Origin of the sequence: Mycobacterium hubeiense (genome assembly GCF_002838065.1) — a bacterium.
GTDB lineage: Bacteria > Actinomycetota > Actinomycetes > Mycobacteriales > Mycobacteriaceae > Mycobacterium > Mycobacterium hubeiense.
In genome coordinates, this window is the sequence record NZ_PIZU01000028.1 from 1 (window position 1) to 57333 (window position 57333).

Annotated in this window: 51 protein-coding genes and 1 pseudogene; 26 read left to right on the forward strand and 26 right to left on the reverse strand. The window is 66.6% G+C overall.

Features of this window, described 5'->3' with window-relative positions; translation table 11 throughout:
• Positions 1-345: 345 nt before the first annotated feature.
• The 5 genes from CWS39_RS19600 to ponA2 all read right to left on the reverse strand — a co-directional run bounded on the left by CWS39_RS19600 (position 346) and on the right by ponA2 (position 5198).
• The gene (locus CWS39_RS19600) at positions 346-672 is read right to left on the reverse strand and encodes a YnfA family protein (RefSeq protein WP_102144596.1); all 327 of its coding nucleotides are present in this window, start codon (positions 670-672) and stop codon (positions 346-348) included.
• A gap of 326 nt (positions 673-998) precedes the next feature.
• A complete protein-coding gene (locus tag CWS39_RS19605) occupies positions 999-1451 on the reverse strand; it encodes a MerR family transcriptional regulator (RefSeq protein ID WP_102144597.1) in 453 nt (150 codons plus the stop codon).
• On the reverse strand, positions 1448-1783 hold the full coding sequence (locus CWS39_RS19610; RefSeq protein ID WP_102144598.1) for a hypothetical protein: 336 nt from the start codon (positions 1781-1783) through the stop codon (positions 1448-1450). The genes CWS39_RS19605 and CWS39_RS19610 overlap by 4 nt, the downstream gene beginning before the upstream one ends.
• 284 nt (positions 1784-2067) lie before the next feature.
• On the reverse strand, positions 2068-2502 hold the full coding sequence (locus CWS39_RS19615; RefSeq protein ID WP_102144599.1) for a DUF6319 family protein: 435 nt from the start codon (positions 2500-2502) through the stop codon (positions 2068-2070).
• A 167-nt stretch (positions 2503-2669) separates the two neighbouring features.
• Complete coding sequence (ponA2, locus tag CWS39_RS19620; protein ID WP_158240384.1) at positions 2670-5198, reverse strand: transglycosylase/D,D-transpeptidase PonA2; 2529 nt, start codon at positions 5196-5198, stop codon at positions 2670-2672.
• Positions 5199-5633: 435 nt separating this feature from the next.
• Here ponA2 and CWS39_RS19625 point away from each other — a divergent pair, with 435 nt between their 5' ends.
• Positions 5634-6521, forward strand: a complete 888-nt coding sequence (locus tag CWS39_RS19625) for a cyclopropane mycolic acid synthase family methyltransferase (RefSeq protein WP_233213593.1) — start codon at positions 5634-5636, stop codon at positions 6519-6521.
• On the opposite strand, the gene CWS39_RS19630 is transcribed toward CWS39_RS19625, so the two are convergent.
• A complete protein-coding gene (locus tag CWS39_RS19630) occupies positions 6515-7765 on the reverse strand; it encodes a KasA/KasB family beta-ketoacyl-ACP synthase (protein ID WP_102144602.1) in 1251 nt (416 codons plus the stop codon). The genes CWS39_RS19625 and CWS39_RS19630 overlap by 7 nt on opposite strands.
• 396 nt (positions 7766-8161) lie before the next feature.
• Here CWS39_RS19630 and CWS39_RS19635 point away from each other — a divergent pair, with 396 nt between their 5' ends.
• From CWS39_RS19635 to CWS39_RS19675, 9 genes are all read left to right on the forward strand, one after another.
• Positions 8162-10792 (forward strand): sensor histidine kinase, encoded by a 2631-nt coding sequence (locus tag CWS39_RS19635; protein ID WP_102144603.1) that lies wholly within the window; start codon positions 8162-8164, stop codon positions 10790-10792.
• A complete protein-coding gene (locus CWS39_RS19640; protein WP_102144604.1) occupies positions 10789-11235 on the forward strand; it encodes a roadblock/LC7 domain-containing protein in 447 nt (148 codons plus the stop codon). Before CWS39_RS19635 ends, CWS39_RS19640 begins: the two co-directional genes overlap by 4 nt.
• Positions 11232-11609: a DUF742 domain-containing protein gene (locus CWS39_RS19645; RefSeq protein WP_102144605.1), complete on the forward strand. Its 378-nt coding sequence runs from the start codon at positions 11232-11234 to the stop codon at positions 11607-11609. Before CWS39_RS19640 ends, CWS39_RS19645 begins: the two co-directional genes overlap by 4 nt.
• Complete coding sequence (locus CWS39_RS19650; RefSeq protein WP_102144606.1) at positions 11590-12174, forward strand: GTP-binding protein; 585 nt, start codon at positions 11590-11592, stop codon at positions 12172-12174. The genes CWS39_RS19645 and CWS39_RS19650 overlap by 20 nt, the downstream gene beginning before the upstream one ends.
• A gap of 30 nt (positions 12175-12204) precedes the next feature.
• Positions 12205-12990, forward strand: a complete 786-nt coding sequence (locus CWS39_RS19655) for an MHYT domain-containing protein (RefSeq protein ID WP_102144607.1) — start codon at positions 12205-12207, stop codon at positions 12988-12990.
• A 171-nt stretch (positions 12991-13161) separates the two neighbouring features.
• Positions 13162-14655, forward strand: coding sequence for a serine/threonine-protein kinase (locus tag CWS39_RS19660; protein WP_102144608.1), 1494 nt, complete (start codon positions 13162-13164; stop codon positions 14653-14655).
• 210 nt (positions 14656-14865) lie between these two features.
• The gene (locus tag CWS39_RS19665) at positions 14866-16548 is read left to right on the forward strand and encodes a hypothetical protein (protein ID WP_142386896.1); all 1683 of its coding nucleotides are present in this window, start codon (positions 14866-14868) and stop codon (positions 16546-16548) included.
• A gap of 87 nt (positions 16549-16635) precedes the next feature.
• Complete coding sequence (locus CWS39_RS19670; protein ID WP_102144610.1) at positions 16636-17064, forward strand: DUF1761 domain-containing protein; 429 nt, start codon at positions 16636-16638, stop codon at positions 17062-17064.
• 157 nt (positions 17065-17221) lie between these two features.
• Complete coding sequence (locus tag CWS39_RS19675; RefSeq protein WP_102144611.1) at positions 17222-18490, forward strand: glycoside hydrolase family 183 protein; 1269 nt, start codon at positions 17222-17224, stop codon at positions 18488-18490.
• Here the strand turns inward: CWS39_RS19675 and CWS39_RS19680 are convergent.
• From CWS39_RS19680 to CWS39_RS19695, 4 genes are read right to left on the reverse strand one after another with little or no spacing between them, the layout of a single operon-like run.
• On the reverse strand, positions 18474-20087 hold the full coding sequence (locus tag CWS39_RS19680; RefSeq protein WP_102144612.1) for a dipeptide ABC transporter ATP-binding protein: 1614 nt from the start codon (positions 20085-20087) through the stop codon (positions 18474-18476). The genes CWS39_RS19675 and CWS39_RS19680 overlap by 17 nt on opposite strands.
• The gene (locus tag CWS39_RS19685) at positions 20084-20959 is read right to left on the reverse strand and encodes an ABC transporter permease (protein ID WP_102144613.1); all 876 of its coding nucleotides are present in this window, start codon (positions 20957-20959) and stop codon (positions 20084-20086) included. The genes CWS39_RS19680 and CWS39_RS19685 overlap by 4 nt, the downstream gene beginning before the upstream one ends.
• Positions 20956-21912, reverse strand: coding sequence for an ABC transporter permease (locus CWS39_RS19690; RefSeq protein ID WP_102144614.1), 957 nt, complete (start codon positions 21910-21912; stop codon positions 20956-20958). Before CWS39_RS19690 ends, CWS39_RS19685 begins: the two co-directional genes overlap by 4 nt.
• Positions 21912-23384, reverse strand: coding sequence for an ABC transporter substrate-binding protein (locus CWS39_RS19695; protein WP_102144653.1), 1473 nt, complete (start codon positions 23382-23384; stop codon positions 21912-21914). Before CWS39_RS19695 ends, CWS39_RS19690 begins: the two co-directional genes overlap by 1 nt.
• Positions 23385-23528: 144 nt before the next feature.
• Between CWS39_RS19695 and CWS39_RS19700 the strand changes: the two genes are divergently transcribed.
• The 3 genes from CWS39_RS19700 (at position 23529) to CWS39_RS19710 (ending at position 26997) form a co-directional block, all read left to right on the forward strand.
• Complete coding sequence (locus tag CWS39_RS19700) at positions 23529-24053, forward strand: hypothetical protein (RefSeq protein WP_102144615.1); 525 nt, start codon at positions 23529-23531, stop codon at positions 24051-24053.
• Between the two features lie 10 nt (positions 24054-24063).
• Positions 24064-25197, forward strand: coding sequence for a glycoside hydrolase family 183 protein (locus CWS39_RS19705; protein ID WP_102144616.1), 1134 nt, complete (start codon positions 24064-24066; stop codon positions 25195-25197).
• Positions 25198-25278: 81 nt separating this feature from the next.
• Complete coding sequence (locus tag CWS39_RS19710; protein ID WP_102144617.1) at positions 25279-26997, forward strand: Hsp70 family protein; 1719 nt, start codon at positions 25279-25281, stop codon at positions 26995-26997.
• On the opposite strand, the gene CWS39_RS19715 is transcribed toward CWS39_RS19710, so the two are convergent.
• Positions 26994-27785 (reverse strand): alpha/beta fold hydrolase, encoded by a 792-nt coding sequence (locus CWS39_RS19715; RefSeq protein ID WP_102144618.1) that lies wholly within the window; start codon positions 27783-27785, stop codon positions 26994-26996. The two genes, CWS39_RS19710 and CWS39_RS19715, sit on opposite strands and share 4 nt — an antisense overlap.
• 29 nt (positions 27786-27814) lie before the next feature.
• On the opposite strand from CWS39_RS19715, the gene CWS39_RS19720 reads away from it, so the two are divergent.
• On the forward strand, positions 27815-28417 hold the full coding sequence (locus CWS39_RS19720; protein WP_199178211.1) for a TetR/AcrR family transcriptional regulator: 603 nt from the start codon (positions 27815-27817) through the stop codon (positions 28415-28417).
• 4 nt (positions 28418-28421) lie between these two features.
• Positions 28422-29960: an acetolactate synthase large subunit gene (locus CWS39_RS19725; protein WP_233213594.1), complete on the forward strand. Its 1539-nt coding sequence runs from the start codon at positions 28422-28424 to the stop codon at positions 29958-29960.
• 1 nt (position 29961) lies between these two features.
• Here the strand turns inward: CWS39_RS19725 and CWS39_RS19730 are convergent, their stop codons facing one another.
• The 3 genes from CWS39_RS19730 to CWS39_RS19740 form a co-directional block, all read right to left on the reverse strand.
• Complete coding sequence (locus CWS39_RS19730; protein WP_102144621.1) at positions 29962-31035, reverse strand: class I SAM-dependent methyltransferase; 1074 nt, start codon at positions 31033-31035, stop codon at positions 29962-29964.
• Positions 31036-31037: 2 nt separating this feature from the next.
• Positions 31038-31277 (reverse strand): LapA family protein, encoded by a 240-nt coding sequence (locus CWS39_RS19735; protein ID WP_102144622.1) that lies wholly within the window; start codon positions 31275-31277, stop codon positions 31038-31040.
• Between the two features lie 82 nt (positions 31278-31359).
• Positions 31360-32307 carry an SDR family oxidoreductase gene (locus CWS39_RS19740; protein WP_102144623.1) on the reverse strand — a complete coding sequence of 316 codons (948 nt, stop codon included), beginning with the start codon at positions 32305-32307 and terminating at the stop codon, positions 31360-31362.
• A gap of 89 nt (positions 32308-32396) precedes the next feature.
• Between CWS39_RS19740 and CWS39_RS19745 the strand changes: the two genes are divergently transcribed.
• Positions 32397-33068 carry a TetR/AcrR family transcriptional regulator gene (locus tag CWS39_RS19745; RefSeq protein WP_233213595.1) on the forward strand — a complete coding sequence of 224 codons (672 nt, stop codon included), beginning with the start codon at positions 32397-32399 and terminating at the stop codon, positions 33066-33068.
• Here CWS39_RS19745 and CWS39_RS19750 read toward each other — a convergent pair.
• Complete coding sequence (locus CWS39_RS19750; RefSeq protein ID WP_102144624.1) at positions 33065-33688, reverse strand: MBL fold metallo-hydrolase; 624 nt, start codon at positions 33686-33688, stop codon at positions 33065-33067. The genes CWS39_RS19745 and CWS39_RS19750 overlap by 4 nt on opposite strands.
• Positions 33688-34773 carry an S-(hydroxymethyl)mycothiol dehydrogenase gene (locus CWS39_RS19755; protein WP_102144625.1) on the reverse strand — a complete coding sequence of 362 codons (1086 nt, stop codon included), beginning with the start codon at positions 34771-34773 and terminating at the stop codon, positions 33688-33690. Before CWS39_RS19755 ends, CWS39_RS19750 begins: the two co-directional genes overlap by 1 nt.
• A 463-nt stretch (positions 34774-35236) precedes the next feature.
• Here CWS39_RS19755 and CWS39_RS19765 point away from each other — a divergent pair, with 463 nt between their 5' ends.
• The 4 genes and pseudogenes from CWS39_RS19765 (at position 35237) to CWS39_RS19780 (ending at position 39636) form a co-directional block, all read left to right on the forward strand.
• Positions 35237-36853: a LuxR C-terminal-related transcriptional regulator gene (locus CWS39_RS19765; protein WP_102144627.1), complete on the forward strand. Its 1617-nt coding sequence runs from the start codon at positions 35237-35239 to the stop codon at positions 36851-36853.
• An 85-nt stretch (positions 36854-36938) separates the two neighbouring features.
• Positions 36939-38019, forward strand: a pseudogene (locus tag CWS39_RS19770) (class I SAM-dependent methyltransferase).
• A 172-nt stretch (positions 38020-38191) separates the two neighbouring features.
• On the forward strand, positions 38192-39016 hold the full coding sequence (locus CWS39_RS19775) for a serine hydrolase domain-containing protein (protein WP_102144628.1): 825 nt from the start codon (positions 38192-38194) through the stop codon (positions 39014-39016).
• Positions 39017-39123: 107 nt separating this feature from the next.
• A complete protein-coding gene (locus CWS39_RS19780) occupies positions 39124-39636 on the forward strand; it encodes a DUF3145 domain-containing protein (RefSeq protein ID WP_102144655.1) in 513 nt (170 codons plus the stop codon).
• Here the strand turns inward: CWS39_RS19780 and CWS39_RS19785 are convergent.
• Positions 39617-40525 carry a diacylglycerol kinase gene (locus tag CWS39_RS19785; protein WP_102144629.1) on the reverse strand — a complete coding sequence of 303 codons (909 nt, stop codon included), beginning with the start codon at positions 40523-40525 and terminating at the stop codon, positions 39617-39619. The two genes, CWS39_RS19780 and CWS39_RS19785, sit on opposite strands and share 20 nt — an antisense overlap.
• Entirely contained in the window at positions 40522-42102 is a 1581-nt protein-coding gene (locus CWS39_RS19790; RefSeq protein WP_102144630.1) for an FAD-binding oxidoreductase, read from the reverse strand. The genes CWS39_RS19785 and CWS39_RS19790 overlap by 4 nt, the downstream gene beginning before the upstream one ends.
• A gap of 50 nt (positions 42103-42152) precedes the next feature.
• Between CWS39_RS19790 and CWS39_RS19795 the strand changes: the two genes are divergently transcribed.
• Positions 42153-42737 carry a TetR/AcrR family transcriptional regulator gene (locus CWS39_RS19795; protein WP_102144656.1) on the forward strand — a complete coding sequence of 195 codons (585 nt, stop codon included), beginning with the start codon at positions 42153-42155 and terminating at the stop codon, positions 42735-42737.
• A complete protein-coding gene (locus CWS39_RS19800; RefSeq protein WP_102144631.1) occupies positions 42734-44272 on the forward strand; it encodes a glycerol-3-phosphate dehydrogenase/oxidase in 1539 nt (512 codons plus the stop codon). The genes CWS39_RS19795 and CWS39_RS19800 overlap by 4 nt, the downstream gene beginning before the upstream one ends.
• Here the strand turns inward: CWS39_RS19800 and CWS39_RS19805 are convergent.
• On the reverse strand, positions 44269-45147 hold the full coding sequence (locus CWS39_RS19805) for a LysR family transcriptional regulator (protein ID WP_102144632.1): 879 nt from the start codon (positions 45145-45147) through the stop codon (positions 44269-44271). The genes CWS39_RS19800 and CWS39_RS19805 overlap by 4 nt on opposite strands.
• A gap of 73 nt (positions 45148-45220) precedes the next feature.
• Between CWS39_RS19805 and CWS39_RS19810 the strand changes: the two genes are divergently transcribed.
• Positions 45221-45970 carry an SDR family oxidoreductase gene (locus CWS39_RS19810; RefSeq protein ID WP_102144633.1) on the forward strand — a complete coding sequence of 250 codons (750 nt, stop codon included), beginning with the start codon at positions 45221-45223 and terminating at the stop codon, positions 45968-45970.
• Positions 45971-46128: 158 nt separating this feature from the next.
• Here CWS39_RS19810 and CWS39_RS19815 read toward each other — a convergent pair whose 3' ends face one another.
• The 7 genes from CWS39_RS19815 to aceE all read right to left on the reverse strand — a co-directional run bounded on the left by CWS39_RS19815 (position 46129) and on the right by aceE (position 55654).
• Positions 46129-47550 (reverse strand): acyl-CoA carboxylase subunit beta, encoded by a 1422-nt coding sequence (locus CWS39_RS19815; RefSeq protein WP_102144634.1) that lies wholly within the window; start codon positions 47548-47550, stop codon positions 46129-46131.
• 28 nt (positions 47551-47578) lie between these two features.
• Positions 47579-48850, reverse strand: a complete 1272-nt coding sequence (kasB, locus tag CWS39_RS19820) for a 3-oxoacyl-ACP synthase KasB (RefSeq protein ID WP_102144635.1) — start codon at positions 48848-48850, stop codon at positions 47579-47581.
• Between the two features lie 25 nt (positions 48851-48875).
• Positions 48876-50126, reverse strand: coding sequence for a 3-oxoacyl-ACP synthase KasA (gene kasA, locus CWS39_RS19825; protein WP_102144636.1), 1251 nt, complete (start codon positions 50124-50126; stop codon positions 48876-48878).
• Entirely contained in the window at positions 50123-50425 is a 303-nt protein-coding gene (gene acpM / locus CWS39_RS19830) for a meromycolate extension acyl carrier protein AcpM (RefSeq protein ID WP_102144637.1), read from the reverse strand. The genes kasA and acpM overlap by 4 nt, the downstream gene beginning before the upstream one ends.
• A 61-nt stretch (positions 50426-50486) precedes the next feature.
• Positions 50487-51407: an ACP S-malonyltransferase gene (locus CWS39_RS19835; protein WP_255413037.1), complete on the reverse strand. Its 921-nt coding sequence runs from the start codon at positions 51405-51407 to the stop codon at positions 50487-50489.
• A gap of 128 nt (positions 51408-51535) precedes the next feature.
• Positions 51536-52822: a PucR family transcriptional regulator gene (locus CWS39_RS19840; protein WP_102144639.1), complete on the reverse strand. Its 1287-nt coding sequence runs from the start codon at positions 52820-52822 to the stop codon at positions 51536-51538.
• A 42-nt stretch (positions 52823-52864) separates the two neighbouring features.
• Positions 52865-55654, reverse strand: a complete 2790-nt coding sequence (gene aceE / locus CWS39_RS19845; RefSeq protein WP_102144640.1) for a pyruvate dehydrogenase (acetyl-transferring), homodimeric type — start codon at positions 55652-55654, stop codon at positions 52865-52867.
• A gap of 194 nt (positions 55655-55848) precedes the next feature.
• Here aceE and CWS39_RS19850 point away from each other — a divergent pair, with 194 nt between their 5' ends.
• Genes CWS39_RS19850 through CWS39_RS19860 form a run of 3 tightly spaced genes read left to right on the forward strand, consistent with a single transcriptional unit; the run spans position 55849 to position 57326 of the window.
• The gene (locus CWS39_RS19850; RefSeq protein ID WP_431306152.1) at positions 55849-56349 is read left to right on the forward strand and encodes a hypothetical protein; all 501 of its coding nucleotides are present in this window, start codon (positions 55849-55851) and stop codon (positions 56347-56349) included.
• 54 nt (positions 56350-56403) lie between these two features.
• Entirely contained in the window at positions 56404-56865 is a 462-nt protein-coding gene (locus CWS39_RS19855; protein WP_431306151.1) for a DUF3052 domain-containing protein, read from the forward strand.
• Positions 56865-57326, forward strand: a complete 462-nt coding sequence (locus CWS39_RS19860) for a peroxiredoxin (protein ID WP_102144642.1) — start codon at positions 56865-56867, stop codon at positions 57324-57326. The genes CWS39_RS19855 and CWS39_RS19860 overlap by 1 nt, the downstream gene beginning before the upstream one ends.
• Positions 57327-57333: the final 7 nt, after the last annotated feature.

The following is a 57333-nucleotide window of genomic DNA, read 5'->3' on the forward strand; positions in this document are numbered from 1 at the left end:
CCGCGCAACGGTGCCTCATTCAGGTTGACAGGTTCCGCAGGACCCGGCCTCCGTCGGATCGCGAGATCCGTGATGTTGCAGCTCATCGCGGACCTGCGCACGTTCGCCGTGTTATAGCTGTCGGCGGGTGTTCACTTCATGCAGGTTAGCCAGTGGTTAGGTCACGCCACATACTCATTGACGCTGGACGTTTACGGCGGGTATATCCCGCAAGCGGATGGCGGCGTGCCGAACGCCTTGCCGGAGCCGCAGCCCGCCCCGGCGAAGCCAGCAGAGAAGTTGACCACCGTCATGAAGTTGTTTGGGCGGCAGTATGGCGAGTTAAGGTGAGCGTTGACCCTTACGTCATTGGGCGCGAGGGGCGTACATGATTATGGCCACGCCCACTACACAGATCACTGAACCAATGACGTCCCACCGGTCCGGCCGGAAGCCATCGAACACCATGCCCCAAGCCAGCGATCCGGCAACGAACACACCACCGTAGGCCGCCAAGATGCGGCCGAAATGCGCGTCGGGTTGCAGGGTCGCGACGAACCCGTAGATGCCCAGGGCGATGACGCCGAGACCCGCCCAGCCACGTTGCTCGCGAACTCCTTGCCACACGAGCCATGCGCCACCGATTTCTGCAACTGCCGCCAGGACGAAGAGAAGAACCGAGCGAACCACCATGGGTGGCCACCCTACGAGACGTGACTAGACGATGGGGTCGTCACTTGCTCCGGTTGTGTGCAACCGCACGCCGCACCGTCTCGCGCAGAGCAAGTATCACCACCGTTCGTTCTGCGGCGGTAGTTTCGTGCCTGCGTTAGCACGAGACCTAACACTCCGGCGATGATGAGTGCGTAGCCACTGGTTCCAGCCAATGAGCGCCAGCCAGCACGGTACCGAGACCAGTGAGGCCCACTGCGGCCAAGATTGGAGCGACCAAGCAGCAGCTCGCGCACGCGAACGCGCCGAATCCGATGGTCGCCCACCAACGCTTTCGCCCTTGCTTTTTAACAGCAGACACCTGTGCCGCCCTTCGTCTCGTTTGGTGTAGTTGTTGATAAAGGCAATGGACAACAGGGATTTTCGGCGCAGGCAAGTAGGTCATCGCACCCTGCGTCGAGTGCCAGTCGCAACATGTCGCGAACTTCTTGAAGCTCCGCCAGCTTCTGGTCTACCTCAGCCAATTTCAATGTCGCCCTTGCTTGCAGGCCTGCGTCCGACCGACTCCCGAAGCGAGTAGCGGCTAGGAGGTCGGCGACTTCTTCGAGGCTGAACCCAAGGCGTTGGGCGGCCTTGATTACGCGCATGAGCGTGACCGTCTCCTGTGGATACAAACGGTGCCCACCCAGCGACCGCTGCGGCTCACGCAGCAGGCCTCGCCGTTCGTAGTACCGCAGCGTCTCAATGTTCACCCCAGCAGCATCGGCGACCTGGCCGCTACGAAGCCTCGTCTCGTTCATCGCTTCCCTAAGACCTTTACTCGCTCCGTTATGGCGTCCAGCACATCGGTCCGTGCCTGGGGCACCTCGATGTGCATCTCTACAGTCGCTCCGGCACTATCAAATCCGAAGGAAAAAAACGAGCAACACGCGACTTCCCGTGCGGCCAGGTCGTGTGCTTTTGCTTCGGAGTCTTTAGCTAGAACAAGGTCCAGTCGCGTGGCGCTGGTCCTGGCCGACCGCAACACCGACTCGGCGAATAGCTGGTCGAATTCTGCCATGCGAAGCGGTTGCTCAACGGATGGTAAGGAGCATGTCTCGGGCACCCAGCCCGGCGCTTCATTGGTTGTCATGAATCGAAGGTAAACCCGTACCTAGGTACGGAATGCAAGTGCTGTCTGGTTTAGGACTGCGCGTTGTTGACCGAGGACCTCCCGGCCCCACCGTTGGCTAACACGCTCGTACCGGCGAGATACCGGCGACTGAGGGCAATTTGTAGCCGTACCGAAGGCGCACCGCGAGGTGATTTGCTGCGTACAGCTAAGTTGTTTACGCACGTCGGCGAGCTGTCGAAAAGGGCTCATAATCCGTTGGTCGCGGGTTTTAGTCCCGCCCGCCCCACTTCAGACGCCCTTACTCAGTCCAGGTCGGCGAGGGCCTTGCGGGCGGCCTCTAGTTCGGTTTCGAGGGCGGCAACCCTGGCGGCCTGCTGGGAGCGCGCCTCTTCGATCAACTCGTCGATCGGGGTGGAGAGATCCTCGTGCAGTTGCTTGGCCGCGCGGGAGACGGCCGCTGCCGCCACTGCGAGATCACGCGCCACGTAGGTGGAACCCCGCTTGAGCTCGGCGCGCCATTCCCCGTCTGCGGTGCCCGTGACGGTGAGGGTCAGCTCGAGAGTCTTCGTCTTCTTGCCGGCCGCCTTCTTGGCCGCAGGCTTCTTCGGCTTTTCGACGGCAGCTGGCTCGGGCGCCGATGAACTTGTCGGCGAGGTGTTTTCGACAGATGAATGCAATGCGGCGGGCGTGTCGGAGTCGGTATGCGGCGCTTCTGCTACCAGAGTGTCTACAGTCATCGTTGCGGCGAACCCCTTCTGAATATCGCCCCGCAGTCGGCGGGCTGGACTCCATGCTATTAGAACATTTGTTCGACCGCGAATCAACTCGCCGCTGAGGTCGCTCAAGACCATGGACCGGCGGCCAAGGGGTCAATCATCCTGTGGCACAAGGGAAGATAGCCAGCCTAGAACGGCGGCGGAGCAGGCGGCGCGACCGGGGGAGGCGGTGCCGGCGCCGGGGGAGGTGGCGGGGGTGCCGGGGGAGGCGGTGCCGGCGGGGGCAGGGTTATCGGCGGCAGCCCGGGGATCTCGACGACGTTGCCCGGGAGTGGCGGCGGTGCCTCCGGCGGCGGTGGCGGCGCGGGCGGTGGTGGCGCGTTGTAGTCGTAGTCGTAGCGCGGCTGGTAGACCGGGGCCGGGACATAGCCGGTGCTGGTATTGATCGTGATGATCGAACCGGGGATGGTCTTGCCTGTCGGGGTCGTCCCCACCACTGAACCCTTCGGCGCGCTGTTGTTGACTGGCGTGGGGTGTTCGGAGACTCGGAAACCGGCTTCTTCCAAACGTTTACGCGCCGCATCGAACTTAAGGCCGGTGATGCTGGGCACTTCGCTGCCGGCGCCGCCATCGACATAGCGCGGGTCGGTTGGGGGCATGGCAATTGGGCCGAAGTGGTCGGCGATCGGATCCATCGCCCGATACCAAGTGACGGCGGGTTCGGAACCGCCATATAAGTTGCCGTCACCGCACTTTCGCAGCGGGTACGAGCACAGACCCGACGGGTTCGGGGAGTCGTCGAAGATGTAGTTCGCCGCGGCGAACTGGTTGGTGAAGCCCAGGAACGCCGATGATCGGTGCGATTCGGTGGTACCGGTCTTGCCGGCCATCGGCAGGTTCCAGTCCACCGAACCCGCTGCGGCGGTGGCGGTTCCGCCCGTGTGGTCCTTGCCCAATGCGTTGGTCAGCGTGTTGGCAAGGCCTTCGGGTACCGCTTGCTCGCAGGGGACCGTTTCCACGCCCACCTCACGGCCGTGGCGGTCAATCACCTGTTCGATGGGGGTCGGCGGGCACCACACACCGCCCGAGGCCAGCGTCGCTCCGACATTGGACAGTTCGAGCGCATTGATCTCGAGCGGACCGAGCGTGAAGGATCCGATATTCTGCCGCTTGACGTAATCGGCGATGCTTTCGTCGGAGTTCGGAACATACGCGCGGGCGCTGCCCGGCTCGGCATACGAGCGAAGCCCCAATCTGACCGCCATATCCACCGCGGGCGGCACCCCGATCTGGGCGATGAGTCTGGCGAACGCGGTGTTGGGCGACTGGGCCAGCGCATCGGTGACATTCAACGGGCTGCGGTATCCGCGGGCGTTTCTCACGCACCAGGTTTCCGCAGGACATCCAGGGCTATCGCTGTTGCCCAGGCGCTTGCCCTGAAAGGTGTGGGGGACGTCGAGTTGAGTATTGATCCCCATCCCCATCTCGAGTGCCGCGGCCGTGGTGAAGATCTTGAAGATCGACCCGGCGCCGTCGCCGACCAAGGAAAAGGGTTGCGGTTGCACGGTCTGACCGGCGTCGAGGTCCAGTCCATAGGTGCGGCTGTCGGCCATCGCGACCACCCGGTGCGCGTCTTTGCCCGGCCGGATCACGCTCATCACACTCGCGACACCGTCGGCTGCGGGGTCTGCCACCTGGTCGATCGCTGATTTCACGCTGTGCTGCACCTTGGGATCGAGGGTCGTGCGGATCAGGTAGCCGTTTCGTGCGACCTCTTCCATGCTGATGCCCGAGCGCTCCAGGTATTGCAGTGCATATTCGCAGAAGAACGCGCGGTTGCCGGCGGCGATGCAGCCGTTCGGCAGCGGATCGGCTTTCGGCAGTACCCCCAACGGCTCGGACTTGGCCGCGCGCAATTCGTCGGCCTTATCGGGCATGTACTGAATCATGATGTCCAGCACGGTGTTTCGTCGCGCGAGGGCGCCCTCTGGGTTCGTGTAGGGGTTCAGCGCACTGGTGGATCGCACCACGCCGGCCAGCAGCGCAGCCTGCTGCCAGTTGAGTTCAGCGGCGTTGACGCCGAAGTAGGTGCGCGCGGCATCCTGCACGCCGAAGGCTCCGTTGCCGAACGACACCAGGTTCAGATAACGGGCCAGTATCTCCTCCTTGTCGAGGGCTTTGTCCAGCGCCAGCGCCATCCGTATCTCGCGCAGCTTGCGCGCTGGGCTGACCTCTACTGCGGCCCGACGTTCTGCGTCGGTTTGCGCCTTGACCAGGAGGTTGTAGTTCTTGACGTACTGCTGCTCGATGGTCGATCCGCCGCGGGTTTCCTCGGCGCCGCGCAGATAACCCATGATCGCGTTGAGCGTGGCTTGCACATCCACACCGTTGTGCTCGGCGAAGCGTTTGTCCTCGATTGCCACGATCGCCAGCTTCATGGTGTCGGCGATCCGGTGGCTGGGCACCACCCATCGGCGCTGCTCGTACAGCCATGCGATCGGTGTTCCCGCAGCGTCGACCATGGTGGAGACGATCGGTGCCTCATCCTTGAGCATTTGATCGAAGTCCTGGGACACCGTCGCGGAGACGCGGCTGGTCATCATCCCGGCACTGCCGACGAGCGGGAAAAGCAACGCCGCCACAAGGAGCCCCGCCAGCACACAATGCATGGCCAGTCTGGCTAACGTGGCCCTCAACCGCGGCGGCGGCTCGGACATGTACTCCAGCCTAGAGCGTTCCCGATCTACGCTTGGGTTAATCCAAATAAATTGTTAGGCGCGTTGGTATCTCGCGGTGGCGCCACGGCGGCGCCGTCGTCACGGACCCGATCCGAGCCGACTGACACCAACCGAATCACTGGGCTTGGCAAGCATTTCCAAGGGTGTCATGCGAAACTATTCTGCGGCACCGCGATTGGCCTTCCCGGCGGCGGATGGGCTGCTGCGGCAATCGGGCGGGCGTCGCCGTGCCGTGTCCGCATATCCTCACCGTGCGCGAATGCCTGGACTTACGGACATAGCCCGTCCGACGCCGCCCGCCTCACTTCAACCTGAATCCTTGCTCGACAGTTGACCCCGACCTGCGCAACGATCTGGTGAGGTATATGAATTAGTCGACCCAGGTACGCAGTCAACCCGCCGGGGAGGGGATGCATGGCTGACAAAAGGTCACCCGCGACCGCGATGCGGCCGCTCTACGAGGACGTTCAGGCTCATTACGACCTTTCGAACGATTTTTTCGCGTTGTTCCAGGACCCGTCGCGGACCTACAGTTGTGCGTTCTTCGAGCGCGACGACATGACGCTCCAAGAGGCCCAGCTGGCAAAAATCGACCTCGCACTCGGGAAGCTGGATCTTCAGCCCGGTATGACGCTGCTCGACATCGGCTGCGGCTGGGGTTCGCTGATGAAACGCGCGGTGGAGCGCTATGACGTCAACGTCGTCGGATTGACGCTGAGCAAGAACCAGTGCGCGTTGGGTCAGCAGATCCTCGATGAGATCGACACCGACCGCAGCCGCCGGATGCTCCTGCACGGCTGGGAGGAATTCGACGAGCCCGTCGACCGTGTCGTCAGCATCGAGGCGTTCGAGGCCTTCCCGAAGGATCGCTACAAGGCCTTCTTCGACACCTGCTACCGCGTGCTTCCCGACGACGGCCGGATGGTGCTGCAGACGATCATGACCCATCCGTTCCGCACCTGGTCCGACATCGGCCTCAAGGTCACGATGAGCGACCTCAAGTTCGCCCTGTTCATCGGCAAGGAGATCTTCCCGGGCGGGGCGCTGCCGGGCCGCGACGACATCCACGAGTTCTCCGGTGCTGCCGGGTTCACGGTGGAGGAAACGCAGATGCTGAACGCGCATTACGTCCGGACCCTGGACACGTGGGCGGCGGCCTTGGAGGCCCATCGCGACGAGGCGATCGCCGCCACGTCCGAGGAGGTTTACAACCGCTATATGAAGTACCTGACCGGATGCTCGGACTTCTTCCAGCGCGGCATCTCCGAGGTAGGCCAGTTCACCCTCACGAAGAGTCAGTAGGCGCCGAACACCAGCACCACGTTGTACCCGCCGAAGCCGAACGAATTCGAGACGGCGTAGCGGTACTGACCGCGGCGTCGGTCGCCGGCCACCACGTCCAGATCGATCTGCGGGTCCAGGTTTTCCAGGTTGAGCGTGGGTGGCACGACGCCGTCCCGCAACGCGTGGACGGTCAGCACCGCCTCCATCGCTCCGGTGGATCCCAACGATGTGCCCAGTGCCGCCTTGGGTGCGTACACCGCCGGGGAGTGGCTGCCGAACGCGTTGCGGATCGCACGGGCTTCGGCCACGTCGCCGACGGTGGTGCCGGTGGCGTGGGCGTTGATGTGATCGATGTCCTTCGGCGTCAGACCGGCCACCTCGATGGCACGGGTGATCGCATCGCCTGCGCGTTCTCCGGTGGGGTCAGGCTCGACGGGGTGGTAGGCATCCGATGTCATCGCCGCACCCATCACGCGACCCAGCACCCGGGCCCCCCGCGCCTTCGCGTGTTCCTCGGTCTCGATGAGCATCAGCGCGCCACCCTCGCCGAACACCATGCCGTCGCGATCCTTGTCGAACGGGCGGCAGGCGCCCGCTGGATCGTCGTTGTTGGTCGACAACAGGCCCAGCCGCCAGAACGCGGCGATTGGGGTGGCTTCGATGCCCGTCTCCACGCCACCGCAGATCGCGATGTCGGCTTCGCCGAGAACGATGCTCCGCCACGCCTGCGCGATGGCCGCGGCGCCCGACGCGTCGGCCATCACCGGCGAGATCATGCCCGCTTTCGCCTGACGGTCCAGGCCGATGGCCGCGGCCGGCGCGTTGGGCATGTGCATCTGCACCGTCAGCGGCGTCATCGCGCGCAGCCCGCGCTTCTTCCACTCCCCGTACTGCCTCGGGATGTCTTCTGTGGTGCCCAGCGCCAACCCGCAGGACACCAGCAGTCGCCCGGTGTCGACCTCCGGCGAACCGGCGCTTTCCCAGAGTCGCCGGCTCAGCACCGTCGACATCTGCTGCATGTAGGAGAGTCGGCGCTGTTCGATGCGGCTCAGCGTCTCGGAAAGGTCTTCGCGCAACTGGCCGCCGATGCGCACCGGTAGATCGAATTCCTCGACGAAGGGGCTATCCAGTTCGCGGATGCCGCTTCGGCCGTCCAACAGGTACTTCCACGTGTCTTCTGCGTCCGATGCGAGTGAAGTCGTCGCAGCAACCGCGGTGACAACGACATCAGGCAATCCATTGCCGGTGGCGAGGCCTGCCATAACCTATGCGTCCCCTCGTAACTCGGTGAAAGAGCTCGTTCGCACCTAAGCCACTAATCGAGTATCCCCCGGTCATGGGCACTTCACACATACAATTTGTGTCGATCGTCGGTTCGGGTCCCAGACAGCTAATTGCGCTCGGGTAGCGGCAGCGGGCTCCGGCGGCTATCGGCCATCGGTGGACCCCGTGCCGGTCCGGAGCACTGCGCCGACGGTGCGGTCGTCCGGAAGGCATGGGGGCGCGCGGAGCATTTGGCGTGGGATCCGGCGCGACGACGGACTGGCCGATCAAGGCCCGCGCCGTTACCTTTTCGAGACAAAAATTACGCTCTACCTGCGGGTTTTACGGCATGCTCCGATCTGTGACATTCACCTAATCGATGCAGAATCGTGATAATGCTCTACCATCGCGTGCGTCGGGTTTTCTTCCAGAACGTCAATAGGCCCGGCGAAGGGTGGTACGGCATGGATGCCAATGGTCCGAAAATCCTCGAACCTGCGCATCCGTCCGTGTCACGGGCCTCGGTCGAGGCCTGGCCGTTGCGCTGGAAAGTCGCGGCAATCATGGTGCTGCCCATCCTGCTCGCCGCCACGTTCGGCGCCGTGCGCATCCAGAACGAACTCTCGGCGGCATCGAAGCTGAGCGTCGCGACGGACAACGCCCGGATAGTGGTGCCGGCGGTCGAGTTCGTCAATCGGCTTGACGGCCTCGCGCACGCCGCCGCCTCGGGTGCGCCGATCTCCGAAACCCTCGCACAGTTCGACTCGAGCGCTAACGCGCTGGACTCGCAGATCGCGTCTGCCGAATTCGACGCGACAGTCGCCACGGAACTGGCGGCCGCGTCCTCGACGGCCAAGACGTTGCGCGACGAGATCGCATCCGGGCCAGCGCCCCAGCTGCAGATCGCCGAGCAAGCGGAGGATGCGGTTAGCGGCGTCGTCTCGGCGATCGCGACCGCAACGGCGACCGTCGGCGACAGCGCGGTACGCCCGATCGCGGACCAGCTCCTCAATGTTCTTGCGGCGCAGCGGGCGTTGGCCACGCAGCGCGTGCTGGCGGCGGCGCCTGATTTCACCGACTCCGTCGTGTTGCGCGCGAAGGCCGCTGAGGCGGCGGGCGCAGAAGCGGAGGCGATCGATCGGCTCGCTCAGCTGACGTCGACCGATGAAATCTCGGCGCTGCGCGAGGCATCGCACCTACGGCGCGACGCCTACACCCGCCCGCTGGGCGAACCCATGTACACGCCGCAGTTCACCAGCGCGATGCAGTCCAGCGTCGATGAGTATTACGGTTTGGCGCAACAACTTTCGGGTGATCTCGAGCGCACGGTGCATGCCCGGGCGAACGAGTCACGGTCGGCTGCCCTGCGAGACACCGCGATCATCCTCGGCGCCGTGCTGACCGCTCTGGTGGTCGCACTCGGGGTCGGCCGGGCCGTCATCCGGTCTATCGGCCGCCTGCGCCGCAGCGCGCTGCAGGTCGCGCAGGTCCGGCTGCCCGAAGAGATCGATCGACTCAGCAAGGGCGGCGGCGTACCGGAGATCACGCCGATGCCGGTCCGCACCAATGAAGAGATCGGTCAGCTGGCACGCGCCATCGACGACATCCACTTCCAGGCGGTCCACCTGGCCAGTGAGCACGGCGTTCGCCTGCAGATCGGCGATATGTTCGAAACCCTTTCCCGCCGAAGCCGATCCCTCGTCGAAGAGCAATTGGCGCTGATCGAGACACTCGAACTCGACGAAGACGATCCGGTCCGGCTCGATCATCTGTTCCGCCTCGACCACCTGGCGACGCGCATGCGCCGCAACGGCGACAACCTGCTCGTGCTCGCCGACACCGTGGAACGCCACCGCCGGTCGGCGCCGGTGCCGCTGTCGGAAGTGCTACGCGCCGCGATGTCCGAGGTCGAGGACTACCGTCGGGTCAAGATCGGCCCCACCGCCGACGTGTCGATCGTCGGCGCGGCAGCGGGCGACGTCGGCCATCTGATCGCCGAGTTGCTCGACAATGCGCTGCGGTACTCGCCGCCGGACACGTCGGTGTCGGTGACCGTCTCGCGCGCGGTGGATGCCGGCGTGCTCGTCGAGGTCGCCGATCGAGGGCTCGGCATGCCGGCCGAGGATCTGGCCGCGGCCAACGAACGGCTCGCGCTGGGCGGCGAAGTAACCCCCGAAACCGCCAAGCGGATGGGCCTTTTCGTCGTCGGCCGGCTTGCCCGGCGCCACGAGGCAACGGTCCGCCTGCGGACCACCGACGCGTTGAATCCCCAGCCCGGTGTGACAGTGAGTGTGCACTTGCCGGGCGCACTGATCGCCCCGGCCGAAATCGGCGACACCGTCGACGCGCTGCCTCGGTCCACCGAGCACCGGCGTCTGCCGCAACGCGAGCTCGCGGGCACCAGCGGCGTCGTCGACACGCCTGCCGACGAGGCGGCCACGCCCGCGCCCACCACGGATGTCCTGGTGCGCAACGGCGCAACGCTGCCGAAGCGCTCGCCCGGTGCCAGCGGTGTCAACGGCGTCGCCGGCGTGCGAGATGGGCAGGCAGCCGCGGACCCGGTACCGGAACGCACCGCGAACACCTTCGCCTTCTTCACCACTCGGTCAACGACCGAAGCGTCGCCAACGCCCGCGACGCCTACCGCACCTGCTTCGCCGAAGGCGACTCCAGAGGATTCCGGCAGCGCGCCGATCTTCGACCGGATGGTGTCCGAATGGCTGATGGACCCGATCATGCTCGAGGCGCATAACAGACCTTGGGCCACCGCCGCCGACGACGGCTGGGCCGCCGCGGAGAAAGCCGTGGAGCAGAAACCGCAGCGCTACACCGAATCCGGGCTCCCGATCCGCGAACGCGGCGCGCGGCTGGTGCCCGGGCACGCGGGAACGGGATCCGACGCCGACGCCGACTCGGGGCGTGATCCCGAAGCGATCGGAGGGGTGCTGAGCCGGGCGGTGGCCGGGATTCGCAACGGACGGGCCGAACGCGGTGCAGCCCACCGCCGAATCGAAGGAGACGAATGAACAACGGCATCCCATCGCAGGGTCGGCCCGCAAACCCTGCGCCGGAGACCAGCCGACAACTTGACTGGTTCGTGTCGAACTTCGTCCGTGACGTGCCGGGCGTGTCACACGCGATTCTCGTTTCGGCCGACGGTCTGCTGATGGCCTCGAACTCGCAGCTGCCGGCCGATCGCGCAGACCAACTGGCAGCCGTCACATCAGGTTTGGCGAGTCTGTCCAGCGGTGCCGCCCGGTTGTTCGAGGCCGGAGACGTCCGGCAGTCCATCGTCGAGATGGACGAGGGCTACCTACTGTTGATGGGTGTCGGGAACGGGTCGTATCTCGCTGCGCTGGCGTCGATCTCGTGTGATGTCGGGCAGGTCGGGTACGAGATGGCGGTCCTCGTGGACCGAGTCGGCAAGGTCGTACAGGCGACTCCGCGTGTGACGCATGGAGTTCGATGACGATCGGCATGGACAGGCCTGAGACGAAACGATCTCCCAGCCGGGCTCGGCCGTACACACTCACGGGCGGGCGAACCCGGCCCCGGATTGAGCTGCCGATCGAGGTAACTGTTCAGACCCTGAACTCCAATGGCGAGATCGATTGGGAACCAGGCGATGTCCGCATGGTGATCATCCAGTTGTGCCATGACCGGCCCTCGATCGCCGAGATCTCCTCCTACGCCGATCTGCCGATCGGGGTGACCCGGGTGCTGGTGGGGGATCTGGTGGAGAGTGGCCATCTACGGGTTCACGCCACGCTGGCCGACCATTCAAGCGATTCCGAACGGCGCCGCCTGATCGAAAGGACCCTGGATGGGTTACGCGCACTCTGACTTTCGCGGCACCGCATCGTCGACGAAGATCGTGATCGCCGGCGGTTTCGGCGTCGGGAAGACCACGTTCGTCGGGGCGGTGTCGGAGATCGTGCCGTTGCGCACCGAGGCTCTGGTCACCACGGTCTCGCACGGCCACGATGATCTCGAGGCCACCCCGGGCAAGGACAGCACTACGGTCGCAATGGATTTCGGCCGGATCACCATCGCCGACGACCTCGTGCTATACCTGTTCGGCACGCCCGGGCAGCGCCGGTTCTGGTTCATGTGGGACGACCTCGTGCGCGGCGCGATCGGTGCCGTGGTGCTGGTCGACACCCGCCGCCTCGAGGACAGCTTTGCCGCCGTCGACTTCTTCGAGGCACGAAACCTGCCGTTCCTCATCGCCGTCAACCAATTCGATGAAGCCCCGACCTATGCCGCAGAGGATTTGCGCGAGGCGCTCTGCGTCCCGCCAACTATTACCATCATCAACGTCGATGCGCGCCAACGCCAGTCGGCAAAGAACGCGTTGATTGCCGTCACCTCTTTCGCACTCGATCGTCTGTCGACGACGGTGCCCTGATCCACCGCCCCCAAACCTCGAGGAACCGAAATGAACAGTCACGTACACCACTTCGATATGGGCCTTTGGCTGCTGTTTTTGGCCTACATCGTCTCGGTGACCGGCTCGGTCGTCGGCCTGTCGTGTACCCGTCACGGCGCCGCCGCAGCCGTCCAACGCGACCGGCTTCGCTGGCTCGCCATGGCGTCGATTGCGATCGGCGGGGTGGCGATCTGGCTGATGCACTTCATCGCGATGCTCGGCTTTGCGATCCCCACGAGCGTGGTCCGGTATCACCTGGGCTGGACGGTCGCGTCGGCCGTCCTGGCGATCTCGGCGGTGTTCGTCGGGTTGATCACCATCGGCCGTACCGTCAACGTGCCCCGGCTGATCGCCGGTGGCGTGATCACGGGCTGTGCTGTCGCCCTGATGCATTACACCGGCATGTGGGCAGTACAGATCCAGGGCACCATCGCCTACGACAAAGGCCTTGTCGCCCTGTCGATTCTGATTGCCGTGGTCGCGGCCACGGCCGCGCTGTGGTTCACGCTGGTTCTCGAGTCGCGGTCGCTGCGCTTCATCGCTGGGCTCGTGATGGGCGTCGCCGTGGTCGGGATGCACTACACCGGCATGGCCGCGGTGCGGGTGACCGTCGACCACAGCGCGCCGGTTCCCGCCGGACCCGAGGTCTTCTCGTTCCTGTTCCCGGTCTTCGTGATCGGCCTGCTGGCACTCGCCATCCCGATCACCGCGGTGATGCTGGCACCCGATCGCGCGGCCACCGACGGTGAACCCGAATCACCCGCCGTCGCGGCGCCGGCTGGGCGCGCGGGGTAAACGCCTCCTCAGGCGGAAAGCCGCCTGCTGATTTTGCCGTCGCTGGCGCAACGCGGCTGAGACCTGGGTCGACGTCGGCGCACAACGCCAAACGTCCCTATCCTCGTTCACCGGGACGTTCAACGAGCCTTGTGCCCCAACATTCACGCCGGACCACAGAAAGGACTGCGAATGCCATCCCCAGCCGGCGGCTCGCGTCTCGGCACCCGGTTCGGGCCGTATGAGCTGCGGTCGTTGATCGGTGTCGGGGGCATGGGGGAGGTGTATCGCGCGTACGACACGGTCCGCGATCGGATGGTCGCGGTCAAACTGCTGCGGACGGAGATGGCCGCCGATCCGGCCTTTCAGGAGCGGTTCCGGCGCGAGTCCCGCATCGCGGCGCGACTGCAGGAGCCGCACGTCATCCCGGTGCACGATTTCGGCGACATCGACGGGATCCTCTATATCGACATGCGCCTGGTCGAGGGCGCCAGCCTGAAGGACATCCTGCGTTCCGATGGCCCCCTCGAACCTCGGCGGGCGGCGGCAATCATCACGCAGGTGGCGTCCGCGCTCGACGCCGCGCACGCCGACGGGTTGGTGCACCGCGACATCAAGCCGGAGAACGTGCTGCTCACTCCCGACGACTTCGCCTACCTCGTCGACTTCGGGATCGCCCAGGCCCTGGGCGACGCCAGCGTGACGATGACGGGCGTGCTGATCGGATCGAGCGCCTACATGGCCGCCGAACGGTTCAGCGGCGGGCCCGTCGGACCGCCGGCCGACATCTACGCGCTGGCGTGCCTGCTCTACGAATCGCTCACCGGACGGCCACCGTTCGAGACCGGTGATCTGCGGCAGCTGATGAGCGCGCACATGTTCTCGCCGCCCCCTCGGCCGAGCATCATGCGCCGGGGCATACCCCGCGCGTTCGACGAGGTCATCGCGAAGGGCATGGCCAAGGAGCCCGCCGCGCGGTACTCGTCGGCAGGCGAACTGGCCAAGGCGGCCACCGCGGCGGCGGCGTCGGCCTACGCACCGACGCCCGTGGCCGCCGGCCCAGCCCCGCCGTCGAGCACGCGACAGTTCAGCGCGGTCTACCCGAATCCGGCCGGAACCGGCTACACGCCCTATCCGCCGCCGCCCGTCACACCACCGCCGCGACGACCGCGGAAGTCTCGTTTCGGTCCTACCCAGGTGGCGCTGGCAGTGGTGACGGTGATACTGCTCGGCATCGCCGCCGTGCTGGCCGGGATGTTGATCCGCGGCGGCGATGACAGCGCCGCGCCGCCGCAGCCGTCGACGGTCGTGCCGCCGACGAGTACGACGACCGAATCGCCGACCACCACGACACCCTCCGAGGCCGCGGGAGGAATCGACGCGCAGGGGTTCGTCGGCCACTCGGCACGCTGCGACCCGGGAAGCACGCCCGCCGCGATGATCCGCACCGCCCTGTCGCTGGCGGTGATCTGCCAGACGGGCCCGAACGATTACTACTACCGGGGCGAACGGCTCAGCGACGGCGCCAGCCTCGAACTTGCCGACGCGATGCGCGCAGGCGAGGGCTTCGTTGCCGTGAACCCGGCAGACGGTGCCCGGTATGAGGTGCGTCCCGACAGCCTCACCATCACCAGCAACGGGCGTGTCGACTCCGCCGAGCCGGCGCTGGAATACCACGCGCGGTAGACCCGTGTAACGCCTCGGGGCGACGGACGATGAACTGTGTGAGACCGCGGTAGCTGCTGGTCCCGGGCCAGTGTTGGGGGAGACGACTGCGAATGGCAGTAGTGGCGGGCCCGCCACTCTCCTCGACGTCATGGGAGCCGACGCGCAATGCGTGCACAGTTCGAGACTCGCTGTAAGAGAAATGCTTTCGCCGTCCTGGTGTCGGGAGTAGTGATCTCGCTCACAGCGCTCACCGGCGGTATCGCGCCGGCGTTCGCCGATCCGGACTCCGATATCGATCCGGGCGGGCCGACGACGTTCATGCCCGTGCCCGAGCGGCAGCCGGAGCCGGAGGTGATCGCTCCCGAGATTCCGGATGAGGCGCCCGTCTTCGAAGCCCCACCGCGGGAAGCGCCGCGGCAAAAGCCGATCCCGGAGCCTGCGCCGCCGGTGGTCGAGTCGCCGCCGGTTGTAGAGGCACCCGAGGTGCCCGAGGTGCCTGAGGTGCCCGAGGTTGAGGCACCCGCGCCCGCGCCTGAGGTGGAGGCGCCCGAGGTCGAGGCCCCGGCCGCCAAGTCCCCGGCGCCGAAGCCGCCCGAACCGAAGGCCCCCGAGGTCGAGGCGCCCGCGCCCGAGGTCGACGTGCCTGCGGTCGCACCTGAGGTCGAGGCACCCGAACCCGAAACGCAGAAACCCTCGAAGCAGTCGGCGGTCAACCCACCGGCGGAAATCGCCGAACCCCCGACGCGCCGGGCTGCGACCCCGTCCGAGCCAGAGACGTCCGCGCCGCCACTCCCGCCGAAGAACCAGGCCGGCGATGAGTCCGCGAACAAGGAAGACAAGGAAGCTGCCCGGCCGACGCCGGACGCTTCGGTTCCGCCCGCGGAGAAGAGCGACGCGCCAGCGACGTCCGAACCCGAGTCGACGATCTCGCAGGCCGCGAAGTCGTTAGAAATCCTCGAGCCTGAGGTAGTGCAAGCGCCCGAACAGGATGTGCACGTCGCCAAGGCTTCGAAGCCCCTCGAAGTCAAACCCGCTCCGGCGTCGAAGCAGGACGTGGATTCGCTGGCGAGCGCGATCAACCTGAACCTGGGCGTGGGTGGCCGGGATCTGATTGACGCCGGCGCAAGCCTCGAGATCCGCCGCGAGCGTGAACGGGATCGCGACCATGATCGGGATCGCGACCATGATCGCGACTGGGACCGTTGGGACCGCAAAGTGCGGCAGTGGGATCGGGATTGGATCTCTTATGACCGCTACTACCGGCCGGTCTTCTGTAACCCGTACCGCCACCCGGTTCGGATCGTCTACATCTACCAGGCCGCGCCGCGCATCGTGATCATCCCGCCGCTGGCCCGAACCGTCGTAGAGGTCGCCGAATTCGCGGCCTACAGCTTCACGGCCGTGGTCCTCGGCGCGGCCAACACCGCGCTCAACGTCGCGGTGGGCAGCTTCTTCGGTGGCGGTTACTTCCCGGGCGTCGGGCTGCCGTTGCCGCCGCCCCCGCCGCGGGTGGTGCGTTACGACAACGTCCCCGTGTTCGTGAACTACTCGAATGCACGCTATGAACCGTTCCGGGTTCGGCGGGTCGTCGACGTGGGTTACGACGCTCGCTACGGTGAGCACAAGGTGCTGCTCGACGGGACGACTCCGGCGTGGGGGGCGTGGACGCAAACGCCCACGGGGGAACGGCAATTCGAGGTGCACAAGACCCAGCAGTTCCCCGGCCTGGATGAACCGCGAGAGGCACCGCTGCCGGGCGATTACCCGCTGCGACTGGCGTCGGACGAGTCGACGTCGGGCTTCGACCGCAAGGACGTGTTCCTGTTCGCCGCGGCGGGATTGGTTGCCGGACTGGGCTTCGGCGCGCTCGGCTTGGCCTTCTACCTCGGGCGTCGGCGTCCCGAACACTGAGGTCGCCGACGCACCGCGAGAATCCGCCGGGACAACGGCTCTTTCTGCTGTAATCGAGCTACGCGATAGCCCGGCGGGAGGTGCCGCATGGTCCCGGATATCAACTACCTCGCGGTGTTGTTGGCGTTGATCGCCAGCATGGTGGTCGGCTTCGTCTACTACCACCCGGCAGTGCTCGGACGCCGCTGGATGGAACTTGTCGGGCACACCGATGAAACTGTCGAGGGCGGTTCGCCTTTCGTCTATCCCGTGGTCGCCGTGTGCAGCTTTCTCACGGCTTGGGCGCTGGCGGGCGCCACCTTCCTGGCGCACAACTTCTACGGCGGCAGCTTTCTGGTGTCGGCGTTGGTCACCGGCTGGATACTGTGGCTCAGTTTCACGGTTGCGCGCATGTTGGTGCACGACGTCTTCGACACCCGCTCGCTGAAGATCACCGGGCTCAGCGCGCTCAACGAGTTCATCACGATCACCGTGATGGCGCTGATCATCGGGCTCTGGCCACCGGCGGGCCTGTAAGCGCAAGCGGCCCGGGTCGCGCGCAGATCACGAAAACGTACCGGTTCGACGCACCACGAATCGCAACACTCACTCAAGTCACTATTGTCACATCGTCCAGGCTTCGGGCGTTCAGCGCTGACGCCCCATAGACAAGCGTTGACGTGAGAGGTGTGACATGTCGGCTTTCAGTCGGCGTGCGGTGATGGCGCTTGCCGCCGCGGCGGCACTGGCGCTCGCGGTCCCACTGGCCGTCACCTTTCCCGCGGCCGCCGCTCCCTGCTCGGTGCCGACGCCGTCGGCGCGTGGCCTGGCGCCGCGGCTGCCCGTCGAGCACGAGCCGATCGGCCGCAAGCCGGAAACCGCTGACGCTGCGCCCGCGGCGCAACCCAGAGCGCGGGCGGCGGTCACACCGTCCACCACGATCGTGGGCTGGGTCACCGGGCCGAACACCGACAGCTATGCGCGCTTCGGAATTTCCGGTGCCGATCTCGGCATCATGTGGGACAACGGACAATCGGGATCCAACAAACAGGTGCTCATCGCTTTCGGCGACACATTCGGCAACTGCAGTGCCCCCGGCCAGGAATGGCGCAAGAACACCCTGTTCCGTAGCGCCGACCAGAACCTGGCTGACGGCATGACCGTGCCGAATCCGGTGCCGGGCAACATCTATGCCGGCTCACCGGTTAACGCGGACCGGCCCAACTTCTCGCGCCAAGTCATCGACAGCCTGCGCCTTGCGGCCCAAGAGGTGACCGTCATCCCGACAGCCGGAATCTCCGTCGGTAACACCCAATACGTCCAGTTCATGTCGGTCAGCCAGTGGGGCGCCCCCGGCCAGTGGTCGACCAACTTCTCGGCCGTCGCCGTATCCACGAACAACGGTGAGATGTGGACCGTACCGCGAGAAAGCATCCGTCCCAGCTGGTTCAACTCGGTGCCCGGCACCTTCTTCATCTGGGGAGACCAGAACTTCCAGATGGGCGCCTTCGTCCGCCACGGCGGCTACGTCTACAACTACGGCACCACCGCCGGCCGCGGCGGCACGCCGTTTCTGGCTCGCGTACCGGAGAACGCGGTGGCCAACAAGGCCGCCTACGAGTACTACACCCCGTTCGGCTGGATCCGCGGCCTGCCTTTCCTTGCCATCCAAGTGGTTTGGGCACCCGGCAGCGAGATGTCGGTGGCGTGGAACGACTACCTGAGAAAGTTCATCATGCTTTATACCGACAGCCTCGGTAGCGTCGTCATGCGCACCGCGGAGAAACCCGAAGGGCCGTGGAGTTCGGCCAAGACCTTGCTGACGTCCGCGGATATGCCCGGCGGGATCTACGCCCCCTACATCCACCCGTGGTCGTCGGGGCCCGACCTGTACTTCACCCTGTCGCTGTGGTCCACCTACAGCGTGGCGTTGATGCGGCACACCCTCACCGCGACGGCCTAGGCACGCCGGTCCTGGGTCGTGCCGGCGGTATCGCCGCCAGCAGCTCGCGGGTGTACTCCTGCTCCGGGGCGGCGAAAAGTTCAGCGGCCGCGCGATATTCGACGGCGGCCCCGGCGCGCATGACGAGCACATCGTGGCTTACCCGCTGGATCACCGCGAGATCATGCCCGATGAATAGGTAGGTGAGGTGCAGCTCGCGCTGCAGCTCTGCCAACAGGTCGAGCACCCGCGCCTGCACCGAAACGTCCAGCGACGCCGTCGATTCGTCCAGAATCAACAGCTCGGGTTCACCGGCCAGCGCGCGGGCGATGCTGACCCGCTGACGTTGTCCGCCGGAGAGTTCATGCGGGTAGCGCGATGCGAACTCACCGGGCAGGCCGACCAGGTCGAGCAGTTCGGCCACCCGCGCCCGGCGGGCCCGCCTTCCCCTCGCCAGCTTGTGCACCACCAGCGGCTCGGCGACCGAGAGTCCCACCTTTATGCGGGAATTCAGCGACGAGAACGGATCCTGGAACACCAGGCTGATCCGTCGTCGTAACGCCTTCTCTTCGGCGCCGCGCACACCGAAGACGTCGTCGCCGTCCAGCGATGCGGTGCCGGCATGCGGGTGCACCAGCCCGGTCAACGCATTGGCCACCGTGGACTTGCCCGAACCCGATTCGCCGACCAGACCGAGCGTCGTGCCACGGCGGATCGCAAACGAAAGGTCTTTGACCGCATGCACGCTCGACTTGCCGACCGGCGTAGAGACGTTGAACCGCACGTCGAGACCGTCGACACGCAACTGCACCGGCGCGTCCGCCGACGCCGGCGCCGGACCCGAACCGCCGATGAGGGGCCGTGATTCGAGGAGCTGCCGGGTGTAGGCGTGCTGCGGTCGGTCGAAGACGTCGAGAACCGGCGCCTGCTCCACCATCGTCCCGTCCTGTAGTACGGTCACGTCGTCGGCGACTTCGCCGATCACGCCGAGGTCGTGGCTGATCCACACCACGGCCGTGCCGAAGTCGCGCTGCAGATCGCGCACCAGTTCGATGATCTGCGCCTGCGTCGTGACGTCGAGGGAGGTGGTCGGCTCGTCGGCCACCAGAAGCTCCGGGTCACAGGCCAACGCGATCGCGATCATCACGCGTTGACGCTGTCCCCCCGACAGTTGATGCGGATAGTTCTCCAGTCGCGTCGACGGGTCGGGCAGGCCGACCGCCCCCAGCAGTTCGAGTGCCCGACCGCGTGCCTGCCGGCGCGTCATACCGCGATGGGCCTCAAGGGATTCGGTGATCTGACGCTCCAACGTCAGCAGCGGGTTGAGCGATGTCCCGGGATCCTGGAACACGAACCCGATCCGGCCGCCGTGCACACTGCGCAGCACGCGCTGAGACGCGCCCACCAGCTGGATATCGGCCAACGTGCACGTCCCGGAGACCACGGCGCCCGGTGCGTCCAACAACCCGGTCGCCGCGAGCACGGTCATCGACTTGCCGGAACCGGATTCGCCGACGATGCCCATCGTCTGCTCGCGCGCCACGTCGAAGGAGATGTCTCGCACGATCTCCCGGCGACCGATCCGGACGCCCAGCCCGCGCACGCTCAGCACGGTCATGACGCTCTCCGAGCTTCGATCATGGTGCGCTGCTTGGGATCCAGCACATCGCGCAGTCCGTCGCCCAGCAGGTTGAACGCCAACACCGTGACGAAGATGGCGGTACCGGGGAACACCGCCATCCACCACGCCAGGGTGACGAAGCCCTGCGAATCGAAAATCATCCGGCCCAGCGAGGGCTGCGGCGGCTGAATGCCGAGCCCCAGAAACGACAACGCCGCCTCGGACAGAATCGCGAATGCCAACGACAGCGAGGTCTGCACGATCAGCGGTCCGACGATGTTCGGCAGGATGTGCCGACCCAGAATGTAGAGGTGCCCGGCGCCGATGGTGCGCGACACCGCCACGTAGGGCTCGAGACGTACGCTCAACGTGCTGGCCCGCGCGACCCGCGCGAAAATCGGTGTGTAGACGATGCCGATCGCCAGCATCGTGGTCGTCACGCCCGGCCCCAGGATGGCGACGATGGCCAACGCCAGCAGCAACACCGGAAACGCGAACATGACGTCGACGACCCGCATGAACACCGCGTCGAGCCAGCCCCCGAAATACCCTGCAAGAACACCGATCCCGACACCGACGACAACCGCGAAGGCCACGCTGACCACCGCGACCCGCAATGACGCCTGGATGCCTACCAGCACGCGGGAAAAGACATCGCGGCCCAGTTCATCGGTCCCGAACCAGTTTGCGCCGCTGGGCGATTGCAGCGCATTGGGCACATCGACGTCGTTGACGTCGAATGGCGCGATCCAGCCGGCCGTCAATGTCACCAACACGACGACCGCCAGGACGCCGACGCTGACCACCGTGACCGGATTGCTCAGCAGCAGCCGCCACGACGCGACGCGGGTGGCCGAATCGTCCGTCATGACAACCGAATCCGAGGATCGACCAACGCGTAGAGCACGTCCACGACCAGGTTTATGAGCAGAAACAACGCCGCGATCAGCAGCACCGCGCCCTGGATGATCGGGTAGTCGCGGGCGGCGACGGCGTTGTAGACCAGCCGACCCAGACCCGGCCAGGCGAACACCACCTCGACGACGATGACACCGCCCAGGATGGTCGCGAGCTGGATTCCGGTGATCGTCAGGATCGGGATCAGCGCGTTGCGCACGGTGTGCCGCAGCATGACGACCCGCGGTGGCAACCCCTTCGACCGCGCGGTCCGCACGTACCCCATCGACGCGACCTCGAGGACCGCCGAGCGGATGTAGCGCGTCATGATGGCCGCCGCGACGAGTCCGACGGTGAGGCCGGGCAGCACGATGTGGCGCAACCATCCGGCGGGATCGTCGACCAACGGGCGGTATCCGGACGTCGGCAGCCAGCCCAGCGTGGACGCGAACACCCCGATCAGCAGGATGCCCAGCCAGAAGTCGGGGACGGATACACCGAATTGGCTTGTGATGCGCACGATTACGTCGCTGATGCGGCCTTCACGCAGCGCCGACCAGATCCCGGCGGGCAGTGCGATGGTCAGGGCGATGACGACGCCGACGATGCCCAGCGAGACAGTCGCGGGCAGGCGATCCAGCAGCGTGACCGTCACCGGGTCGCCGTTGCGGAAACTGACCCCGAGGTCACCGGTCAACGCCGAGCCGACGTAGCCGAAGAACTGCTCGAAGACCGGACGGTCCAGTCCGCTGGCCGACCTCAGCGCGTAGTACGCCTCGGGCGTGTAGCGCGTTCCTAACGCGATCCGTACCGGGTCGCCGGGCACCAGGTGCACCAGCGCGAACACCACCACCAGCACGCCGAGCAGCACCACCAAGGAGTAGAGCAGTCGGCGCGCGAGGAAACGGATGATGGGATGAGCCATCACACGTCGCCCCGCGTCAAGTCCGCGTCGCGGAAGCGGATTGCGCCGTCACGGCGAACCTCGTAACCCGTAAGGCTGGTGCTCCACGCCTGTATCACCGACGGGTTGTAGAGATAGATGTAGCTGCACTCGTCGGCGATGATCGTTGCCGCCTTGGTGTACATCTGCATCCGGGTGTCACGGTTGGTTTCCACCCGTGCGGCGTCGAGCAGCCGGTCGACGACGGCGTTCGAGTACTTCTGGGCATTGCTGGTGCCGTTGGTGTGGTGCTGCGCGTAGTAGAAGTCGTCGGGATCGATGTTGCCCAGCCAGCCCATCATTAGCATGTCGAAATTGCCGGTGTTCTGCTGGTCGAGCCAGGTGGCGAAATCGACGGTGCGGATGTTAACCGTAATGCCAAGCGGCGCAAGGTTATCGGCGATAATCTGCGCCGCCGTCACCGTTTCGGGGTATTCAGTGGTCACCAGCATGTCGAGGCTCTGCGGGCTGGCATCCGCTTGGCGCAGCAGGTCTCGAGCTTTCTCGATGTCGTAGCTGTACCTGTTGTAGTCGACATGCCAGGGGTTCCCCTTCGGAATGGCAAGCTGATTCGCGGTGGCGGTGCCGTAGCTGGTGGCCGCCACGATGGCGTCGCGGTCGATTCCGTAAGCGATCGCCTGACGCACCCGAACGTCGTTCCACGGCTCACGGGCCTGGTTCAGCGCCAAATACCAGTAATCGTTGCTCGGCGTCACCGCCAGGGTGATCGAGTCGTCGCCCTGCAACTGCGCCACCCGCTGGGTCGGTATCGAGTCGGTCCAGTCGATTTCGCCCGCCTGCAACGCCGACAACGCCGTCGACGGCTGTGAGATGAAGCGGAACGTCACACCCGAAACCTTCGGCGCCCCGGCCCAATAGCCCGGGTTCGCCTTCAGCACAATCGAATCGCCGCTGCGTTGACTGGCGAAGGCGAACGGTCCGGTGCCGATCGGATGCGTCGCGATCTGACCGGACTCGACGTTCTTGCGTGCCACGATCGCCATTCCTTTGAAGCCACCGAGATTGGTCAGCAGGTTCGGCGTGGGCTGCTCCACGCGAATCGCGACCGTGGATTCGTCGAGCGCCCGCACCTCGGTGACGGCGCTGAACTTGTCCACGTTGGCGAGCTGCTCGTCGATGATGCGCCGGTAGGAATACACGACGTCATCGGCGGTGAAGGGCGACCCGTCGTGAAACTGCACACCCCGGCGCAGGTGGAACGTCCACGTCAGTTGATCGGGACTGACGTCCCACGATTCGGCCAGCGCCGGTCGCATCTGAAGGTTGGCGTCGGGCTCGACGAGGGTGTCGTAGACGTTCTCCAGCACCTGGAACGAGAAATAGGCGGTGGTCTTGTGCGGGTCGAGCTGATCGGGTTCGCCGGCGATGGCCGCGATCAGATTGTTCGACGCCTCGTCGCCCAGGTCGACGCGTTCCCCGGTTGAGCAGCCCATCACGCCGAGAATGAGGACGATGGCCACGGCGAGACCCGATACCGCGGGTGTTCTCGTCACAACCACCCGCTTCACGCTACGACTGAGACGCGCGGCCGGACAAACCGGTGACGTTGCCCGGCAACACTGCGATACTCATCGCTCGTGAGACTCATTCGCGCGCTTGCCGCCGCCGCCGCCTGCATCGGCGCCGCCCTCGGCTTTGCCGGCCCCGCGCAGGCCGAGCAGCAGGTCCTCGAGGGCGTCTACACCTACACCCAGCAGGACGGTCTGACCGGGACGTGGACGATTTATCCGTCCTGCGTGCCGACGGTCGGCGACCTGCGCGAACCGCTGTACCTGCCGGTCGCGTGCCGGCTGCACGTGCAGGCGTTTCCCGGCGTGGCGGGGGGTGACGCCGTGCTCACCAACGGCGTCTGGGCCTACCACACCCGCAATAGGGAAGGGATGAAGTGCCCGGACGGAAGCTGGGCGCCGATCAACGAAACCTACGAGTTCGACACCAACACGATGTCGGGCACTCGCAGCACCTTCCACAGCGCCGACTGCGGGCTACCGCCCGGGATGGTCAAGACGCCGTTCACCCTTGCCTTCAAGGAGCCGCTGCCGATCCCGGTCGACCGTTATCCGCTGAATTGCGAGCCGGCCGGGCTGAGGATCTGCAGCTAGGACTGAATACATGCCGCGACGGCGCTTGACACCGCGGGCCCGTCGCACCCGTCGTGCGCGTAGCGCCTCCACATCCGTTCCGCTGCTCAACGGCAAGGTCGTCGACCTGACCGGGCCGGGGCTGACCGAGCGCTTCGGCGTGACCTGCGCCGATCTCGGCGCGTCCGTCATCGCGCCCAACGGCAAGCTGGTCTCGGTCTTCGGCGACACCTTCTCCGGGTCCCAGGTGGGCCAGGGTGACTGGCGGTCGCCGGTGGTGCTCATCGGCGCCGGCGACGCCGACCACGAGATCGTCTACGAGCGGGCCGGCGGGCCCGACCCCGACTATGCGCGTCAGCTCTGGCATTACGTGCACGACGACGCCGGCACCGGCTGGACTCGCGGCGGCATCAGCACCGTCATCCCGTCGGACCTGTTGCGGGTCGGCGATTCGATCTACCTGCACGCCATCGTCAACCGCGGATTCGGCAACGTCATCTGGACCGAGATCTGGCGATCGGACGACAGCGGGATTTCCTGGACACATATGGGTGAGCACGCGAAGTTTCCGGCCGACCTGCACGACGGCCACGCACAGTGCTGGTCGTGGGACCACGACCCCGACGACGACTGGGTTTACGTGGTGGCGACGGGTTTTCAGCGCGACAGGGGCATCATCCTCATGCGGGTTCGGCCGGAGCACATCGGCGATCGGCGACGGTATGTGAGTTGGGGATATGCCGAGGGGCGGTGGGCGTGGGGACGCCACGCGACACCGATCACGCCGGTGGGGGAGACGTGGGGTGAGCTGTCGTTTCGGCGGATGGCGCGCGGCAAGTGGACTCTCGGCGGATTCCTGTCCTCGAAGTACGCGTTGGGGTATCGGGTCGTCGACTCGCCGGTGGCGAACATGCACACCACGCCGCTGCAGACACCCGTCGTCGGCACCTCGTGGCACGGCGAAGACCACCTCAACAACGAGGTCGCCCAGCTTTACGGCGGATACGTGCTGCCCGGCTCGCGATTCGACGTCCAGGGCGGCGTGGGCCTGGTGGTGTCGCAGTGGAACACCGCCGTCGGATGGCCTTACCGGGTAATGCAATTCAAAGCTGCGCTGCGTGACACCACCAAAGCGGTCGAGCCGTCGGATCCGATCAACCTGTGAGCTTTGCGGGCGCTGAGTAACGCCGGGGCCGCAAAGTGCGAGAACCACTACCGGTAGGGTTTTGCGGCGAGACGGGATGACATGGCTGACGGAGTAGGGCTGTCGGTTGGCGCGACCAACCTGACGGCAGTCGTGGTGAACCGGGCGGCGGTGACGCGGACCCCGGTCGTCACCCTCTACCCGCATCGGCCGCCCGAGGTCGGCGTACCCAGCGAAAACCCCAATCTCAACGAGCGCGGACTGATCATCACCGACTTCGTCGACCGGGTGGGCGATCCGGTCGGCATCGTGGCGTCCGACGGCTCCACCCACCGCGGCGAGGTGCTGCTCGCCGACGCGCTGCGGGCGATGCTCTACGCCGTCGGCCGGCCAGATGGAGCGCCCGTCGGGGTCACCCATCCGGCGCACTGGCGGCCCGCAGTCGTCGACGCGCTGCGCAACGCCCTGTCCGCGCTGCCGGAGTTTCGGGATGCCACCCTGGTTTCCGACGCGACGGCGGCGACGACCGCCCTGCAGGACGATCCGGGCGTGCCCACCCGCGGCGTGATCGCCGTATGCGATTTCGGCGGCACCGGCACCAGCATCACCCTGGTCGACGCCGACAGCGGCTACCAGCCGATCGGCCCGACCGTGCGGCACGCCGACCTGTCCGGCGACTTGATCGACCAGGCGCTGCTCACCCACGTCATCAACGACCTGTCCGCCGCCGGGTCGGTCGACCTGTCGAGCACCTCGGCGATCGGCTCGCTGACCCGGCTGCGGGGGCAATGCCGCGGCGCCAAGGAACGGCTGTCCACCGCCGCCGTCACCTCCCTGGTGGCCGAGCTGCCCGGCCATCGCAGCGACGTGCGGCTGACCCGCACAGAACTCGACGACGCGATCCGCCAGCCAGTCACCGATTTCGTCGGCGTGCTGCAAGAAACTGTGGAGCACAACGGGATTCGCGAGCTGGCGGCGGTGGCGACGATCGGTGGCGGTGCCCGGATCCCGATCATCACCACGACGCTTTCCGAACACTTCCGGGTGCCGATCATCACCAACGCGCAACCAGAGCTGACGGCCGCGATCGGCGGCGGGCTGCGCGCCGCGCGGGGCACGGTCGACGAAGGCGCGACGGCGATGGCAACAGCTGCGCCTGCCACCGCGGCCGCTGCGGCGGTACCCGACGAGATGGCCCCGCAGTCGAGCACGTTCCGCGCGCTGGCCTGGTCGGACGCCGACGACGTGCCCGAGGTCGCCCCCACCGACCCGTATGACTACGAGGGTGTCGAAGGCGGCGGCACCGGGGCACGCCCGCAGTTGCAGTTCGCCGAACCCGAGCCCTACGAGCAGGAGCAGGCCGCGCTGCCCTGGTACCGGCGTCCGCAGGTGCTGCTGGCCGCGGGTGTGGTGGCCGTCGTGGCGGCGCTGGCCGTCGCGGTGATGTTCCTGTTGCGCGACGACAGCACCCCGTCACCGGCGTCGACCACCACTGCACCCACCACGACGACTGCACCGCCCGTGGCGCCGCCGGCGGAAACCCCGGCGCCACAGACGGAGGCTCCGATGGTCGAGGCCCCGCCGACGCGAACCGTGTACGAGACCCAGCCGCCGGTCGAGCAGACCCAGGCGCCGCCGCCACCACCGCCGCCGACCAGCGAGGCGCCACCGCCAGCACCGCCGACGACGCAGCCGCCGACGACCACCCAGCCGCCCACCACGACGCAGCCGCCGTGGAGCCCGACCGCGCCCTATCCGACGATCCCGGGTCTGCCATGGGTGCCGGCGCCGCAGCCCCCAGGCGGTGGCGGAACGGGTTAGCCCGCCAGCAGTTCGAGCAGCGCGGCGGTCACCTCGTGGGGGCGCTCCTCCATGATGTAATGATCTCCGCCGCGCAGCCGCGTCAGCGTCGCGCCCGGGATGCGGTCGGCTAGCTGCCGTGCGGTGTGCAACGGGATGTAGCGGTCGCGATCTCCCCAGATGATCGCTGTGGGACAACGGATCTGGCCGAGTCCCTCGGCAAGCCAGGGCACCGCGGGCAGGTGGTAGCGGCGGAAGAACTCAACGAACGTGTTGCGGCCGCGTGCGGTGTCCATCCACCCGAGGTACTCGTCTTCCAGCGCGCGATCCCAACAGCCCATCTTGCGGTAGGGCGTCAGCGCCAGGCGATGCAGCCGGCCCAGCGGCAACCGGCGCACGAGGGCGGGGAGGTGTTGGACCGTCCAGCACTGCCCTTGCGAGAATCGGTAGAACCACGGTCGAAATACGCTGTGCGCGCGGGTATTAAGCAGCGCCAGCCGGGTCACCCGCTCGGGATGGCGCAACACGTACCCCAACCCCAGGAACCCGCCGTAGTCGTGGGCAATGAGATTGAAGCGGTCCAGGCCGAACTGGTCTGCGAGTTCGCCGATGCGTTCCACCTCAGCGTCGTAGCTGGGCGGTGTGTCGGGCGGATCGGAGCGGCCGAAGCCCGGCCAGTCGGGCGCGATGACTCGGTGGTGCTGTGCGAGCGCGGGAATCTGATGACGCCAGCACGAGGCACTCTGCGGGTATCCGTGCAGCAGTAGAACCGGCTCGCCCGCGCCCGCTTCGATATGGACAACGGTCATTTTATGCAAAGTAGTATAAAATTGTGTGCGTGACTAGTGCATCGGCTAAACGACGAGGTCGGCCGCGGGCTTACGATCCCGACGCCGCACTTCGGCGGGCACGTGAGGTGTTTTGGCGGGCCGGGTATTCGGGTACGTCGCTCGAGGACCTTGCCGCCGGCATGGGCATGAACCGCCCCAGCATCTACGCTGCATTCGGCGACAAGCGGGCGCTCTATCTGCGGGCGGTCGCCGACTACGCCGAGGCGAGTCGAAGCTTCCTGGTCGCCGCACTCGATGCGCCCGGCCCCTTGCGTGAGGTGCTGCGTGCCGCCCTACAGGGCGCCCGCGATTTCTACCTCGACGACGGGGGCCGGGGCTGCTTTCTGATCGGGACCGCGGTCACCGAAGCCGGCGGTGATCCCGAGATCCGTGCCATCGCGGAGTCGACGTTCGCGGCGTTCACGCAGACCTTCACGGCGCGGTTCGAAAGGGCCGCCAGGGAAGGGGAATTGGCCCATGCGCCTGAAGCGCTGGCTCAGATCGCAGTGGCGGCGCTGAATAATCTGGCGGTGCGTGCGCGTACGGGCGCCGACCGGCCGACGCTCGATGCGCTTATCGATGCGACGGTCAACGTCGTTGCGCCACTATGAGGGGGTGACCACCGGCGCCCAGATCGTTGTCGAACGCTTGCTCGCCAGGGGAGTCGACGTGTGTTTCGCCAATCCTGGCACCTCCGAGATGCATTTCGTGGCGGCCCTGGACGGCGCGCCACAGATGCGACCCGTGTTGTGTCTCTTCGAAGGCGTGGCCACCGGGGCGGCCGACGGCTATGCGCGGATCGCGGGCCGTCCGGCGGCGACCCTGCTGCATCTCGGGCCCGGACTGGCCAACGGACTGGCGAATCTACACAACGCCCGCCGGGCGCACACACCCGTCGTCAATGTGGTCGGAGATCATGCGACCTACCACAAAAACCTCGATGCACCACTGGAATCCGACATCGAGGCGCTCGCGGCCTGGACACGCGGTTCAGTGCATCGACCGGCGTCTGGGGCAGATCTCGCCACCGCGGTCGACGAAGCGGTCGCCAGCGCCACCGCCGGACGGGTAGCGACGCTGATCCTGCCCGCCAATTTATCCTGGGGCCCAGCCGAACTCAGCGGTGCACCCGCGTCAGCACCGCTACAGCCCGCGGATACCGGTGAACTCGACCTGCCCGCCGCCGAGGATCTGCTGCGCCACCACGGCGACAAAGTGATGCTGCTGCTCGGCGGGTCGGCGACGTCCGCGGCCGGCCTGCAGGCGGCGGCACGGATCACTGCCGCGACCGGAGCGCGCGCCCTTGTCGAGACATTTCCGGCCAAGGTGGCGCGCGGCCGTGGCATACCCGCCATCGACCGCCTCGCCTATCTCGCCGAACAGGCCGAGCAACAGCTCAGCGGCACAACGCATCTCGTCCTCATCGGCGCGAGGTCTCCGGTGTCGTTCTTCGCCTACCCCGGTAAGCCGAGCAATCTCGTGCCGAAAGACACTGAGGTCCACACGCTGGGGATTGCCAAGATATACAGTCTGGCAGCGCAATTCGATGTCCCCGAGCCTCAGACCACCCCCGTCGCACCGGTGTTCCCCAGCGGCCCGCTGAATCCCCAGAACTGGGCTGAGGTCATCGGGGCGCTGCTGCCCGACGACGCCATCATCTCCGACGAGGCCAACACCAGCGGTGTGTTTCTGCCGGCTGCCACCGCCGCGGCACCGCCCCACGATGTGCTGACTCTGACGGGCGGCGCGATCGGCCAAGGACTTCCGGTGGCCATCGGCGCGGCGATCGCGGCGCCGCACCGGCCGGTGGTCGCGCTGCAGGCCGACGGCAGTGCGCTCTACACCATCTCTGCGCTGTGGACGATGGCCCGCGAGCAACTCGACATCACCGTGGTCATTCTCAACAATCACGCCTACGCGATCCTGCAGCTCGAGCTGCACCGCGTCGGCGCGGTTGCCGCCGGCGATCGCGCACGTTCGCTGCTCGATCTGGCCAACCCGAGCATCGATTTCGCCGCCATCGCACAAGGTTTCGGAGTGCCGGCGACCCACGCGACAACTGCCGAGGAGCTGGCGGCACAGTTTCGGGCGGCCCTCGACGAGCCCGGACCGCATTTGATCGACGCCGCCGTTGCGCAATGGTCGATCGGCTAGATCATCCGGTCTTAGGCCGCTTCTCCAGCATGAGCAGGGCGAGTGGGATGGGCATCTGCTTCGGCGCCGCGGCCAATCGGGCAGCGGTTCCGGCCTCGAGACGGTCGGCGAACTGCTGAGCATCGCGGTCCGGGTCGAGTGCGGCCACCATCGCAGGAACTACCGCCGCGCGGGCGAAGGCCGCCCATTGTGCGCCGAAAGCGTCTGCATCCCGGTCTATTTGGTAATGACGCCAGAACCTGTCCTCGGCGTTGAACACGTCCAGATGCTCGATGGACAGCCGCTCGAACCGACCGGACGGCGCGAACGGTGCCGTGAAGTCCGCGACGCGGCGGCCGACGATGGGAATCGACATCCTGGTCAACTCGACCTGGCTGAGCAGACCGTCCGCCGTCAGCTCGGTGAGGGTGTCGAGCATGGCGGTCAGCAGTGGCCGAAGGCCGAATTCGCCATCTTCGTCGAGAGCCGTTGTCAGCACCACCAATCGGCCACCCGGGCACAACTCCCGCCCGCGGAATGCGACGAACTCATGCCAGTCATGGGCCGCCTGTTTGGCGTAGGCGGTGCGGACGCCGTCGTCGCTGCTGTAGTTCACATGGATGTGGTCGGGGATCGGCGCAGGCACGCGGCTCAGCCACTGAATCGCCCATGACGTCCAGCCCAGATTCACGCTGTTGGACGGAAGGATCTGGCTGTAGAACGATCGCCCGACGGCGGTGGCAAACGTCGCCGCGTCCTTGCGCAGGTAGGTATCGGGGTCGTCGGCGAGCGTGCGGAACATCGTGGTGAAGTCGTTGTCCGGCACGTCGGTGTGCGTGACGAGTATCGAGTGCTCGGGTCGGGTGCGCTTGCGCAGCACCGCGATTGCCGCGCCGATCGGCAGCAACGAATTGTGGCCGGTGGACGCGCCGTAGTCGGCGATGACGATCGGTGGGGGCGGCGAGGGGAGCGGAACAACCTCGGCCGCCCGTTCGAAAAGCTTTATGGCCGCGGGTAATCCGGCGGCCTGCAGCCGCGAACTCGCGGTGGAGAAGCCGCCTTCGGAGGGCCGCACCACGATGCTGGATTCGGGCATGGTCAGTTCCGGCGGCGGTGCAACAGCAAGCCGATGAGCAGGCCGACGAAGAAGATGACGGTGAGGATGAACCACATCGGCGAATCCACGGTCACCCATAGCACGTGCACGCCCACCCGATCGCGGTTCTGCGCAACGAAGATGGCGGCGAGCGCAACCAGAATGATCGCCACCCAATAGCGCAGCGCGAACCGGCGCACCCGGCCACCGGCTGTGGGCTGTTCGACATCACCGCGAGCCATGTGGCGACCTCCTGGGTGGGGTTGATCTCCTCACTTGTGACGGTAGTCCCCGCACGGCTGTGCCGCCCGCGAAGGCCGAGGATCATTGCCGAAAGGTCACACCGGTCAATTGCTCGGACACCTCCCACAGCCGGCGATTCTCGGCTTCGTTGGTGGCCTGCGGGGGCACCTTGGCCTCGGCCACGCCGCCGCCGGTGACCTCCATGAAGCCCCGTGGGCCGTAGAACGCACCCGGTTTTGCGTCGGCTGAGGTGGCTGCGTACAGCGCGGGCAGGATGCCCTCGTCGATCTCCTGCCAGAGAAACGGCATGAAGCGCCAGCTGAACTTGTAGAACCGTTCCATCGCCGACGGTTTGGCGCGCCCGTGCGACGGCCCGCTGGCCTGCAGATTCGTCTTGGTCAAGCCTGGGTGGGCGGCGGCCGACATGACGCCCCAGCCGGCTTCGGCACTGCGCCTTGCGAATTCGCGGGCGAACATCAGATTGGCGAGCTTGGACTGACCGTACGCCGTCATCGGCCGGTAGGTCTTCTCGAATTGCAGATCGTCGAAATGGATGCGCCCGGTGCGAGCCGCGAGGCTGCTCAGGCTGACCACGCGCGGGGCCTGGGCCGCCCGCAGCAGCGGCAGCACCCGCCCGGTCAGCGCGAAATGCCCCAAATGGTTGCTGCCGAACTGCAGTTCGAACCCGTCGACGGTGGTGTCCCGCTCGGGCGGGGTCATCACCCCGGCGTTGTTGATCAGGATGTCGATGGGCCGGCCCTCTGCGGTGAGCTCGTCGGCGAGGGCGGTGACGCTGGACAGCGACGACAAGTCGAGCTTTTTGATCGACAACTTGGCATCGGGCACCTCGGAACGGATCTGCGCGATCGCGGCTTCGCCCTTGGCCCGGTTCCGGATCGCCATGACGACGTCTGCTCCCGCCGCCGACAGCCGGGTGGCGAGTCCAAGGCCGAGACCGGAATTGGCTCCGGTGACGACCGCCAGTTTTCCGGACAGGTCGGGCACGGTGATGTTGTGGGTGCGGGCCATGGGGTCTCCTTGATTTGTGGCGGATAACCGAACGATAACGGACCGGCGGTCTGATAACAAGAGCCCAGCGGTCTGATAATCTGTGACTCGTGACGTTCCAGCGTGCGCGCCGCCCCGAGCAGATGGCGGCTCGGCGGCAGGCGATCCTGGCCGTCGCCCGCCGCATGCTCGACGAGAAGGGCGTCGCGGAGATCAGCCTGCGTGAACTCAGCGACCGCGTCGGGCTGGCCAAGTCCAATGTGTTGCGCTACTTCGACAGCCGCGAGGCGATCTTCCTCGAGGTGCTAGACGAGGAGTTCGGCGCGTGGCTGGCCGACCTCGAGCGTCGGCTGGGGCGACCACGAGGACGAAAAGCGAACTATGCCAGTGAAATTCGGGTGGCGACGACCGTCGCGGAATCGCTCGTCGACCACCGCCTGCTCTGCGAGCTTCTGGCCTCGATGGCCGGGGTGCTGGAGCGCAACATCTCGATGGAGTTCGCCCGAGACTTCAAAACCCGATCCATGGGTAACATCGCCGCGTTCGCGCAACTCATCGCGCGTCAGCTGCCCTGGCTACCAAGCGAACTCGTCGGCTTCTTCGCCGAGGGGACCGTGGTGCTGACCGCGGGCCTCTATCCGTTTTCTGTGCCGACGGAACCCGTCCGCGCCGCGATGGCGGAGATGGGGTTCGCCGATCCGCAACAGCGGTTCCCCGACGGCCTGCGCGCCGGCTTGACGACCTGGCTGATCGGTATTGCCGCGCAATCCGGTGGGGATTAGTGCCCGCGGGCGACCCATTCGTCGTAGTGCACGATTTCGTCGCCGATGGTGGTCGAATCGCCGTGGCCGGTGTAGACGACGGTGCCGCCCGGCAGCGTGCCCAATCGCCCGGAGATCGACTCGAGGATGGTCGGGAAATCCGAGAACGACCGGCCCGTCGCGCCGGGACCGCCCTGGAACAGGGTATCGCCGGAGAACACCGCGTTCAGGTCGGGCGCGTACCAGCACACCGATCCGGGCGAATGCCCGGGCGTGTGCAGTGCGCGCAGCTCGATACCGCCGACGGTCAGCGTCTGGCCATCATCGACACCGCGAAAGTCCTTGTCGGGATGGGTCATCCGCCACAGCACGTCATCGCCGGGGTGCAGCAGCACCGGCGCGTCCAATGCCTGGCCGAGTTCGGGCGCAACCGTCACATGGTCGTTGTGGCCGTGGGTGCACACCACCGCCACCACATTGCGCCCGCCGACGGCGTCGATGATCGGCTGTGCATCGTGGGCGGCGTCGAACACCACCACCTCGGACTCGTCGCCGACGAGCCAGATGTTGTTGTCGACTTCCCAACTGCCGCCGTCGAGTTCGAACACACCGTGGGTAACGACCCGCTGAACGTTGCTCATCACAACACCACCACCGAGCGCAGCACCTCACCGGCGTGCATCTTGTGAAATGCGTCTTCAACACCGTCGATGCCGATGCGCTCGGTGACGAACTGCTCCAGCGGCAACCGGCCCTGCAGGTACAGGGCGATCAGGGTGGGGAAGTCGCGCTCGGGCAGGCAGTCGCCGTACCACGACGACTTCAGCGAACCGCCGCGGCTGAAGAAGTCGATCAATGGCATCTCCAGCCGCATGTCCGGCGTCGGAACACCCACCAGCACCACGGTTCCCGCCAAGTCACGGGCGTAGAACGCCTGCTTCCACGTCTCGGGTCGGCCGACCGCGTCGATCACCACGTCGGCGCCCCAGCCGTCGGTGAGGTCACAGATGGTGGCCACCGGATCCAGCTCGCGCGCGTTGACGGTATGCGTCGCGCCGAACTCCCGCGCCCAGTCCAGCTTCTTGTTGTCGGTGTCGACGGCGATGATGCGCTTGGCGCCCACCAGCGCAGCGCCGGCGATCGCCGCGTCACCCACACCGCCGCAACCGATCACCGCGACGGTGTCGTCGCGGCTGACCGCGCCCGTGTTCACCGCCGCACCCAGCCCGGCCATCACGCCGCAGCCCAGCAGCCCGGCCACCGCGGGATCGGCGGCCGGATCCACCTTCGTGCACTGCCCCTCATGCACCAGCGTCTTGTCGGCGAACGCGCCGATGCCCAGTGCCGGCGTCAGCTCGGTGCCGTCGGTCAGCGTCATCGGCTGCGACGCGTTGAACGTATCGAAGCAGTACCACGGCCGTCCGCGCTTGCAGGCCCGGCACTGGCCACACACCGCCCGCCAGTTCAGGATGACGAAATCTCCGGGTTCGACGTTGGTCACCCCGGGCCCGACGGATTCGACGGTGCCCGCAGCCTCATGCCCGAGCAGGAACGGGAACTCGTCGTTGATGCCGCCATCGCGGTAGGTCAGGTCGGTATGGCACACCCCGCACGCAATCACGTCGACCACCACCTCGCCCGGACCGGGATCGGGGATGACCACCTCCACCACCTCGACCGGCTCACCCTTCTTCCGCGAAATCACACCTCGCACCGTCTGACTCATGAGCTACAACCTAGCGCCAGTCATGGTGGGGTCTCCGAAGAGTCGGTTTGAACGGGTCCGTAGCCAAGCGGCGACGTCGTGAGCATGAGTTGTCCACGTCTGCGCAGCTCATTGCTCAGCACCAACTGGTGGTCGCCGACGAGCGGGAAGTTGAGCCGCAGACGGATCGTCGCTTCGGCTTGTTGACTCGGCGACTGTGTCGACAATCCGCAAACGGTCGCGCCGAGCTCCAAGATCAAGCTGTTGAGATCTGCGGTCCGGTGGCTGGCAAATCGATGTCCGGGACGGTCCTTCCGATCAGACTTTCGCGTCCATGGCCGAGCTTTCGGCAATTCCCGTGACGTCTTCGGGGCGGTAACTCGACATGTGAATCCTTCGCGGCTGACTGCACTCCTTCTCGGAACGCCCAGCAACTGCGGCTATGGTACGGACTCATCGGCAGATACGGTTGAAGCCGATTGAGATGGATACGCGCGTAGAGACTCGAACGGAGTTGCTGCTGGCGGCGCGCACCGCGTACGCACGGCGGGACTGGCATGCCTGCTACGAGGCGTTCGTGCAGGCTCGTGAAACCGTCGCGCTGAGCACCGACGACTTAGATGCGATGGCGGCGGCCGCATGGCGATTGGGCCACGGCAAGGAATCGCTTCGGGTCGCCGAACGGGTTTTTGCGCGGCTGGTCAGCACCGACCCGGAGGCAGCGGCGATGAAGGCCGTCGACCTCGGCTTGGCGTGGGTCACCCGCGGCGACCTCACCATCGCGCAGGGCTGGATGAACCGCGCACGGCGCATGCTCGACGGTTCACCCGAAGGGCCGACACACGGGTACCTGGCCTACTTGGACGCGGTGATCGCTGCGATTCAACGCAACTCAGATGCGCTTGCGCAGCATGCGCAGACCCTGCGGAAAATATCCGGACGCATCGACGTGCCGGCGATCACTGCGCTGTGTCACATCGCAGAGGCGCTGCAGGCGATCAACGAAGCGCGGACGGCGGAGGCGTACGGCCTCATCGATGAGGCAATGCTGCCGCTGTTGGCCGATGAGGTGCCCATCGACTGGGCCGGCGACATCTACTGCGTCGTGCTGAATCAATGCTTCCGGCTGGCCGACATGCCGCGGCTGCGTGCGTGGACGCAATCAATGGAGCGCTGGTGCAACCACTTTGCCGTTTCGACGAACTACGGCGGGGTGTGCGATGTACACCGGCTACAGCTACGGGCGGCCACCGACGACTACCGGCTGTTGGACGATCGGTTGGCCGCGGCCAGCCGATCGCTGGAAGAGGTCAACAGCCGGGCCGCCGGTGAGGGTTACTACCAACTCGGCGAAGTGCGCAGGCGGCGTGGGGATGTCGACGGCGCTTTCGCGGCATTCAGCGTCGCGAGGGCGTGTGGTGTCGAGCCGCAACCCGGTGAAGCGCTGCTGCGGTGCAGTCAGGGGGACCAGGAAACCGCCTGGACGGACCTGCGGGTCGCGCTGGCGGGTGAGGACCGACTGGGCCGGATGTGGTTATTGCGTGCGGCAGTCGAGGTGGCGCTGGCCCGTGGCGATCTCGACGAGGCCGAACGGCATTGCGGCGAACTGGAAGCCGGCTCCGAAGCGTTCGGCACCCCGGGGTTCCGGGCCTGGGCTGCACATGCGCGCGGCGCGATCCTGGTGCGCCGAGGCCGGTACACCGAGGCGCTGGCGGCGTTGAACTCGGCGCTGCGCGAGTACCGCACGCAACAGTCGCGCTACGAAACCGCCGAGGTCTACGAATGGATAGCGATCTCGCATAAGGCGCTCGGCGACGACGGCGCGTCCCGCGCCGACGCCGCCACTGCGGCGAACATCTACGCCCAGCTCGGCGTCGAGCCCGCGCCTGTGTGCGGCGCTGGTACACCTGGCGGCCTGACGAAGCGGGAAATCGAGATACTCCGACGCATCGCGGACGGGGCCACCAATCGGCAGGTCGCCGAGCAGATCTGCATCAGTGAGAAGACCGTCGGACGGCACCTGGCCAACATCTACGCCAAGCTTGGGGTGTCGTCACGCACCGCGGCGGCGGCCTGGGCGCATCAGCGCAACGTGCTGTAGGTGCAGCATTTGCACCAAGCCCGTCCCGGCGAATTTGCATAGTTTGCCCGATGTGGTGCGGAAGGGCGCGTCCTAGCGTTGAACCATGACGACGCTAGACAACAATCCAGCCCAGGCCGAAGGCGCCGAAGAGTTCGCCGAACGGATGATGGGCACGATCGACAGCGCTTGCCTTGCGGTTCTGATCAGCATCGGACACCAGACCGGGTTACTCGATGCGATGGCCGCGCTACCGGCGGCCACCAGCGACCAGATCGCCGACGCGGCCGGACTGAACGAACGATATGTGCGGGAGTGGCTGGGCGGATTGGTATCCGGCCGGATCGTGGACTACGACCCCGCGTCGTCGACGTACCTGCTGCCGCCCCACCGAGCGGCCGCGCTGACCCGGTCGGCGGGGCCGGACAATCTCGCCCGGGTGGCCCAGTTCATTTCGCTCTTCGGCGAAGTCGAGCAGAAGGTGATCCGCTGCTTCCACGAGGGCGGTGGGCTTTCCTATGACGAATACCCGCGGTTCCACGCGTTGATGGCCGAAGAAAGCGGCGAGGTATTCGACGTCGCGCTGATCGACGTGATCTTGCCGCTCGTCGACGGCCTGCCAGAGCGGCTGCGAGCTGGAGCCGATGTCGCCGACTTCGGTTGTGGCAGTTGGTCATGCGATCAACCTGATGGCGCAGACGTTCCCGAACAGCCGGTTTACCGGGATTGATTTCTCCGATGAGGGCCTGGCTACGGGCCGCGCCGAGGCCGAACGGATGGGCCTGACGAACGCAACCTTCGAGGCGCACGATCTGGCCGAACTCGACGTGACCGAGGCGTACGACGTCGTGACCGCGTTCGACGCTATTCACGATCAGGCCCAGCCGGCCAAGGTGCTGAGAAATGTGCATAGGGCGCTGAAGCCCGGCGGCATCTTCCTGATGGTCGACATCAAGGCGTCAAGCCAGCTCGAAGACAACGTCGGCGTGCCGCTGCGGCCGTTCTTCTACACGGTGTCGACGATCCACTGCATGTCCGTGTCGCTGGCCTATGACGGCGCGGGGCTCGGCACGGTATGGGGCAAGCAGTTGGCCACCAAGATGCTGCGCGAAGCTGGCTTCGGCGACATCACGGTGACCGAGATCGAATCCGACGCGATGAATTACTACTACGTCGCCCGCAAGTAGCCTCGCTCATCAGCAGAACTACCGACGCGCTCCGTAGGTGATATCCATAAGTTGCCCGATGCGCGACGCCAGCCGCAGTTCATACGGTCGGACCATGAGCGTGCAACCCAACCGGTCTCTGCTGCCACCGCGTACGCATTCGAGCACGGCCTCGTGTCATAAGCTCGCGTCGATGTCTGCCCTCGATGTCGTGGCCGACTGGCCCGTCCGTAACGCCGCCGCGGCCGTCGTCGGGCCGTCCGGAGCCATCGCTTCCCGTGGCGACACGCGGCGCCCCTTCGCGCTGGCGTCGGTGACCAAACTCCTGACCGCCCGGGCCGCTCAGGTCGCAGTCGAGGAGGGCGTCGTCGAGCTGGAGACGCCGGCCGGTCCACCGGACTCGACGGTGCGTCACCTGCTCGCGCACACCGCGGGCTTCTCGATGCAATCCGCCGAGCTGCTCGCCAATCCGGGGCAGCGTCGCATCTATTCGAACTACGGCTTCCAGGTCCTGGCCGAGACCATGCAGCAGGCCTCGGAGATCGCCTTCGACACGTACCTGGTCGAGGCGGTGTTCGCGCCGCTCGCCATGGCCGACACCACGCTGGAGGGCGGGGCAGTTGCGGCGGGGTTCGGCGCCACGTCGACGGTGGACGACCTGGCCGCATTCGCGCGGGACCTGCTGCGGCCGCAGATCGTGTCGGAGCAGATGCACGACGAGGCCACGAGTGTGCAATTTCCGGGCCTGGACGGTGTGCTCCCCGGCTTCGGCATCCAACGCCCCAACGATTGGGGGCTGGGCTTTGAGATCCGGGGCGCGAAGTCGCCGCACTGGACCGGCTCGGCCAATTCGGCGCGCACCTACGGGCATTTCGGCCAGTCAGGGACGTTTTTGTGGGTCGATCCGGACGCCGGCCTGGCCCTGGTGGCACTCACCGATCGCGGTTTCGGCGACTGGGCCCACCCGCTCTGGCCCGCCCTGTCTGACAGTGTCCTGAGAGAATTTGCCGCAGACTAGCGCAACAGGGGCCTCACAAGGCACAATAGACACGCACGACACAGCTGTAATTCGGATCCGCCAGGTCGTTGGGGAAGACGTCCCTCGTGGAGCCGAAGGAGCAGCAAATGCGTGCGTCGAACCAGTTCGCCGACGCGGCGACAGGTGTGGTGTACATCCATGCCTCGCCCGCCGCGGTGTGCCCGCATGTCGAGTGGGCGTTGTCGTCGACCCTGCAGGCACGGGCGAACCTCAAGTGGACGCCACAGCCGGCGATGCCCGGACAGCTGCGCGCGGTCACCAACTGGGTGGGCCCCGTGGGCACCGGCGGCCAGCTGGCCAACGCGCTGCGCTCCTGGTCGGTGCTGCGGTTCGAGGTGACCGAGGACCCGAGTGCCGGCGTCGACGGCCATCGCTGGTGCCACACCCCGCAATTGGGACTGTGGAGCGGAGCGATGAGCGCCAACGGCGATGTGATGGTCGGCGAGATGCGGCTGCGTTCCTTGATGGCCTCGGGCGCCGACACCCTTGCCGCCGAACTTGATTCGGTGCTCGGCACGGCGTGGGACGAAGCCCTGGAACCCTACCGCGACGGCGGAGCAGGCGCCGAGGTCAGCTGGCTCAGCCGCGGAGTGGGCTAGGCCGCAGGATCTTCAGCGCACCGGGTACCGCCGATACTTCGACGGGTAGCGGGCAGACGTATTCGCCGTCGGCGTAGGCGTTGATGCCGGGGCACTCCACGGTGATTGTGCGGGCGCGCTCGGTGCGTACCTCGTCGAGCTCGACGTGCGTGCCCTTGAATACCGTGGGGAACAACCGAATCAGCTTGGTGCGCGACGCCGAAGCGACCATCGTGACGTCCAGCTGTCCGTCACGCGGGTCCGCGTCGGGGCAGATCCGCATCCCGCCGCCGTAACTCTTGGTGTTGCCGAACGCGGCGAGCGTCAGCTCGGTTTCCAGCTCCCGGCCGTCGAACGTGAGCCGAAACGGCAGGAGCCGCAACTTGGACAGCTCGGCGAGCATCGCCAGGTTGTAGCGCATCCGGCCGTGCGGCCACCGCATGCGATTGGTCCGGTCGGTGACCAGCGAGTCGAACCCCGCGGCCATCACCGTGCCGAACCACTTGTCGGTGCCGTCGGCGCCCTTGATGCGGCCGAGGTCGACGGTCTCGACGGCTCCGTCGACGACGACGTCTGCGGCGGCCTCGGGATCTTTTGTGGGAATACGGAATTCGCGAGCATGGTCATTGCCGGTGCCCGCGGGGATGATGCCCATCGGTACATCGGATAACGCCAGCACCTGCAGCGCCAGTGAGATGATGCCGTCGCCGCCGACCACCACCAGCGCGTCCATCCCGCGCTCGAGCGCGCCTTCGACCAGCCGTCGCGCGTGTTCGGCATCGGTGCCCGCGATCGCCACGACGTCGACGTCCCGCCGGTGCAGCTGTGCCACCGCGCGTTCGGCGGCGTGCGGTGCACTGCCGTGGCCCGACGCCGGGTTCGTCAACACCGTGACACGGCCGATGCTCATGGAATGAGCTTGCCCGGGTTGAGGATTCCGGCTGGATCGAGCGTGGCCTTGACCGCGCGCAGCACCTCGACGCCCAAATCGCCGACCTCGTCGCGCATCCACGGCCGGTGATCGGCGCCGACGGCGTGGTGATGGGTGATGGTGCCGCCGGTGCGCATCATCGCGTCGGACGCGGCAGCTTTGGCCTTGCGCCACTGGTCGATCGGATTGCCGCGCTGCCCGGCGACGACGGTGAAGTACAGCGACGCACCGGTGGGATACACATGCGAAATGTGGCACAGCACCAGGGCCGGCGTGCCGGATTCGGCCAGCGCAGTGGTCAGCGCCTCGGTGACCGCGGCCTTCAACGCCCCGATGTTGGACCAGTTGGTGGCGGTCTCCAGCGTCTCGCACAGCGCACCGGCGGACAGCAGGGAGTCGCGTAGGTACGGCGCGCCGAAGCGGCCGTGTTCCCATGCGCGCGCGGGCTCCTCGCCCAGCGACGTTCCGCCATGGGCCGCCAGCACCGCCCGCGTTTCGGCGTGCCGGCTCTCTGCATGGGCCGCCGTGCCCTCGAACATCGTGATGGCCAGGCAGCCGCCGGTGATGCTCTGCTCGCCAATGCTTTCCGTGGTGGCGAGGTTGACCCCGGTTTCGGCCTCGTCGGACAGGCGGATGACCGTGGGCCCTGTGCCGGTCTGGACGACGGCGCGTAGCGCGTCGGCGCCGGTCGCGAAGTCGGGGAACGACCACGCCTCGTAGCGGACCGCCTCCGGGATGCGGTGAACCCGAACGCGCACCCGGGTGATGATTCCGAACACGCCCTCGGACCCGATCAACAGCTGTCGCAGGTCCGGACCCGCGGCGGAGGCCGGTGCTCGGCCCAAGTCGAGCACGCCGGCCGGCGTTACCGCGCGCAGGCCGCGGACCATGTCGTCGAATCGGCCGTACCCGGCCGAATCCTGGCCCGATGACCGCGTCGCCGCGAAGCCGCCGATGGTGGCGAATTGGAAGCTCTGCGGGAAGTGCCCGAGCGTAAACCCATGTGCGCCAAGGAGTCGTTCGGCTTCGGGGCCTGTGACGCCCGCGCCGAGTTCGGCTTCGCCGGACACCTCGTCCAGCGCGTGAAGTTCGTTGAGCCGCCGCAGATCCAGCGACACCACGGCCTTGAAGTCGCCGCGGATCGGGTCCAGCCCGCCGACGACGCTGGTGCCGCCGCCGAAGGGCACGACGGCGATGCTGTTGCGCGCGCAATAGTCCAGGATCGCCGCGATCTCGTTCTCATCGCCGGGCAGCAGCACCGCATCGGGCGCGTCCTGCACACCGGAATCCTTGCGGCGCAACAAATCCAGGGTGGATTTGCCGCCGGCGCGCAAGAGCCGGCCGTGGTCGTCGACCCGGCAGTAGGTGGCTCCGACGATCCCCGACAACGCGTCTCGGTTGCCGCCGGACAGCGCGGAAGGCCGCAACCGGACCTGCTCTTCGGCGGGCTCGGGGCGTGCGGTGTTGTCGACGCCCAGCGCCTGCTTCAGCAGGGTGCGAATTCCGTCGGACAGCGGCTTGGCGGCGGCCGGATCACCCCACGCATTCCATTTCATCGGGGGCTCGAGATGGTCATCCGGTCGCGTCATGCGTTACAGTATTACATATCATGTCAATCAGTAACGACACAGCGGTCGCCTCCATGGCTGATCGAATCCTCGACGCCGCCGCGAACTGCGTCCTCGCCTACGGCGTCGATCGCGTCACGCTCGCCGAGATCGCCCGCCGCGCCCGGGTCAGCCGGCCGACCATCTATCGGCGGTGGCCGGACATCCGCTCGCTGCTGGCGGCGCTGCTGACCAAGCGGATCGTCGGCGTGCTCGACGACGTGCCGAGCCGCGGGGTCGGCCGTGAGGCGTTGGTCGGGCGCATGGTCGCGGTGGCCGAGCGCCTGCGCCACGACGAGGTCATCATGGCGGTGCTGCATTCGGCGCCCGAACTGGCGATGGTCTACATCGCCGAGCGGCTGGGCACCAGCCAGCAGATCCTCATCGACGCGGTGGCCGGCGAATTGAAGCTGGCGCAGGAAGAGGGCAGCGTGCGCCAGGGCGATCCGCGCCAGCTCGCTGCCATGTGCCTGCTGATTACCCAGTCGACGATTCAGTCCGCGCAAATGGTGGAACCGATCCTGGACGCCGATGCGCTGGCCGTCGAACTGGCCCACTCATTGAACGGATACCTGCGCCCGTGACCGGACCGACTGCTCTCAACGCCACCCGCCGCGCCGCCGATCTCGCGGCGCTGGCCGATGGTGAACACCTCGACGTGCTCGTGATCGGCGGCGGCATCACCGGCACCGGCATCGCGCTGGACGCTGCGACCCGCGGACTATCGGTGGCGTTGGTGGAGAAGCACGATCTCGCGTTCGGCACCAGCCGGTGGAGTTCCAAGCTGGTGCACGGTGGGCTGCGCTATCTGGCCAGCGGAAATGTCGGCATTGCCCGTCGCAGTGCGGTCGAGCGCGGAATCCTGATGACCCGCAACGCTCCTCACCTGGTCAAGGCGATGCCTCAACTGGTGCCGTTGCTGCCCGCGATGGGCAGTGCCGAACGGGCATTGGTGCGCACCGGGTTTCTGGCCGGCGACGCCCTGCGACGGCTGGCGGGCACGCGGGCGTCCACGCTCCCGCGATCCAGTCGCGTGGGACCGCATCGCGCGGCCGAGTTGGTTCCGGTGGTGCGACGCGACGGGCTCACGGGCGGGCTGCTCGCCTACGACGGCCAATTGATCGACGACGCACGGCTTGTCACCGCGGTGGCGCGCACGGCCGCCCAGCACGGCGCCCGCATTCTGACCCGCGTGGCGGCAACCAGCGCCCGGGGCGATTCGGTGACGCTGACCGATCAACGCTCGGGGGAGTCGTTCGACGTGACCGCGCGCGCCGTCATCAATGCGACCGGGGTGTGGGCAGGCGAGGTGGACTCCTCGATCAAATTGCGCCCCAGCCGCGGTACCCATTTGGTGTTTCACGCCGAGACATTCGGCAACCCTATTGCTGCGCTGACGATTCCGATTCCTGGCGAGCTGAACCGGTTCATCTTCGCGATGCCCGAGCAGTTGGGTCGTGTGTACCTGGGCTTGACCGACGAAGACGCGCCGGGGCCGATTCCCGATGTGCCGCAGCCGACTTCCGAGGAAGTCTCCTTCCTGCTCGATACGGTCAACACCGCGCTGGACGTGGCGCTCACGCCTGATGACGTGATCGGGGCGTACGCCGGCCTACGGCCGTTGATCGACACCGGATCCGGCCGCACGGCCGACATCTCGCGGGAGCACGCGGTGGTCGAATCGCCGTCGGGGGTGATCAGCGTGATCGGCGGTAAGCTCACCGAATACCGGTACATGGCCGAAGACGTATTGGATCGCGCGGTGGCACTGCGGGGATTGACGGCCAGCGACTGCCGCACGCGCAACCTGCCACTGGTCGGTGCACCCGCGAATCCCGTTGCGACACTGCGATCCCCGGCCGAGCTGCCCTCTTCCTTGGTGGCACGCTACGGCGCAGAGGCGCCCAACGTGATCGCCCGCGCGGCATGTGAGCGGCCGACGGAGCCGGTCGCCGACGGCATCGACGTGACCCGGGCGGAGTTCGAATACGCGGTCACCCATGAAGGCGCAATGACCGTCGACGACATTCTCGACCGCCGCACCCGCATCGGCCTGGTGCAGGCAGACCGTGCCCGCGTCGTCGACGTCGCGGCGGAGTTCTTGGCCAGAGTCGGCTAACTGGCCGCAATGATCACGTCGCGTACCGCCGAGGCGGTGTGGCGCTGCCAGAGCGCTTGGACGCCGACCAGCAGCGACGGCTCCAAGTCGATGACCGTGACACGGCCGTCGAGCACCGGGCCGGCCGGCGTGGTGACGAACGCGACGGCTCCTGTGGTCAGGGGAGCGGCGACCGTCGCCGCGCCCTGCACGCGGCTGACGACATAGTCGGGTTCGAATCCCGCTCGGCGACAGGCGCTCATCAGGAAGTCGCTGTAGTACGACGTGCCGGGTGGTGCCCACAGCGCGATGTGTTCGCCGGCGAGGTCATGAATGTCGACACTGCGTTGCGGCGCCAGCCGATGGCCCGCCGGCACGGCCAATCTCACCCGGTCATACCTCACCACTGCGCCGGCCAGGTCGCCGGGCGGGACCACGCCGCGTCGCAATCCCAGCTGCACGGTGCCGTCCAGGACCGCAGCGGTCAGCTGGTCGGGGAACATCTGGCGGAACGTGAACGACGTGGACGCGAACGCGTCGATCGCCGGCTCCATCAGGACGTAGACCTCGGCGGTGTCGAGCGCCGGTGTGTGGCCCACCACGTAGACCTCCTCGGCTTCGGCGGCTATGCGCTCGACATGCACGGCGACGGTGTGTGCCGCCGCCAGCAGCGTTCGGCCCTCGCTGAGCAGCAGCTGACCGGCGCGGGTGAGCGAAGCCCGGCGCCCCTCCCGAGCGAAAAGTGTTGCAGCAAGCTCCTTCTCGAGCTGCTGCACCGAACTACTCAACGCCTGCTGACTCAGGTGTAGGTCTTCGGCGGCTCTGGTGAAGCTGCCCGCCTCGGCGACCGCGATGAAGTGACGCAGCCGTCGCAGATCCGGAAACCGCTGAGTCATTCACAAACAATAGTTGTCGAAACCTCGAAAATCCGCGTTTCTAATTTGTGCTTAATCGGCCTACCGTCGAGGCATGAGCACTCTCGAAGGCAAATCCGCAGTTGTCGCTGCCGGAGCCAAGAACCTCGGCGGCCTGATCAGCACGACGCTCGGTGAGCGTGGCGTCAACGTCGCCGTGCACTACAACAGCGCCGCCACCGAGGCCGATGCCGACAAGACCGTCGCGCAGATCCAGGAGGCCGGCGCCAAGGCGATCAAGGTCCAGGGCGATCTGACCGTGCCGGCCAGTATCGAGGCACTGTTCGACGCCGCGGTCAACGCGTTCGGTGGCGTGGACATCGCAATCAACACCGTCGGCAAGGTATTGCGTAAGCCGATCGTGGAAACTACTGAAGCCGAATACGATTCGATGTTCGACATCAACTCCAAGGCTGCCTACTTCTTCCTGAGGGAGGCCGGCAAGCGGCTGAACGACGGCGGTTCGGTCACCACCATCGTCACCTCGCTGCTGGCGGCGTTCACCGACGGCTACTCGACCTATGCCGGTGCCAAGAGTCCGGTGGAGCACTTCACCCGCGCGGCCGCCAAGGAGTTCGCCGAACGTGGCATCAACGTCAACAATGTCGGGCCCGGCCCGATGGACACGCCGTTCTTCTACGGGCAGGAGACACCCGAGCGGGTGGCGTTCCACAAGTCGCAGGCGATGGGCAATCGGCTGACCGACATCACCGACATCGCGCCGCTGGTCGTGTTTCTCGCCGGCGATGGACACTGGATCACCGGCCAGACCATCTTCGCCAACGGCGGCTACACCACGCGCTAAGTCCGGCGCTCAGTGTGCGTCAGCTGCGTTCAATGTGCGTCCACCGCGGGATCTTTCGGGGTTTTCAACAGTGAGCGCACACCCGACGCAGTGAGCGCACACTCGACAAACGCATACCAAAATGCCCCGCCGCGAGACGGGGCATTTTGCATGAAGACTTACAGCGGGATGTTCTTGTGCCGGCCGCGGCGCGCGGGCGCCTCGGCCAACGCCTGCGTCAGCTTCGAGCGGGTGTGCGCCGGATCGATCTTCTCGTCCACCACGCCGATCTCGATCGCGGAATCCACCCCACCGGCGATCCGTTCGTGCTCCTCGGCCAGCGCGTCGTGCAGCGCCTCGCGCTCGTGCTCCGGCGCGGCGGCCAGCTTCTTCTTGTGCAGAATGCCGACCGCGGCCTTCGCGCCCATCACCGCAACCTCGGCATCGGGCCACGCGAACACCTTCGTCGCATTCAAAGAGCGCGAATTCATCGCGATGTAGGCGCCGCCGTAGATCTTGCGGGTCACCAGCGTGACCCGCGGCACGGTGGACTCACCGAACGCGTGCAGCAGCTTGGCGCCGCGACGCACCACGCCGCCCCACTCCTGATCGACACCCGGCAGATACCCCGGCACGTCCACGATGACGACCATCGGAATGCCGAACGCGTCGCATAGCCGCACGAAACGCGCTGCCTTCTCGGCGCTTTCGGAATTCAGGCAGCCGCCCAGCCGCAGCGGGTTGTTGGCCAGCACGCCGACGGTGCGGCCGGACAACCGGCCCAGGCCCACCACGATCGACGGCGCCCACTTGGCCTGGAACTCCTCAAAGGGCACGCCGTCGTCGAGCAATGCCTCCACGAGAGGGTGCACGTCGTAGGCGCGGCGCGACGACTCCGGCAGCAGCGCATGCAGGTCGGTGTCGCCGGCCTCGGCCTTCGCCTTGTCGAAATGCCCCTGCTGGCAGAACAATCCGACCAGCCGGCGGCCGCGCTCGTAGGCGTCCAGCTCATCGTCGGCGACGATGTGGCACACACCGGACTTCTTGTGGTGGGTGTCCGGCCCGCCCAGCGACGCCATGTCGACGTCCTCACCGGTGACACTGCGCACCACGTCGGGGCCGGTGACGAAAACCCGGCTTTCCGGCGCCATCACGATGACGTCGGTCAGCGCCGGGCCGTAGGCCGCACCGCCGGCCGCGAAGCCGACGACCACTGAAATCTGGGGGATGTAGCCCGATGCCCGGATCATGGCCTCGAACACCAAACCGACCGCGTGAAGCGCCCGCACGCCTTCGGCGAGCCGCGCGCCACCCGAGTGCCAGATGCCGACGATGGGGCTCTGTTCCTCGATGGCCTGGTCGTAGGCGTTGACGATGTGGGCGCAGCCCTCCACGCCCATGGCGCCACCCATCACGGTGCCGTCGGTGCAGAACGCAATGGTGCGCACACCGTTGACGGTCCCGGCCGCAGCCAGTACGCCCGAGCGGTCGCGCTCGTGCAGCAACTCAACGCTGCCGTCGTCAAAGAACGTGGAAAGGCGCAGCAGCGGATCACGTGGATCAAGTGACTCGGCAGCGGCCTCGGGGGCCATGATCGTCATACAACCTCCTGTAGTGGAAAGCGCTGTGTCAGTACTTTCCGAAGGCGAGCGCGACGTTGTGCCCACCGAATCCGAACGAATTGTTTACTGCGTATTGGTAATTGCCGGGTCGAGCCGAGCCGTGCACCACGTCCAGGTCGATCTCCGGATCGAGGTTCTTCAGATTCAGCGTCGGCGGAATGATGCCTTCCCGCAGCGCCAACACCGTCAGGATGGACTCCACCGCACCCACCGCGCCGACCGAATGGCCCAGCGCCGACTTCGGTGCGTACACCGCCGCGTCGTGGCTGCCCAGCGCGTTGCGGATGGCCTTGGCCTCCGCCACGTCGCCGACGGTGGTGCCGGTGGCGTGGGCGTTGACGTGGTCGATGTCGGTGGGCTGCAGACCTGCCAATTGGATCGCCCGCGTCATCGCGTGGCCCGCCTGCTCACCGTTGGGGTCCGGCGCCACGATGTGGTAGCCGTCCGAGGTGATGCCCGCGCCCATCAGCCGGGCCAGCGGCTTGGCGCCACGGGCCTTGGCGTGCTCCTCGGTCTCGATGACCATCAGCGCGCCGGCTTCGCCGAACACGAACCCGTTGCGGTCCCTGTCGAATGGGCGACAGGCGCCGGCCGGGTCATCGTTGGTGGTGGACAACACGATTCGCATCTGGGCGAAGCCCGCGATGGGCACCGCCTCGATCTTCGTCTCGACGCCACCGCAGATCGCGACGTCGGCCTCGCCGAGCACGATGTTGCGCCACGCGTGGGCGATTCCCTCGGAGCCGGAGGCGCAGGCCGAGACCGCCGTCATGACGCCGGCCCTGGCCTTGCGCTCCAGCCCCACCGCGGCGGCCGCGGCGTTCGGCATGTACATCTGCACGGCCAGCGGCGACACCGCCCGCAGACCCTTCGAGCGCATGCCGTCGTAGGCGAAGACCATCTCCTCTGTCGACCCCATGCCGGTGCCGATGGACACCATCAGCCGTTTGGGATCGACCTCCGGCGAACCGGCGTTCTCCCACACCCGCCGGCTCAACACCGTTGACATCTTCTGCAGGTACGACAGCCGGCGCAGCTCGACGCGCGTCAGCTCATGGTCGAAGTCCTCCAAAAGATGCCCGCCGATGCGAACCGGTAGGTCGTACTGCTCGACGAACGGGTCCTCAAGCTTTCGGATCCCGCTTTGCCCGTCGAGCAGCTTCTTCCAGGTGTTCTCCGCATCCGTCGCCAGCGCAGTCGTCATGGCTATGCCGGTGACGACCACATCGGGGAAACCGTTCCCCGTGGAAAGACGCGAAAGTTGGCTCGACCCTGCCATTGCCGCTTGGTGGTTCCTCTCGCTCTCAGTACCGCCCGAATGCCAGGGCAACATTGTGACCACCGAATCCGAACGAGTTGTTGATGGCGTAGGAGTATTCGCCATAACGAGGCTCGCCCGCGACGATATCGAGATCGATCTCGGGATCGGGGGTCTCATAGTTCAGCGTTGGCGGGATGACGCCGTCACGAAGCGTCAGCACCGTAAGCACCGATTCCAGCGCACCGACCGCACCGATGGAGTGGCCGAGCGCCGACTTCGGCGCATATACCGCTGCGTGTTCACACCCGGCAACGCGAATCGCATTGGCTTCGGCGGTATCACCGATCGGGGTGGCCGTCGCGTGTGCGTTGATGTGGTCGACGTCCTTGGGGGACAGACCCGCCAGCTCGAGCGCGCGCGTCATCGCGCGGCCCGCACGCACACCGTCCGGCGCAGGAGCCACCATGTGGTAGGCGTCCGACGTGATGCCGGCACCCATCAGGCGGGCCAACGGCTTGGCGCCGCGGGCCTTGGCGTGCTCCTCGGTCTCGATGACCATGAGCGCGCCGGCTTCGCCGAACACGAACCCGTCGCGGTTCTTGTCGAACGGGCGGGACGCCCCTTCGGGATCGTCGTTGCGGGTCGACATGGCACGCATCATTGAGAACGCCGCGATCGGCAGCGCCTCGATGCCGCCTTCGACACCACCGCACACGGCGATGTCGGCGTCGCCCATGACGATCTGACGCCACGCGCCCGCGATCGCCTCGGAGCCGGATGAACACGCCGACACCGGAGTCATCACCCCGGCGCGTGCGCCCAGCTGAAGGCCGATCACCGCGGCCGCCCCGTTGGGCATGATCATCTGCACCGCGAGTGGCGAGACCTTGCGCGGCCCGCCCTCGTTCATCAGGTCGTAGGTCTCGACGATCTTCTCGCCGCCGCCCAGACCGGTGCCGACGACAACCGCAAAGCGGTCCGGGTCGACCTCGGGGCTACCCGCGGCCTCCCAGATCTGGCCGCCGAGGAGCTTGGCCATCCGTTGCACGTAGGACATGCGCCGCAGGTCCAACCGCCCCATGTGGTTGTCGACGGGCTCCTTGAGGTGCCCACCGATCTTGACCGGCAGATCCCACTTGGTGACGAACTCGTCCTCGAGTACGTGGATGCCGCTTTCCCCGGCCAACAAGCCCTTCCACGTGCTCTCGATGTCCGGCGCGATCGATGTCGTCGCCGTGACGGCGGTCACCACAACATTGGGGAAACCGCCGTTAGCAGTGGAAGGCTTGGTCACGAACGCTCCGCTTCGATCTTCTCGCGCAGGGCAGCGGCAGCCTCGGGGTTCTCTTCCTCGAGCTTCTGGATGTAGGCGACGACGTCACCGACGGTGCGCAGACCGGCGAGGTCCTCGTCGGGGATCTTCACGCCGTACTTGTCCTCGGTCTGCACGGCGATCTCGACCATCGACAGCGAGTCGATGTCCAGGTCGTCGATGAACGACTTCTCCGGGGTGACCTCGGACGGCTCGATACCGGTGACCTCTTCGATGATCTCGGCGAGGCCGGCGATGATTTCTTCCTGAGTGGCGGGCACGATGGCTCCTTCTTTATTTGATGGGTACTGCTTTATGACGTTCGATATGTGGTTGTCTGGCTCAGAGCTCGGTCAGCCCGTCCAGGTCGGCGGGTGTTTTGACGGCATACGTCGGCACCCCCCGAAGTTCGCGCTTGGCGATCCCGGCGAGGGTACCCGCGGGCGGGAACTCGACGATCGCGGTCACGTTGTTGGTGCGCAGCGTCTCGGTGCACAGATCCCAGCGCACCGGCCGCGTCAGCTGGGACACCAGCTTGCTCATCGCGTCGTCGGCCGAGGCCACCGGCTGCCCGTCGGCGTTCGACAGGAGTTTCGCTTGTGGCTCGGCAGTCGTTACACCTTCGGCGGCGGCGGAGTAGCCGTCCAGCGCCGAGGCCATGTAATGGGTGTGGAACGCACCGGCGGTGGCCAGCGGGCGGACCCGGGCCTTGGCCGGCGGATCCTCGGCGAGCTTGTCGAGGGCGGCCAGCGCGCCGGCCGCGACGATCTGGCCCGCGGCATTGCGGTTGGCCGGAACCAGATCGAGCGCCTCCAGCCGCGCGAGCACCTCGGCCTCGTCGCCACCGAGCACCGCTGACATCCCGGTGGGCTCGAGCGCGCAGGCCTTGGCCATCTCGGCGCCGCGGGTGGCGGCCAGCTTGATCGCGTCATCGGCGGAGATGACGCCGGCGATCGCGTAGGCGGCGATCTCACCGACCGAATGACCGGCGACGATGGCGTCGGCATCCGCAAGCAGGCCCCGTCGGCTCAGCTCCTCGTGCGCGAGCAGCGTCGCCGCCACCACCAGGGGCTGAGTGACCGCGGTGTCGGTGATCTCCTCGGCAGTCGCGGTGGTCCCCAGCCGAGCCAGGTCCAGGCCGCTGATCTCCGCCCAGGTCGCCAGACGCTCGGCGGCACCGGGCAGCTCCAGCCACGCGGCGAGCATGCCGGGAGTCTGAGAGCCCTGGCCGGGCGCAAGAAGTGCTACGGGTCCAAGAGGCACGTGTTTAAGAGAACACTGTGAAGATGGTTTTGCGTGGTGTAAGAGATTATGAACCTTGTCTTATGTTTTTGTAGACAGTCCACAAAACAGCATGTGATGCGACTGCATCGATACCGGGCTGCAACATCTCAGGCTCCCGACTGCGCCTTCGACGCCGCCGGGCGGACCCCTGCTACCGCCGTACCGGCAGTATTTGGCGTGCTCGTTTGGTATGCGTGACGGCTGAGCCGGCCGACCGTGGCGGCCACCCTTAGCACATACGCATCGCGCGGAAGCGTCGGATCGCGGCCAGTGAAGTCGGCGATCCGTTTCAGCCGGTAGCGCACGGTGTTTGGATGAACGAACAATTTGCGGGCGCACGCCTCGATCGCGCCGCCGGAATCCAGGTACGCATCCAGCGTCTCCGTCAACGCCGGTCCGGCGTCGGCCAGCGGGCGCATCACCTCCGTCTCCAGCGCCGCGATCGCCGTCGTGTCTCCCAGAAGTGCCCGCTCAGGCAGCAGTTCGCGCGCCAGTACCGGGCGAGGCGCACCGCTCCAGCCGGCCACGGCGTTCATCCCGGCGATCGCTTCGGTGGCGCTGCGGTGCGCCGCGGTGAGCGTCGGTGCGGTGGGGCCGACGACGACCGGGCCGTCGGCGAACACGTCGAGCAGCTCGGCGAGTAGCCGATCCGTCGGCGGCAGCGGGCCCGACACGATGGCGACCAGCCATGTGCCGTGCACGTCGGACAACGCCGCCCGGCCGTTGCGCCTGACCACGTCGTGCACGTCGTCGCTGGCCAGGTCGATGCGGTCGGGCTGCGGCGATCCCACAATCACGGTGGCCGGCGCGGTGGCGTCCCAGTTCAGCGCCGCCGCCTGCGACTGCAGCTCGGGTCCGATGTCGCCGCGCACCACGGCGTCGACGACGTTGGCCTCCATCCGGGTGTCCCACGCGCCGCGCGCCTCGGCCTGGTCGGCGTACGCGGTGGCCGCGGCGAACGCCAAATCGCGGCTGTAGCGCAGAATTCCCGCGGTCAACGCCGTCAGCTGCTGCTCCGAACGGGCCAGCAGTGGCACCACTTCTTCGAAGAACTCCATCGTCGTGCGGACCATCTCGACGGACTGCCGCAGCGCGATGCGTCGCCGAAGGTCTTGCGGCACAACCTCGAACGCCTGCGCGGTATAACCCACGTTGCTCTGCGGATTGCGCATCCACTCGACGAAGTTCACCACCGCGGTCTGCACCACCAGCTGCACGCTGGCCCGCTGGGAGGCCTCCAGGTCGGCGAAGAACGGCAGCCGTTCCTCCATCGCGTGCACCGCCTCGGTGGCCAGCCGGCCCGAGTACTGCTGCAGCCGGCGCAGCACCGAATCGGGCACCCCTTCGAGCACCCCGACCGTCGAGGCGGGCGGAACGAACCGACTGTCGGCCATTCCTAAAAGCTACGCCATTTTTCTGGCGGTTTCCTCCAAGCGCTAGGCCACCCCGGGATCGGACGTCTGCTCCGGCGCAGCCATCACATCGTCGATCTTGTAGCGGCGCGCGGCCTCGACGGCCGCCGACGAGTCGATGCTGCCGTCGCGTGCCAGCCCTTCGAGCACGGCGACGGCCACCGATTCCGCGTCGGTGTTGAAATAGCGCCGTGCGGCGGGCCGGGTGTCGGAGAAGCCGAACCCGTCGGTGCCCAGCGTGATGTAGGTGCCGGGCACCCACGGCCGGATCTGCTCGGGCACCGCGCGCATCCAGTCCGACACCGCGACCACCGGTCCGGCCGCGTCCGCCAGCGCCGTGGTCACATACGGCGTGCCGGCCGGACGCTCCGGGTGGCGCAGCAGTTCCTTCTCGATGGCCACCCCGTCCCGGTTGAGTTCACCCCAGCTGGTCACCGACCAGACGTCGGCGGCCACATCCCATTCGTCGGCCAGCAGGTCCGCGGCCCTCAGTGCTTCGGGCATCGCGACGCCGGAGGCCAGGATCTGCGCGACGTTCGCACGCTTCTCGGGTGCCGGACGGTAGCGGTAGATGCCGCGCAGTAGGCCCTCGACGTCGAGGTTCTCCGGCTCGGCGGGCTGGCGATAGGGCTCGTTGTAGATGGTGAGATAGAAGAAGACGTTCTCCGGGTTCTCGCCGTACATCCGGTGCAGGCCGCTCTCCACGATGTGGGCGATCTCGTAGGCGAACGCCGGGTCGTAGGCCACCACCGCCGGATTGGACGACGCCAACAGCAGCGAGTGCCCGTCGGCGTGCTGCAGCCCCTCACCGGTCAGCGTGGTGCGGCCCGCGGTGGCGCCCAGCACGAAACCGCGAGCCATCTGATCGGCCGCGGCCCAGAAGCCGTCGCCGGTGCGCTGGAACCCGAACATCGAATAGAAGATGTAGATCGGGATCATCGGCTCGTTGTGCGTCGAATACGACGTGCCCGCCGCGGTGAACGTCGCCGTCGACCCCGCCTCGTTGATGCCCTCGTGCAGGATCTGGCCGACTTCGGATTCCTTGTACGCCAGCATCAATTCGGCATCCACCGACGTGTACAGCTGACCGTTGCGGTTGTAGATCTTCAGGCTCGGGAACCAAGAGTCCATACCGAAGGTGCGCGCCTCGTCGGGAATGATGGGGACGATGCGCGGCCCGATTTCCTTGTCCCGCAACAGTTCTTTGAACGTGCGCACCGTCGCCATGGTGGTGGCGACCTCCTGGTTGCCCGAGCCCTTCTTCATCGCCTTGTAGGCGTCGGCGCCCGGCAGCGTCAGCACCTTGGACTTGGTGCGGCGCTCCGGCAGGAACCCGCCGAGCGCGCGGCGCCGTTCGAGCATGTAGCGGATCTCCGGCGCCTCGGGGCCGGGATGGTAGTACGGCGGCAGGTATGGGTTCTCGTCGAGTTGCTCGTCGCTGATCGGAATCCGCATCGCGTCGCGGAAGTACTTGAGGTCTTCCAGCGCAAGCTTTTTCATCTGATGCGTGGCGTTGCGACCCTGGAAGTGCGCGCCCAGCGAATAGCCCTTGATGGTCTTGGCGAGAATCACCGTGGGCTGTCCCTTGTGGTCCATCGCGGCGCGGTAGGCGGCGTACACCTTGCGGTAGTCGTGACCGCCGCGCTTGAGGTTCCAGATCTCGTCGTCGGACATGTGCGCCACCAATTGCTTGGTGCGCGGGTCGCGGCCGAAGAAGTGTTCGCGCACGAATGCGCCGTCGTTGGCCTTGTAGGTCTGGTAGTCCCCGTCGGGGGTGGTGTTCATCAGGTTCACCAGCGCGCCGTCACGGTCGGCGTGCAGCAGCGCATCCCACTCGCGGCCCCACACCACCTTGATGACGTTCCAGCCGGCGCCGCGGAAGAACGACTCCAGCTCCTGGATGATTTTGCCGTTGCCGCGCACCGGCCCATCGAGACGCTGCAGGTTGCAGTTCACGACGAACGTGAGGTTGTCCAGCGCCTCCAGTGCGGCCACGTGCGCCAGCCCGCGGCTTTCCGGTTCGTCCATCTCGCCGTCGCCGAGGAACGCCCAGACGTGTTGGTCGGAGGTGTCCTTGATTCCCCGGTCGTGCACGTAGTGGTTGAACCGGGCCTGGTAGATCGCGTTCATCGGGCCCAGGCCCATCGACACCGTCGGGAATTCCCAGAAATCGGGCATCAGCCGCGGATGCGGATACGACGGCAGCCCGCCGCCGGGGTGGCTGTGCTCCTGGCGGAAGCCGTCGAGCTGGTCGGCAGTCAACCGGCCTTCGAGGAAGGCGCGCGCGTAGATGCCCGGGCTGGCGTGGCCCTGGATGAACACCTGGTCGCCGCCGCCGGGATGGGCCTTACCGCGGAAGAAGTGGTTGAAGCCGACCTCGTAGAGCGCCGCCGAGGACGCGTAGGTTGAAATGTGGCCGCCCACACCGACTCCCGGCCGTTGCGCGCGGTGCACCATGATCGCAGCGTTCCACCGGATCCACGTCCTGTAGCGTCGCTCCACTTCCTCGTCGCCGGGAAACCACGGTTCCAGCTCGGTCGGGATGGTGTTGACGTAGTCGGTGGACGTGAGCGCAGGGATGGCCACTCGCTGTTCGCCGGCACGCTCCAGCATCCGTAACAACAGGTAACGCGCCCGCGCCGGCCCGGACCGCTCGAGCAAATCGTCGAACGACTCCAGCCATTCACCGGTCTCTTCGGGATCGATATCGGGCAGATACGACGCGACGCCCTCCCGGATCACCCGAACGCGGTCGGGTTCTGCTGTGTTGCTGGAGTTTTGGGCCAGGTCCTGGCGCACGAACTCGGTGGTCAACTTCCGCTCCTTGTTAGGCGGTATCAGGTCGCTTCACGATCGGCGAAGCACCTCCTATCGTCCCCCTATCGTGCCCCAGTTGCACCGCTGGGGGTGGCGAGGGGAATGTACCGACGAGTAGGGGGTGCAACCGGTAAGTTCTGCAGACCGTGCGAATCGTCGCTCTCGTCATCGGCAGCGTCGCTGCGCTGGCGATGGTCATCGTCGGGTGCACCACCGTCACCGACGGAAGGGCCCGGGTCGACGCCGCGGAGGCCCCGGTTTACCGGGCTTCGGTGTCGGCGTCGATCGAGGCATCCGAGGAGTCGTCGGCGGCCCGCGAATCCGAGCGTCAGGCGTCGCTGACCACCCAGGCGGTCCGTACCTCATGCGAAGGGCTCAGTTCCAGCAGTGTGGACGCCGTCAACGCGGTCAACGCCTATGTCGACGCGTTCAACCAGGGCGGCGATGTGGGGACCACGGCGAGGCCGGCGATCGACGCGCTCAACCGCAGCGCCGACCTGGTGGCCCGCAGCATCTCAGACCCGCTCTCACCGGATTTGCGTGACGCGCTGACCGCCTGGGTCGACGCGGCACGCGAGGTCGCAGGCGCCATCGCCACCGACGCCCCGCCCGAGGAATTCAACGCCACGATCACCAAGCTCAACGACGTGAAGGCCACCGCGTTGAATCTCTGCGACAGCGCATACCGATGAAGACCGAGCGCCGCGCCCCGTTGTTGCGCAGTGGCGTGCGACGATAGGGCGCACATGAGCAGCACCCAAGCAGCTAAAGGAGGACCGACGGTGGTCGCGGCGGCAGACGCGCCGAACTACGCCCAAAGGCTGGGCATCCAAAAAGATCAGGTTGTGCAGGAGTTGGGGTGGGATGAGGACACCGACGACGACATCCGTGCCGATATCGAAGAGGCGTGCGGTTCTGAGCTGCTCGACGAAGACGCGGACGAGGTCATCGACGTGGTGTTGCTCTGGTGGCGCGACGGGGACGGCGACCTCGTCGACCGGCTGATGGATGCGATCACGCCGCTGGCCGAAGACGGGGTGATCTGGGTGATCACACCCAAGACCGGTAAGCCCGGACATGTGCTGCCGGCCGAGATCGCCGAATCGGCGCCGACGGCCGGGCTGATGCAGACGTCGTCGGCCAATCTCGGCGACTGGATCGCGACCCGCCTGGTGCAACCGAAATCGAAGGCCGCGGGACGGCGCTAGTGCTGCCGGTCGGCACCGAGGCACCCGACTTCACGCTGAAGGACCAGAACGGAAGGCCGGTCAGGCTCAGCGACTTTCGCGGCGCCAAGAATGTGCTGCTGGTGTTCTTCCCGCTCGCCTTCACCGGTATTTGCCAGGGTGAACTCGACGAGATCCGCGACCATCTGCCGCGGTACGAGAACGACGACACCGCGACGCTGGCGATCTCGGTGGGCCCGCCGCCCACTCACAAGATCTGGGCTTTGCAGAGCGGCTTCACCTTTCCCGTGCTGTCGGACTTCTGGCCGCACGGCGCGGTGAGTCAGGCGTACGGCGTGTTCAACGACGCCGCCGGGTATCCCAATCGCGGAACGTTCGTGGTGGACCGCTCAGGCATCATCCGCTTCGCCGAGATGAAGCAGCCGGGGGAGCCGCGCGATCAGTCGGTATGGGTCGATGCGCTGGCCACGGTGGCGTCCTGACGATTTC

Bases quoted from the DNA above. Each gene is read 5' to 3' on its own strand.
- CWS39_RS19650 (WP_102144606.1), top strand. From the start codon at position 11,590: ATGGGTTACGCGCACTCTGACTTTCGCGGCACCGCATCGTCGACGAAG.
- CWS39_RS19715 (WP_102144618.1), bottom strand. From the start codon at position 27,785: ATGACCGTTGTCCATATCGAAGCGGGCGCGGGCGAGCCGGTTCTACTG.
- CWS39_RS19755 (WP_102144625.1), bottom strand. From the start codon at position 34,773: ATGAGTCAGACGGTGCGAGGTGTGATTTCGCGGAAGAAGGGTGAGCCG.
- CWS39_RS19710 (WP_102144617.1), top strand. From the start codon at position 25,279: ATGGCTGACGGAGTAGGGCTGTCGGTTGGCGCGACCAACCTGACGGCA.
- CWS39_RS19855 (WP_431306151.1), top strand. From the start codon at position 56,404: ATGAGCAGCACCCAAGCAGCTAAAGGAGGACCGACGGTGGTCGCGGCG.
- CWS39_RS19740 (WP_102144623.1), bottom strand. From the start codon at position 32,307: ATGGCCCGCACCCACAACATCACCGTGCCCGACCTGTCCGGAAAACTG.
- CWS39_RS19625 (WP_233213593.1), top strand. From the start codon at position 5,634: ATGGCTGACAAAAGGTCACCCGCGACCGCGATGCGGCCGCTCTACGAG.
- CWS39_RS19765 (WP_102144627.1), top strand. From the start codon at position 35,237: ATGGATACGCGCGTAGAGACTCGAACGGAGTTGCTGCTGGCGGCGCGC.
- CWS39_RS19615 (WP_102144599.1), bottom strand. From the start codon at position 2,502: ATGACTGTAGACACTCTGGTAGCAGAAGCGCCGCATACCGACTCCGAC.
- CWS39_RS19635 (WP_102144603.1), top strand. From the start codon at position 8,162: ATGCTCTACCATCGCGTGCGTCGGGTTTTCTTCCAGAACGTCAATAGG.
- kasB (WP_102144635.1), bottom strand. From the start codon at position 48,850: ATGGCAGGGTCGAGCCAACTTTCGCGTCTTTCCACGGGGAACGGTTTC.
- ponA2 (WP_158240384.1), bottom strand. From the start codon at position 5,198: ATGTCCGAGCCGCCGCCGCGGTTGAGGGCCACGTTAGCCAGACTGGCC.
- CWS39_RS19750 (WP_102144624.1), bottom strand. From the start codon at position 33,688: ATGAGCAACGTTCAGCGGGTCGTTACCCACGGTGTGTTCGAACTCGAC.
- CWS39_RS19805 (WP_102144632.1), bottom strand. From the start codon at position 45,147: ATGACTCAGCGGTTTCCGGATCTGCGACGGCTGCGTCACTTCATCGCG.
- CWS39_RS19675 (WP_102144611.1), top strand. From the start codon at position 17,222: ATGTCGGCTTTCAGTCGGCGTGCGGTGATGGCGCTTGCCGCCGCGGCG.
- CWS39_RS19695 (WP_102144653.1), bottom strand. From the start codon at position 23,384: ATGGGCTGCTCAACCGGGGAACGCGTCGACCTGGGCGACGAGGCGTCG.
- CWS39_RS19840 (WP_102144639.1), bottom strand. From the start codon at position 52,822: ATGGCCGACAGTCGGTTCGTTCCGCCCGCCTCGACGGTCGGGGTGCTC.
- CWS39_RS19780 (WP_102144655.1), top strand. From the start codon at position 39,124: ATGCGTGCGTCGAACCAGTTCGCCGACGCGGCGACAGGTGTGGTGTAC.
- CWS39_RS19775 (WP_102144628.1), top strand. From the start codon at position 38,192: ATGTCTGCCCTCGATGTCGTGGCCGACTGGCCCGTCCGTAACGCCGCC.
- CWS39_RS19630 (WP_102144602.1), bottom strand. From the start codon at position 7,765: ATGGCAGGCCTCGCCACCGGCAATGGATTGCCTGATGTCGTTGTCACC.
- CWS39_RS19850 (WP_431306152.1), top strand. From the start codon at position 55,849: ATGGTCATCGTCGGGTGCACCACCGTCACCGACGGAAGGGCCCGGGTC.
- CWS39_RS19730 (WP_102144621.1), bottom strand. From the start codon at position 31,035: ATGCCCGAATCCAGCATCGTGGTGCGGCCCTCCGAAGGCGGCTTCTCC.
- CWS39_RS19655 (WP_102144607.1), top strand. From the start codon at position 12,205: ATGAACAGTCACGTACACCACTTCGATATGGGCCTTTGGCTGCTGTTT.
- CWS39_RS19690 (WP_102144614.1), bottom strand. From the start codon at position 21,912: ATGGCTCATCCCATCATCCGTTTCCTCGCGCGCCGACTGCTCTACTCC.
- CWS39_RS19605 (WP_102144597.1), bottom strand. From the start codon at position 1,451: ATGAACGAGACGAGGCTTCGTAGCGGCCAGGTCGCCGATGCTGCTGGG.
- CWS39_RS19790 (WP_102144630.1), bottom strand. From the start codon at position 42,102: ATGAAATGGAATGCGTGGGGTGATCCGGCCGCCGCCAAGCCGCTGTCC.
- CWS39_RS19670 (WP_102144610.1), top strand. From the start codon at position 16,636: ATGGTCCCGGATATCAACTACCTCGCGGTGTTGTTGGCGTTGATCGCC.
- CWS39_RS19660 (WP_102144608.1), top strand. From the start codon at position 13,162: ATGCCATCCCCAGCCGGCGGCTCGCGTCTCGGCACCCGGTTCGGGCCG.
- CWS39_RS19640 (WP_102144604.1), top strand. From the start codon at position 10,789: ATGAACAACGGCATCCCATCGCAGGGTCGGCCCGCAAACCCTGCGCCG.
- CWS39_RS19815 (WP_102144634.1), bottom strand. From the start codon at position 47,550: ATGACGATCATGGCCCCCGAGGCCGCTGCCGAGTCACTTGATCCACGT.
- CWS39_RS19810 (WP_102144633.1), top strand. From the start codon at position 45,221: ATGAGCACTCTCGAAGGCAAATCCGCAGTTGTCGCTGCCGGAGCCAAG.
- CWS39_RS19645 (WP_102144605.1), top strand. From the start codon at position 11,232: ATGACGATCGGCATGGACAGGCCTGAGACGAAACGATCTCCCAGCCGG.
- CWS39_RS19685 (WP_102144613.1), bottom strand. From the start codon at position 20,959: ATGACGGACGATTCGGCCACCCGCGTCGCGTCGTGGCGGCTGCTGCTG.
- CWS39_RS19600 (WP_102144596.1), bottom strand. From the start codon at position 672: ATGGTGGTTCGCTCGGTTCTTCTCTTCGTCCTGGCGGCAGTTGCAGAA.
- CWS39_RS19680 (WP_102144612.1), bottom strand. From the start codon at position 20,087: ATGACCGTGCTGAGCGTGCGCGGGCTGGGCGTCCGGATCGGTCGCCGG.
- CWS39_RS19785 (WP_102144629.1), bottom strand. From the start codon at position 40,525: ATGAGCATCGGCCGTGTCACGGTGTTGACGAACCCGGCGTCGGGCCAC.
- CWS39_RS19705 (WP_102144616.1), top strand. From the start codon at position 24,064: ATGCCGCGACGGCGCTTGACACCGCGGGCCCGTCGCACCCGTCGTGCG.
- CWS39_RS19735 (WP_102144622.1), bottom strand. From the start codon at position 31,277: ATGGCTCGCGGTGATGTCGAACAGCCCACAGCCGGTGGCCGGGTGCGC.
- CWS39_RS19610 (WP_102144598.1), bottom strand. From the start codon at position 1,783: ATGACAACCAATGAAGCGCCGGGCTGGGTGCCCGAGACATGCTCCTTA.